Raw genomic sequence first — 56,993 nt, 5'->3', positions numbered from 1 at the left:
TCACCTGGGCCGGTGTCGAGGTGACCGGCCTCGACGCGTTGACCGGTCTGCCCGAATACCGCAACGGCGGCCTGCTGCTCGACACCGGGGTGTTGCAGCTGCGGAAGCCGGAGTGGGCCCGACGCGCCTGGTCGGTGGGCGACGAACTCGTAGTGGAGTGGCGAGCCCTGACCGTTGCGCTGCTCGACGAACTCGCCGCCCTGGTGCGGGTCCGGCTCGGTGCGGGCGCCGAGCGACTGCCGCTGGCATGTGTGCTCGAAGGCGGCACCTGGGCCGCCGGACGCCGGCTGGCCGAGCGGCTGCGGGCAGGCAGCCCACCGCTGACCATCAGCAGCGACGGCACGGTCTTCTAGGAGGCGCCATGGGCAACCTGCACATCGTGGACCACCCGCTGGTCCAGCACAAACTCACCATGATGCGGCAAAAAGAGGTGTCCACCAAAGGATTTCGGCAGCTGCTGATCGAGATCTCGATGCTGATGGCCTACGAGGTGTTGCGCGACGTCCCGGTGCACGAGATCGAGATCGACACCCCCCTGGAGTCCACCACGGGCAGGGTGATCGACGGCAAGAAGCTGGTGTTCGCATCCATCCTGCGGGCAGGCAGCGGCATCCTCGACGGCATGCTCAATGTCGTCCCCAGCGCACGCGTCGGTCACATCGGTCTGTACCGGGACCCGAAAACCCGTGTCGCCGTGGAGTACTACTTCAAGATGCCGAGCGATCTGCACGAACGTGATGTGGTGGTGGTCGACCCGATGCTGGCGACCGGCAACTCGGCGGTGGCGGCCATCGACCGGCTCAAGGAGTACCAGCCGAAGTCGATCAAGTTCGTCTGCCTGCTGACCTGTCCCGAAGGCGTCGCCGCCATGCAGGCAGCCCACCCCGACGTGGCGATCTACACCGCGGCCCTGGACCGTGAACTCGACGCCGACGGCTACATCGTGCCGGGGCTGGGCGACGCGGGCGACCGCATCTTCGGGACCAAATGACCAGAACGGGTCAGCGTTTGCGGTCGCGGACCTTGTAGGTCGAGGGCCAGGACATCCTGGTGTCGTCGCCCAGCAACGGGGTGCCCGATCCGCCGACGCGCACGTCGTAGGCCTCCTGTCCGGCGCCCACCTCGCGGTTGGCGTGCTCCTGCGCGAGGTAGTACAGCTCGTCGATGGCCGCTTCGCTGTAGGCGACGAAGGTGGTCTTGCGGACGATGTCGTTCATCCCCGCGGTCATGCGGTCCGGCAGGATCCGCGATGCCAGCGCGGCGACCCCGAGCAGCACGGCGGGAATCACCCAGTAACAGATGAACGACAGCGGCGTTCTGGTGTCGAGGATCGTGGCGTCGCCCTGCACGATCGGCGGGATCGCCGACGACACCGTCATACCGCCGAACGCGGCCACCCAGATCCACGTCAGGATCGTCACGATCCGCTTGAACAGGTCGCTCTCCACCACCCCCGGAGGTTGGCCCGCGGCCGCGTACTCCTGCACGAACGGCTTGCCGATCAACAGCCCGGTCAGCGCGACCAGGAAGATGCCTGCGTTGCTCAGCGCCTGGATCCATTTCTGCAGAAAATCCTGGCTCAACACCATCGTGAGGATGGTCAGCACGACGAAGGTGCCCAGCGCGCCGACCTCAAGGGTGCGCCCCGAGGTCCCCGCGATCCGGCTGATGACGAACGTAGCGACAGCGGCTGCCAGCGCGACGAGCACGGCGGTGAGAAACGGCACGTTGCCGACGAGAACCCAGTAGATGATCCACGGCGCGAAACCAAACAGGATGCCCACGACAGGTCAGTCTAGGGACTTACCGTTGCCGCGACGGCAAGTCCCACGGCGGACGTCGGCTATTCGTCCTCGGAGCGCGAATTACGGCGCCACTCAGAGATTTTGCGTCCCATCGAATCGGCCGCGCTGGTGGCCGCCTGACCGACCCCGTCGACGAACCCGCCCAGCCCGTCGCGGATGCCCCGGATCAACGGATCGTTGGACTGGTCGAAACCGTCCTTGTACTGCCGGGCGGCGGCGGTGACGTCGTCGGACCAGCGGACGCTGTCGTCATCGGCCCGCAGCGGATAGTCGCCGGCCATGATGGCACCGTAGCCGCCGGTGTCGACCCATCGGGTCAAGGCGGCCGCACGCAGCACCGAGAACGGGTGGCTCTGCAGTTCGAGATTGAGCAACTTGAGCACACCGTCGCGCATGTCACCGGCCGCGTCGTAGTCCCTGGCCTGCGCCAGGAAGGCCTGCGTGTCGAGCTTGTCGAGGCGGGCACCGGCGGCCAGCTTGAGTTCGACGCGGATGGCGGTGTCGAAATCCTGCCCGCACAGCAGACCTGCCCGATCCCCCGAAAGCTCGGATTTGCGTTGCCACTCCTGCAGTGCCGCCACGATGGCGCGCAACGCCCACCCTCCGAGCGGGATGAAACCGAACGACGCCGCAAGGCGCATCAGGTGATTGAGCATGGTCCGGTACACCGCGTGCCCGCTGAGCGCATGACCCAGTTCATGCCCGATGACGAACCGCATCTCGTCATGCGTCAACAGGTCGTACATCCCAGAGGTGATGACGATGAACGGCTCGTCCATCCCGATGGTGAATGCGTTCGCGAAAGGTGACTGCATGACGAACATTTCGGGCTTGGTAGGTGCATCGAGCACCTGCACGCACTCGTCGAGCAACGCATCGAGGTCGGCGAACTGACGCGTCCCCACCCGCGCCGAATTGGCCAGATACACCAACCGGTGCTGCCGCTCGCGCAACATCCCCGACAGGATCTTGAGAATCTGGTCGAAACCCTTGAGCCGGCGCAGCGCGGTCAGCGCCGTGCGGTCGGCAGGGTGCTCCCAGGCCCGGGAACTGATGCCGGGGAATACGGTCCGTGTGGTCGCGGGTGGCTGATCCATCGGCGTGCCCTTCGTCGTGTCAGACCCAACACTACGGAGGGTGGCACCGCGGCCCCGACACCAATCCGGGGCCGCCGCCCGGCGTCAGGCGATGATGCGGACCAGGTACGGCGCCATGCCGTTGGTCCGCACCGGCGACACCGCCACGCCACGCTCGGTGGTCTCGACCATCTGACCGTTTCCGACGAACAGTGCGACGCTCTGGGTGCCCTCCGGGCCGTAGAAGATCAGATCGCCGGGAGCCGCCTGCGCGGGCATGACCTTCTGCCCGACCTTGTACTGCTCACCGGAAGACCGCGGCAGCTTCACCCCGACGCCTGCGAACGAATACACGATGAGACCTGATGCGTCGAAACCGACGACGTTGGGAGCGACGGGCGCGGCGGGCGTGGCACCGAGACCCAACAGGCCGGGGAACAGCCCCGGGGATGCCGGTGTGGCGGGCGCCAAGACCGGCCCCGCGGCACCGGGGAGAGCGGGATTGGCGGCAGCCACGGCCGCGTCACGCACGACGCCACGGGTAGGCCCGTTGGAGTCCCCGCCACCGTAGACGAACGGCACACCGCGTTGCGAAAGTGCCCGGGAGATAACCTGTTCGATGAACTTCTGGTTGCCGGCCGGCCGCTGGTACGGATCTGCGGACGCGAGTCCGGGGGCCGCCAGCAGCAGAGCAACGCTGACCATCAGGGCATACGTGCGCTTCATCGGATACTTCAACTCTCTTCGACCCAGTGTCATCTCAGGCTGACCGCCCGTCGACAGCAGTCACCGCAACTATTTGTACCGGCCGATCGGCGTTCTGCCCAATTTCTCTGCGGCACAACGCTAATGAGATGCAGTACCGTGACCGAACGGTGACTCACGCCAGGCCGGGTGGGCCCGACTCCACCCGCCCCAGGGTATGTGAATGATGTTGTGCGGCAATGCCTTTTCCCGCGGCACCGGCAGACATGACAAGATGGCGACCATGAACGCGACGACAAGCTGGTCGAAACGGTTGTGGACCGACATCGAGGACACCTACACGGCGATACTGGACCACCCCTTCATCACGGGGCTCACCGACGGCAGCCTCGACGACAAGGCCTTCGCGCACTACGTCGCCCAGGACGTCCACTATCTGCGGGACTATGCGCGTGCGTTGGCCCTCGTCGCGGCGAAGGCCCCGGAGCTGACCGATACCGCGATGTTCGCCCGGCACGCCGCCGAGGTGTTCGACGTCGAGCTGGAACTGCACACCCAGCTGCTGCCCGAACTGGGACTGGACCCCGTGACGTTGAATGCGGAGCCGGTGGCCCCCACGACCCGGGCCTACACCAGCTATCTGCTGGCCACCGCGTACGGCGGCAGCTTCGCCGACGGCTTGGCGGCAGTGCTGCCCTGTTACTGGATCTACGCCCGGGTGGGAACCGATCTGGCCGCCCGAGGATCGAGTGATTCGCGCTACCAGCGCTGGATCGACAGCTACGGCGGCGAGGCCTTCGCCGCGACCGTGGCGGAAGTGCTGGCCCTGACCGACCGCGTGGGGCCAACCCTGACCGAAGCCGACGAGGCTGTCGCGCGCGCACATTTCCGGCAGACCGCGCAATACGAATGGATGTTCTTCGACGCCGGATACCGGCGCGAGCAATGGCCCATCTGAGGCCGATACACGTGCTGCCCGCCTGAACCGCAGGCGGGCAGCACGCGGTCGAACGATTACTGCAGCGCGGCCAGCGCGGCGTCGTAGTTCGGCTCGTCGGCGATCTCGGGCACCAGCTCGGTGTAGGCGACATTGCCGTCGGCACCGATCACCACGACGGCACGACCGAACAGCCCGGCCATCGGACCATCGGCGATGGTGATGCCGTAGTCCTCACCGAAGCCGTCGCGGAAAGCCGACGCGGTGGTGACGTTCTCGATGCCCTCGGCGCCACAGAAACGGGCCTGCGCGAACGGCAGGTCCTTGGACACGCACAGCACGGCAGCGCCACTGCCTGCGGCCTTCTCGTTGAAGGTGCGCACGCTCGTGGCACAGGTCGGGGTGTCCACCGACGGGAAGATGTTCAGCAGCACGGCCTTGCCACGGAACTGCTCGTTGGTGACCGGGCCGAGATCGGTGCCCGTGAGCGCGAAGCTGGGCGCCGGCGAGCCGACGGCGGGCAGCTCGCCCACGGTGTTGACGGGGTTTCCACGCAGGGTTATCTGTGCCATAGGCACAGTCTGTCAAAACCGGCGCCGGGTCAGACAGGCCGGGGTGCGACCATGGAGCCGATGATCGATCTGCCCGACGCGGTGCGCGCGATGGCCGTGCGTGGACCACAGTGGCAGGACTGGGTGGACCGGCTGCCACGGCTGCTGCAGACCCAGCTCGACGACTGGGCGCTCACCCCGGACGGGGCGCCCATGCACGGCTTCTGCTCGATCGTGGTGCCGGTGCGCAGCCGCGACACCGGGCCCGCGGTGCTCAAGATCGCGCTGCCCGACGAGGAGTCCGAACACGAACACCTCGCGCTGCGCAGGTGGGGCGGCGACGGTGCAGTCCGGTTGCTGCGCGCCGAGCCGCATCGCCGGGCGCTGCTGCTCGAGCGGTTGCAGACCCGAGATCTCAAGGGGCTGTGGGACATCGAGGCGTGCGAGATCGTCGCGTCGCTGTACCGCCGGATCCATGTCCCGGCACTACCCCAGCTTCGCCGGCTGCCCGCACTCGTCGAACGCTGGACCGCCGACCTGACAGCACTCCCCCGCAACGCGCCGGTCCCGCGCCGCCTGGTGGAGCAGGCCATCACGCTGGGCACCGAACTCATCGCCGACCCGACCTGCTCGGCAACACTCATCCACAGCGACCTGCACTACGAGAACGTGCTGGCCGCCGAACGACAACCGTGGCTGGTGATCGACCCGAAACCGATCAGCGGCGACCCGCACTACGAGATCGCCCCGATGCTGTGGAACCGGTGGGACGAACTCGCCGGCTACGTCCGCGACGGCGTGCGGCGGCGCTTCTACACCCTGGCCGATGCCGCCGAACTCGACATCGACCGGGCCAGGGCCTGGGTGATCGTGCGAACCATGCACAACGCGATGTGGGAGCTCACCGAGCAGGATGAACCGGACCCCGACTGGCTGACGATGTGCGTGACCATCGCCAAGGCCGTGCAGGACTGAGCGCTCTCAGCGCCCCGCAACCTCAGCGCCCCACGACAGTGGCCGCGCGGACGCGGTCACGCCACCACGCGATCCGCTGCGGGTCGGTGACGGCGTAGCGGTCGATCAGTTCCGGCTGCGGCGCGGGAGGCATCGGGGCGACGGGCAGGAAGCCGTCCGCGACGGTCAGCGAACGGGATTGGGCGACGACGTCGCCCGCCAGCAGCGCGCGGCCGCCGAGTTCGCAGGCGTAGGGCAACTCGGGCAGCGCACCCGCGAGCGCGAGCCCTGCCATGAGGCCGATGCTGGTCTGCACGGTCGAGGTGACGACGCACGGCAGCCCCGTCGTCTCGGCCACCTGCAATGCGCGGCGTGCGCCGCCGAGCGGCCCGCACGACACGACGGCGACGTCGGCGGTCGCGCGCGTCACCGGCTCGTGCGCGTCGAGCACTGACGCATCGGCCGCGATACGCACGTCGACCCGTGCCCGCACCCGGGCCCCGTCGGCGAGGTCACGGCAGGGTTGCACGACGAACTCCAGGCCGCCGGCCACCCGGTGCAACTCCGCGATCGCCGCCACCGCGGTGTCGACGCCCCACCGCCCCTTGGCATCACAGCGGATCGCGCCGTCGGGTCCGAGGGCCTCGCGCACCGCCGCCACCCGCGCGACGTCGTCGGCCAACGTGGTGCCGACCTCGACGGTGGCCGACCGGCAACCCGCTGCGACCGCGATGTCGTGGGCGCGCGAGGGGTCGACGGCGGGCACAGTGGCCGCGATGGGGATCCGGCCGCGCACCGGATCGGGCCAGCCAACCGTGCCGGGCTCGGTCGCCGCCGTCAGCCAGCGGACCAGCGCCGCGTCACCGGCATCGGACGGCGGGCCGAACTCGCCCCAACCCTGCGGCCCCTCGACCAGCACGCCCTCGTAGACGGTAGTGCCATCGCGCAGGGGAATTGCGAACACCGGCGAGCTGTCGAGGTCGATCAGGGTCTGCACAATCAGGTGACGCTAGCCGACGCCGGATCGCCTCACCGACGCGCGGACCGGGTCAGCTCGGTCCCGTCGGCCGCATACAGCACACAGATCACCGAGCTCGGTTCCGGATTGTTCGAGGTCCGGTCCTGGCGGGAATCGATCAGATAGGTCACCGACAACCCGCTGCCGGCAGCGGGGTGCCCGGTGTAGGACGCGAATCCCGAGGCACAGGCCTGGTCGGCCACGCCCGCGACGGCGTCGTTGACAGCCACATCACCGCGGTAGAACGCCTCGGCGCGATGCGGCGCGGCACAGTCGACGGTCGTCACCATCACCACGCTCGGATCGGTCGGCGGCATGTCGACCAGGCAGTCACCGGCCTGCAGATCGACCCATGCCGTGCTCTGCTCCTTGCCCAGCGCAGCGGCACTCGGCGGTGCGGCCGGCGTCGCGGAGTGCGTCGATGTGGCCGGCTGCGCACTCGACGGGCCCGCGACGTGCTGCCCGCCGCCGCATGCCGTCAGCGCCGCGCCCACGATCAGCACCGTGGGGATACGCATCGAGGTGAGCAATGTGGACCTCCTCCCCTCGTCGCAGCCTAAACTTCCAAGCAGGTCAGAGAGCCACGAACACGTCAGGAGTGCGGCATGGGAAGCCGAACGCGGTGGAGCATCACGACGCTGGCAGCAGTGGTGTTCGCCGCGGTGCCACTGGGATTCGCCGGCAGCGTGGCGCCCGCGGTGACGGCGGGCTGCCCGGACGGTGAAACCGGTGTCATCTACGGATGCGCGCCGTTCTGCGTGCCCGGCCGCCAGCTCGACACCGCGACTGGGCTGTGCCTGCCGGTTCCTCCGCCGCCGGCAGCCCCGAATGGTGTTGCGACACCGATGGTCTAGCTTGAGCGTCATGGCACATGTTCTGACCGTCAACGTGGCTCATCCACGTCCCAATCCCGACGATGAGCGCACGGTGACGGGCATCGACAAGCGCCCGGCCGACGGGGCGGTCGCGGTCCGTGCCCCCGGGCCCATGCACGGCGGCCTCGGCAGCGGTCTGGTCGGCGACACCATCGGCAACCAGTTGGTACACGGCGGCGACGATCAGGCGGTCTACGCCTACGCCCGCGAAGACCTCGACGACTGGCAGAGCGAACTGGACCGCGAGATCGCCAACGGGGTGTTCGGCGAGAACCTCACCACGACCGGTGTCGACGTCACCAACTCGGTCATCGGCGAGCGGTGGCGGGTGGGCTCGGACGGGCTGGAACTCGAAGTGTCCCGGCCGCGCATCCCCTGCCGCACCTTCGCCGCATGGCTTGAGATCAACGGATGGATCAAAACCTTTACCAGGACTGCGATTCCGGGCGCCTACCTGCGGCTGGTGACACCGGGCACCGTACGCGCGGGTGACGAGATCGTGGTGACCGAGCGGCCCGATCACGACGTGACCGTGGGCATCGTGTTCCGCGCGCTCACCCTCGAACCCCAATTGCTGCGCGAAATCCTGCGGGCCGAGGCGCTGCCGACCGAACTCAAGGAACTCGCCTACCGCCGCACCGCAGGCTGATGGCCGGCAACGCCCGTCCGCGCGTGGTGGTGATCGTCGTCTTCGACGGCGTGAAGTTGCTCGACGCGGCGGGCCCGGCCGAGGTGTTCGCCGAGGCGAATCGGTTCGGCGCGCAGTACCTGATCCGGATCGCGTCACTGGACGGATGTGAAGTCACCACCTCGATCGGCACGAAATTCCCTGTCACTGAACGTATTTCAGACATCAACGACGTCGACACCGTGCTGGTGGCCGGCGGCGACAACCTGGTCGGGCGGCCGATCGACCCCGCCCTGGTCTCCGCGCTGCGGCAGGTGCCGGGCCGTACTCGTCGGCTGGCGTCGATCTGCACCGGCGCGTTCATCCTCGCCGAGGCGGGCCTGCTGAAAGGCCGGCGCGCCACCACGCACTGGCGGCACGCGCGCCTGCTCGGGCGCGCGTATCCCGACACCATCGTCGAGCCGGACGCGATCTTCGTCGAGGATGCCGACATCTACACCTCGGCGGGGGTGTCGGCCGGTATCGACCTGGCGCTGGCGATGGTCGAGCGGGATCACGGTGCCGACCTGGTCCGCGAGGTGGCGCGGTCGCTGGTGGTGTATCTCAAGCGGGCAGGCGGTCAGTCGCAGTTCTCCACGCTGGTGGAGGTCGAGGCCTCCGAGCCTTCCGCGTTACGGCGCGTCATCGATGCCGTCGCCGCCGATCCCGCCGCCGACCACAGCGTGAAAAGCCTTGCCGCCGTAGCATCTTTGAGTACCCGCCAGCTGACGCGGCTGTTTCAGGCCGAGCTGGGCACCACTCCGGCGCGGTATGTCGAGCGGGTCCGCACCGACGTCGCCCGAGCGGCGCTCGACGCCGGGCATTCGGTCGGGGAAAGCGCCCGGCTGGCCGGTTTCGGCAGTGCCGAGACGCTACGCCGGGTGTTCGTCAGCCAGCTCGGCGTAGCCCCGAAGGCCTACCGCGACCGCTTCCGCACCTCGGCCCCGAACTGACACTCAGAGAGCGCGCGGCAGCTGCCTGCCGATGAGCGGGGCCAGCCGGTCGGCCATGTACGCGTGCCCGGCATCGGTGGGGTGGATACCGTCGCCACCGATGAGGTCGGGCCGGTCGAAGAACCAGCCGTCTTCGATCGGATCGTAGAACGCCGCACCCACGTCGCGGGCCTGGGCCTTGAGGATGTCGCGGATGTTCAGGATCGAGGGCGGCACGTCGGCCGACACCCACGGCGGCGCGATGACCAGCAGCTTGGCCGACGGCGCGATGTGCTGCGCGAGCGTCAACGCGTTGTGGCTCATCATCGTGATCGCCGCAGGGTCCATGTCCTTGTCGTTGCGCGACCCGAAGAACACGATCAGCGAGTCGTCGGGCTTCACCGCGCGCGACGTCAGGTCACCGAAGATGCTGCCGTGGTTACCGCGCTGCACATAGCCCGCTCCGCCTTCGGCGACCACGTCAGCCTTCACCTGCACGCCACGATGGGCGAGCTGATCCCACGCCAGGGTGGTCCAGCCCCGCGGACCCTCGCCGCCCTCCAGGCTGCCGGTGGTGTACGAGTCGCCGATGACGGCAATGTGATTGAGCCGCGGATCCAGACCGGATGTCGTGTACCGCTGCACAGGAACGTGCGTGACCACACCCGCCAGAAGGCCAAGTGAGATGACGAAAGTGAACACACGACTCACTGCTACCTCCACTGCCGGTGAGACGACGTGTCCCCCACCGTGATCACGGTGCGCCTTTGGCCCCGAGGCAGGTTACCCCAGCCACGGTGACACACCGATAACGAGCCCATTACAACCTGTGGCACAGGCTGTTTCGCTGCCGCGCGCATCTATCCGGCGCGTGCGGAAACGCCGGTCGGGCGGGCTTCGAGCTCGCCGTCGATACGGTGCAGTCTGTTGGGTGGGTCCGCCGGTTTGATGTCGACCATCCTGCGCATCCAGCGCCGGGCCGGTTCCTCGACGACGTGATACAGCAGGACGGCGCCGAGGACCGACAGCGCGACGAGGCCGAACACGGTCGCCTTACCGGACAGCGTCGGCGTCAGCGTGATCTCGAACTGCTTGACCGTCCATATCCATGCCGTGTGGACCAGCTCGTGCACCATGTAGAGGCCGAAGGAGATCTGCCCGCCATAGACGAGCAATCGGGTGGACAGGAACGCCGGGAGGCTGCCGGTGCCGACGGCGAGCAGCACGATCAGCGGCACGAACAGCAGATCGACGATTCCGCCTGCGTCGCCGACGGTGTTCAGCGGATGGGCGTCGAAGAAATACAGGCCGCCGATGACGAGCGCCACCAGCGGGATGGACAGGTAGCCGGCGCGCCGGCAGGCCGTATCGCTGAGATCCAATTTGCGCACCGCGGCACAGGCGAGCGCCCCCGCGGTGAACTGCATGACGATTCTCGGCAACCAGCTCCACGGCGTGTAGATGTGCCCGCTCACCAGCATCAGCACCACGGGAGGCGTCGAGGCCGCGATGGCAAGCAGGACCAGGCTGCGCGCCCGGGTGGCTCGTGCGACCCGGAACACGACGAGGATCAACGCACCGAACAACAGGTAGGCCAGCCACTCGGCGCTGATCGACCATGCCGGGCCGTCCCAGCTGGACCCGTCGAAGTAGGGCTGGAACCACAGCTGCACCAGGAAGAGCTGCCGGAAGTAGCTCACCGCGTTGAAGGGGCTGACGTCCTCCGGCGGGATGTGACCGACGTTGATGGTGAAGATCACCCACAGCGCGGCCAGATGCAGGGTGACCAGGTATACCGGCCAGACCCGGGATAGTCGCAACCACAGGAAGTGCAGAGTGGCGCGGGTGGACCAGGACGGGCCCATCCGCTCGAAGTAGTTCCACGTCAGCACGAAACCGCTGAGGATGAAGAACAGGTCGACGCCCTGCGCGCCGCAGTTGAGCACGGGCGCGAGCGCCTTGGTGATGTCGGGCGCGACTTGATATAGCAGCGGGCGGAAGTGGAACAGCACCACCCACACGGCTGCGACGATGCGCACTCCGGTCAGGGCTTTGATCTCTGCGCCGCGCGCCACGTTTTACGTATCCTTGCCGATTTCCGTGTCCACACGCCGATTCGACCTGGCGACCGGCGGCCTTCGCAGACTAACAGCGGGAGCGCTCAGGTCGCGCGTCGCCGCTGCTGTGCACTTGCTGAACCCCGGCCACCGCAGGGCGATGTGCGCACCGGTTTTGCTTGCGCGGCAAGGCAATCAGGCCACGCGGGCGCCACCAGTACGCATCTTGGGGTGCAGGCTCGGCGTGTCGGGCCCGCGCGGCCGTCAGGGCGTCGGTACCTGCGATCCGTCGTACTGGCGGGCGCCGTTGTTCAGGGTGCCGAGCATGCCGCGGAGCTGGCCCCCGGCGATCAGCGCAGGCAGCAGGCCGCCCTGCGCCTGCGCGTCCGGCGGCGCATCGGTCTGCGCCCACGGCTGGCAGCCACTGGTCTTGAACGCCTTGTCGGTGGGCTCGATCGCCACCGTCTGCGCCTTCTTGGTCATCGCGTTGTCGATGATCGGGTTCTGGTCGTCACCGATCCGCTTCCAGTAGCACGCACCGTTGCCGACGGGGCCCGCCGACGCGTACGTGCCCGGCGCGATGTCCTTGCCGACCACAAAGGTGCCGTCGTGATCGATGCTGGTGGCCAGAGCGCCGGCCGGCGCCGCAGGTGCGGGAGCCGGCGGTGCGTTCGGGTCGGGCGCCGGCGCGGCGGGCGTCGGCTCCGGCGTGTCGGGATCAGCGGTGGCTACGCCGCTGAAGGTTCCAACCCCGGCCGCGACAAGCGCCGCGGCGAGAATCGCTGCTCTCGTCGGCCTCATAGCAGGCCAGCGTACCGGTTGCCCGGGCATGCCCCACTGTGCGCGCACGCCCGCACCGCGCCGACCTGGGCCGGCCGAGAGGTGTGGGAAGCTCGCGATGTGGATGTGCCACACCTTGATCCGGATGCTCCCGCGCTGGCCGACGTGGTCCCGGCGGTGCTGAGCACGCTCGGGGTGGCAGGCTTCGAATCCCGCCTCCAGCTGCCCGGCCCCGCGCGCGGTGCGTGCGTTCTGCTGGTGGACGGGCTCGGCGCGGAACTGCTGGATTCCCATGCCGCCGACGCCCCGGTGCTGGCCGGTTTGCGCGGCCAGACACTGCAGGTGGGCTTCCCCTCCACGACGGTGGCCGGCCTCGCGGCGATCGGCACGGGATGCCGGTCCGGCGAGCACGGCCTGGTGGGCATGTCCTTCCGGGTGCCCGACTCCCCCGATGTTCGAGTGATGAATGCCCTGCGGTGGCGACCGCACCCCCGCGGCGACGACCTGCGCGAGCAGGTGCGCCCCGAGGAGCTGCAGCCACTGCCCACGACGTTCGAGCGGGCAGCTGCGGCCGGGGTGGCGGTCAGCGTCGTCTCCGGTGCGGAGTTCGCCGAGTCGGGGCTGACCCGGGCGGTCCTGCGGGGCGCCCGCTATGTCGGTGTGCATGCCCTCGGCGAGCTCGCGGCCGGTGTCACGGACGCGGTGGCGCGGGGCGGATTCTGTTATGGCTATCACGGCGAACTCGATCTCGTCGGTCACTTGCACGGGCCGGGCTCGCCGGCCTGGCGGATGCACCTGCGCCAGGTCGACAAGCTGGTCGAGTCGATCGTCGAGACGCTTCCGCCCGACGCGCTGCTCGCCGTCGTCGCCGACCACGGCATGGTCGCCGTCGACCCCACCGCGGTCGTCGACCTCGATGAGCGGACGGACCTGCACGACGGCGTAGCCGATATCGGCGGTGAAGCGCGGGCCCGGCACGTCTACACCGCGGCCGGTGCGCGTGACGATGTGCTGGCCCGGTGGCGCGACGCACTCGGCGACACGGCATGGGTACTGCCCCGCGACGAGGCCATCGCCGCCGGGTGGTTCGGGCCGCGGATCCGCGACGCGGTGCGGTACCGGATCGGTGACGTCGTGGCCGCGACACGCGGTTCGGCGGCGTTGCTGCGCCGCACGACCGAACCGATCGAGTCGTCGCTGATCGGCCAGCACGGCTCATTGACCAGCGCCGAACAACGAATTCCACTCTTGGTGGCCTACGGTTGAGCAGCGGTGATCCGGCGAATTCGGCATTGGATGTTCGGGGGTTGACTGTCCAATTCTGTATTAGATGATCTAAGATTCAGCGCATGAAGCTTGCAGGCCTGGCAGCAATCGGCGCCGCCGCCGCCATCGCGTTCGCCGCTCCGGCACACGCCGAGATCGACACCGACTTCGCGAACCAGCTGCACACTTTCGGCATCTACGGGCCGCGTGACTACAACGCCTGGATCGGCAAGATCGCGTGCAAGCGCCTGCACAACGGCGTCGATCATGACGCCTACCAGTCGGCCAAGTTCGTCTCCCAGAACCTGCCCAAGGACAGCACCACCGCACAGGCCTGGCAGTTCGTGGGTACGGCCATCAACTTCTACTGCCCTGACCTGCAGCCGGTGATCGATCAGGTCGCAGCGCATCAGGGCTGATTGTCAGCCAATCCAGATCGAGGGCTTGGAGCGAAACATTGAAGGCTTTGCGTACACGTCGGGTAAGCAATCTGATCCGCGCCGGTGTCGCCGCGTGTGCCGTCGCGGGTAGCCTGGCCGCCGCGCCGGGCCCGGCGTCGGCTGATGCCACCGACGACTACCCGATCCCGAACCGCATCCTGCGGACCACCTGCACCGCAGAACAGATCATGGCTGCCGCCCGGGACGTCGAGCCCGTGTACTACGAGCGGTACATGATCGACTACAACAACAAGTCGCCCGAACTCCAACAGGAGACGCAGGACCGGATCCACTGGTTCTTCTCACTCGATTACGCGGCCCGCCGGCAGTACTCCGAGGACACGGCGACCAACGCGTTCTACGAGAACATGGCATGGAAGTGGCCGAACTGGGCCAAGTTGTTCTTCAACAACAAGGGTGTCGCGGCCCGCACCACCGATGTCTGCGCGAACTACCCCGCCGGCGACATGTCGGTATGGAATTGGCAGTAACCCACGGGTACGCCAAACCCCCTGCGGCTCGACCGCAGGGGGTTTTCTTTTTCAGCGGCGGGTGCATTGCCACGTCAGCGTCGACCGGCGCGACGCCGGTTACCAGCCACGACACGGGTAGCCGCCCGTTTTGCGAATCTATTAAATAGGCTAATATCTCGCCTTAATCAAGGTGACGGCAACCGTGAACGGGGATAGCGACAGCGCGTGTCCGCATCACACCGGCGGCTATCCAATCGACTTGATTGAAGTTAGCCGACTGTATAGGTTTCACTTGTCGTACGGCAAGGACAGCTGTCTCGTCGCGCACCCGAAAGGCTGACCAGCGAAACATGAAGCTCTTGAGACGGTTCTGGATCCCCGTGCTGATCCTCGTGGTGGTGCTCATCGGGGCATTCACCGTAATGCGGGTCCGTACCTTCTTCGGTGCCGGTGACGGCTCGGGTGTCGCCAGCGCGAAGGTCGACGACACCAAACCGTTCGACCCCAAAGTCGTGGTCTACGAGATCACCGGGGAGCCCGGCGCCACCGCCGACGTCAACTACCTGGACCTCGACGCCCAGCCCCAGCGCGTCGACGGGGTGTCCCTGCCGTGGACACTGCGACTGGAGAGCACCGCGCCGTCGGTGTTCCCCAACATCGTGGCGCAAGGCGACGGCAGCACCATCAGCTGCCGCATCACCGTCGATGACGAACTCAAAGACCAGCGCACGTCCACCGGCGTCAACGCCCAGACCTTCTGCTTGGTGAAATCTGCATGAGCACCCCCACGCACGACACCCCGACAGACGCCTTCCCCGCCGCGCAGCCACCGCAGGCCAACCACGGCGGGCTCGCCAAGTGGATCCGGCGCCTGGCGCTGCCGATCATACTCGGCTGGATCGCGGTCATCGTGGTGCTCAACGTGATCGTTCCCCAGCTCGAAGAGGTGGGGAAGATGCGCTCGGTGTCGATGACCCCCGATCAGGCGTCGTCGATGATCGCGATGAAGCGCGTCGGCGAGGTGTTCCAGGAATTCAAGTCCAACAGCTCGGTCATGATCGTGCTGGAGGGCGACGAGCCGCTGGGCTCGGACGCCCACGACTATTACGACCAGATTGTCGCCAAGCTGCGCGACGACACCAAGCACGTCGAGCACGTGCAGGATTTCTGGGGCGACCCGCTGACGGCGTCGGGTGCTCAGAGCTCTGACGGCAAGGCCTCCTACGTGCAGGTCTACACGGCCGGTAACCAGGGTGAGGCGCTGGCCAACGAGTCCGTCGAAGCCGTTCAGAACATCGTCAAGAGCGTGCAAGCGCCGCAGGGCATCCATACCTACGTGACCGGCCCGGCGGCCCTGTCGGCCGATCAGCACATCGCCGGCGACCGCAGCATGCAGATGATCGAAGCTCTCACGTTCACGGTCATCATCGTCATGCTGCTCCTGGTGTACCGCTCGATCGTGACGGTCGTGCTGGTTCTGCTGATGGTGGTGCTGGAGCTGTCGGCGGCGCGCGGTCTGATCGCGTTCCTGGGCTACTACAACATCATCGGGCTCTCGACGTTCGCGACGAACCTGTTGGTGACGTTGGCCATCGCCGCGGCCACGGACTACGCCATCTTCCTGATAGGCCGATATCAAGAGGCCCGCAGTGTCGGCGAGGACCGAGAATCGGCCTACTACACGATGTTCCACGGCACCGCGCATGTGATCCTGGGGTCCGGGTTGACCATCGCCGGCGCCACGTTCTGCCTGCACTTCACCAACCTGCCGTACTTCCAGTCTCTCGGTATCCCACTGGCCATCGGCATGGTCACCGTGGTGTTCGCGGCGCTGACCATGGGGCCCGCGGTGATCACGATCGTCACGAAGTTCGGTAAGACCCTGGAGCCCAAGCGGGCCATGCGTACCCGCGGGTGGCGCAAGGTCGGTGCCGCGGTGGTCCGCTGGCCCGGACCGATCCTGATCGCCACGATCGCCCTGTCCCTGATCGGACTGCTGACCCTGCCGGGTTACCGGACCAACTACAACGACCGCAAGTACCTGCCGTCGGACCTCCCCGCCAACAGCGGGTACGCCGCGGCCGACCGGCACTTCTCCCAGGCCCGGATGAACCCCGAGCTGCTGCTCATCGAGAGCGACCACGATCTGCGCAACTCCGCGGACTTCCTCGTCGTCGACCGGATCGCCAAACGCATCTTCCAAGTCCCCGGCATCTCCCGGGTGCAGGCCATCACGCGCCCGCAGGGCACGCCCATCGAGCACACCTCGATCCCGTTCCAGATCAGCATGCAGGGCACCACGCAGATGATGAACATGAAGTACATGCAGGACCGCATGAAAGACATGCTGAAGATGGCTGACGAGATGCAGGTCTCCATCAACACCATGGAATCCATGGTCAAGCTGACTCAGGAGATGGCCGACACCACGCACAGCATGGTCGACAAAATGCATGTGATGGTCGCCGACGTCGCCGAATTGCGGGACCACATCTCTGATTTCGACGATTTCTTCCGGCCCATCCGCAACTACCTGTACTGGGAACCGCACTGCTTCGACATCCCCGTCTGCTGGACGATGCGGTCGATCTTCGACACCCTTGACGGCGTCGACACCATGACCGACGACATTCAGAAGCTGATGCCGGACATGGATCGGCTCGATGTCCTGATGCCGCAGATGGTCAAGATCATGCCGCCCATGATCGCGACCATGAAGAACATGAAGACGATGATGCTGACCATGCAGGCCACCATGGGCGGGCTGCAGGATCAGATGGAAGCGATGATGAAGGACCAGACGGCCATGGGCCAGGCCTTCGACGCGTCCAAGAACGACGACTCGTTCTATCTGCCGCCGGAAACGTTCAACAACCCGAACTTCAAGCGCGGCATGAAGATGTTCCTGTCGCCTGACGGGCATGCGGTGCGGTTCATCATCAGCCACGAGGGCGATCCGATGAGCCCCGAAGGCATCTCGCACATCGACGCCATTAAGCAGGCCGCCAAGGAAGCCATCAAGGGATCTCCGCTGGAGGGATCCAAGATCTACCTCGGCGGCACCGCGGCCACCTTCAAGGACATGCAGGAAGGCGCCAACTACGACCTGCTGATCGCCGGAATTGCCTCGCTGTGCCTGATCTTCATCATCATGCTGATCATCACCCGCAGCGTGGTGGCCTCGGCCGTCATCGTCGGGACCGTCGTCATATCGCTGGGCGCATCCTTCGGCTTGTCGGTGCTCATCTGGCAGCACCTCGTCGGGTTGGAGCTGCACTGGATGGTGCTGGCCATGTCGGTGATCATCCTGTTGGCCGTCGGCGCCGACTACAACCTGCTGCTGGTGTCCCGGTTCAAGGAAGAGATCCACGCGGGCCTCAACACCGGCATCATCCGCTCCATGGGCGGCACCGGCTCGGTGGTCACCTCCGCAGGCCTGGTGTTCGCGTTCACCATGATGTCCATGGCCGTCAGCGAGCTTGCCGTCATCGGCCAGGTCGGCACCACCATCGGCCTGGGCCTGCTGTTCGACACCCTCGTCATCCGGTCGTTCATGACGCCGTCGATCGCGGCCCTGCTCGGAAAGTGGTTCTGGTGGCCTCAGCAGGTGCGCCAGCGGCCGCTACCCGCTCCGTGGCCCAAGCCGGCGGAAAAGGATCGGGCAGACGCTCTCGCCTGAGGCACCACGCCAGGTGCTCAGCACGGCGCGTCTTGTTCCAACCGGGATTTCAGACCAGCCAGCTTCATCGGCCAAGTGTGTGAGATCAGCGGCAGCACGACGCTGCCCGGGCTGAGGTCGTCGTGGACGACGGTGAGCTTCACCAGATCGTCGAGCGGCTCGATGTCGAAATACACGCGCGAGCGGGGTTCGGCGGCAGCGGCGACGAGAAGTTCCTCGCTGATGCCTGAGACGTCGGCGGTGAGCGTGCGGTAGGTGAATCCGAGCCGTCGATACGGATCGGACTCCAGGATCAGCTGATCGGGATGTTCGGTCCGCAGACCGTTTTCGATCCACACATAGCCCGAACCCTTGAGCCACGCCGATTCGATCGCATGGCCCAGATAGTCCGGGGCGACCGCCGGGTTGGTGACGGCCTGCCACAGTCGCTCGGGTGTTGTCCTTATATACGTGGTGTAGCGGAACTCTCGGACGTCGGGCGCGTCGTGCCCCACCCGGTCGCCGAGGGCAGGCGTCGTCGCCCGGTCGTACCGGCTGAGCCACCCGTCGGTGATCGCAGTGATGGGCTCGACATTGACGTAGTGCAACTTGTGCCTGCCCTGGCGCACCGTGGTGACGAGCCCCGCGGCCTCCAGCAGCGCCAGGTGCTTGCTGATCGACTGCCGGGCGATCGGCAGGCCGGCACACAGCTCAGCCAGGCTCTGCCCGTCGCGGTCGTTGAGAGCGTCCAGCAACTGCCTGCGGTTCGGGTCGGCCAGGGCCTTGAACACCTCGTCCATCACCCACCGGCCTCCTGACCCGCAGCCATTCGGCAGCGCCGTCTCATTATGCAGCCGTTTGGCTGCATGTAGTCGTCAGAGGCCCCGTGAAATCGCTGCGGCACGCCCCATGGTCGGGGAATTCATACCGGTCCGCCATTCGCCAGAATCGCTGCGCAGCGTCCGGTGCGACAATGCCGTCCGCAACTCATAGGACGTCCCCGCTTCCGGGCACCGAGTGCCGATGGCCGCTCCGCGAGCCGATCCCACTCGGTCGCGAAATTGCCTATTTGATAAGTAATTTCGGCCAATTCACGTATTTCCGCACCCGATGGCGCCGTGACGCAACAGCTGCCGAACCAAGTGCGACAACGACATTGGAGTAAACCGTCACACGAACCCGATGAGCACCTCGGCAGGCGGAAAGATCCTCGGAACAGGCACCGCCGATGACCACACTCATTCCGAAATAGCGTGAACCAGCCGATACTCGACAGCCCTTGTGAAGGGTGTCACATATTTTGTCAGCCCAGTTTTCCTGCTGTTAACGTCCCGCCGCATGTTTGCTATTGCGACCGCATCGCTGATGGCGCTCGTCCAGTCCGTTTCGGGCACGCCGTATATCTCCGGTGGTGACACTCCCGCCGGGACCGACTGCTCCGGCCTGGCCTCGTGGGTCAGCAACGTGGCAACCGGCCGCCCCGCCTTCGGCGACCGCTTCAACACCGGCAACCAGGAGCGCGCGCTGCTGGCCCGCGGCTTCAAGTACGGCAGCGAGCCGGGTGCCCTGGTGATCGGCTGGAACGGCGGACACACCGCCGTGACCCTGCCCGACGGCACCCCGGTGTCGTCCGGCGAGGGCGGCCGCGGCGTCAAGATCGGCGGCGGTGGCGCCTTTCAGCGACAGTTCACGCACCACATGTACCTGCCGGTGGCCGCCGAGGATCCGGCCGCAATAGCACCCGAGGCACCGTTCGACGCTCCGCCGCCGGACGCTCCGATGCCCCCGGGACCCCCGCCGATGGCCGACCCGATGGCTCCGCCCCCGGCCGACCCGTTCGCCCCGCCGCCACCGGTTCAGCTGGACGTGCCGGCGCCCCCGGCCCCCGAAGCGCCCGGCGCGCCGCCGGCGGATCCGTTCGCTCCACCCATGCCGGTCTGACCGGACACGGGTCACACCGATCGGAGCGCCATGGACCACGACCTCTCGGCTAACGTCGCCGTCGTGATCGTGCTCCTGCCTCCCTCGGAGACCAAGCGCGCCGGCGGGGACGGCCCACCGCTGCGCCTGGACCAGCTCAGCTCTGCGGCTCTCACCCCGCTGCGTGAAGAACTCGTGGACCAACTGATCGGCCTGTCCGCCGACCTACCGGCGAGCCGCAAGGCGCTGGGACTCTCGGCCAAGCAGGACCCCGAGATCGAGCGCAATGCCGAACTGCGCTCGGCCCCGACACTGCCGGCGATCCACCGCTATACCGGCGTGCTGTACGACGCACTCGACGTCGACTCGTTGCGCGGCGCTGCCGCCGAGCGGGCGCGCGCCCGGCTCGCCGTCGGGTCGGCACTGTTCGGCCTGCTGCGTGCCGACGATCCCGTGCCCGCATACCGGCTGTCGGCGACCTCGAAATTGCCAGGACAACCGGGGCTGAGCACCCGCTGGCGTCCGGTGCTGGAGCCGGTGCTCGCCGAGTTGTCCGCCCAACACCTGGTCGTCGATCTGCGATCGGGCTCCTACGCCGCACTCGGCCGCATACCCGGCGCGGTCCGCGTGCAGGTGCTCGCCGAACACGCCGACGGACACCGCACCGTGGTCAGCCACTTCAACAAGGCACACAAGGGACGCCTGGCGCGGACCCTGGCGAGTTCCCGGTCCGAACCGGGCGACGCCGCAGCGGTTGCCACGATCGCCCGCAGGGCCGACATGCACGTCGAACGCGACGGCGACGAGCTGACCGTCGTCGTGCCTGCCTGACCCGCGCGCTAGGTGAGTTTGCCGACTTGCACGATGCTGTCGGCGAATTCGCTCGGCGCCTCCTGCGGAACGTTGTGCCCGATGCCGTCCAATGTGCGGTGGGCATACTTACCGGTGAACTGCCCGCGATAGGCGGCACCGTCCTTATTGGGTCCGTCGAAATCGCTGCCGATCGTGATGGTCGGCACCGAAATAGGCGGCCGCGCAGCGAGTTTGCGCTCCAGGTCGGCGTACTGCGGCTCCCCCGGCGCCAGCTCGAGCCGCCAGCGGTAGTTGTCGATGACGATGTCGACGTGGTCGGGATTGTCGAAGGCCGCGGCCGTCCGCGCGTAGGTGGCGTCATCGAAATTCCATCGCGGCGAGGCGAGTTTCCAGATCAGCTTGTTGAACTCGGCGGTGTTCTGCCGATAGCCGGCGACGCCCCGGTCGGTGGCGAAATAATACTGATACCACCAACCGTGCTCGGCCTCCGGTGACAGCGGTTTCTGATTCGCCTCGAGATTGACGATCAGGTAGCCGCTCACCGCGACCAGTCCCGCGCAGCGCTGCGGCCATACCGCCGCGACGATGCCCGCGGTGCGTGCGCCCCAGTCGAATCCACCGAGGATCGCCTGCGGAATGTGCAGAGCATCCATGAAATCGACGACATCGGTGGCCAGTGCGCCTTGCTGCCCGTTGCGCCTCGTGGTGGCCGACAGGAAGCGGGTCGACCCGTAGCCGCGCGCGAACGGCACGATCACCCGGTAGCCCTGCGCGGCGAGCGCCGGCGCCACATCCACATAGCTGTGGATGTCGTATGGCCACCAACTTAGACGTAACCCCACAACTGGCGTACGCTGCGCAGATGGCAAAGTTCATTGGTCGGATACGACTCAGCGTCAGCACGGACGAGTCCACATCGGTGGAGCGCCAGCGCGAGCACATCGAGCAATGGGCCAGCGCTCACGGTCACGCGATCATTGGTTGGGCCGAGGATATCGACGTATCGGGCAAGCTCTCCCCGTTCGATACGCCACAGTTCGGGGACTGGCTGAACAACCGCTGGCCCGAGTTTGAAGGAATCGTGGCGTGGAAGCTAGACAGGTTGGCGCGCAACATGTTTGGGCTCAACGATCTGTTCCGCTGGGCGCATGAACATGACAAGACAATCGTGTCTCTCACGGAGTCCCTGGACCTGGGCACGCCCATCGGCCGCGCTATGGCCGGGTTCCTCGGAGCCCTGGCCGAGATGGAGCTAGAGGCCATCAGCACCCGAGTCACCGACTCTCACCGGCACCTGAGGTCGGTAGGACGATTCGGTGGCGGGGCCGTGCCATACGGCTACCGCGCGGTGAAGACGCCGGAGGGATACAAGCTCGACATTGACCCCGTTCGCGCCGAGGTGATCCGACGCGTAGTCACCGAAGTACTTGACGGCACTCCCCTCGGCCATATCTGCCGACGCCTCGAAGCTGAGGGCACGCCCGCGCCACGGGGAGGTAAGACGTGGTCTCAGTCGGCGCTGAGGAACATCTTGCGTAGCCGGAAGCTACTTGGTGAGTACCCCAACCTCGGGCCTGACGGTAAGGCGCTGCGAGCTGGCCCCGAACTGATCACTCTGGACATGTACGAACGTCTACAGGCCATTCTGGACAGCAACCGAGGCGCAGGCGTGCGCCGCGATGCCTCGGCGTTGTCGGGCCTGGTGAAGTGCGGAGAGTGCGGCGCAACGATGTCCCACGACTCACGAATGTCACGAGGGAAGCGGTATTACTACTACCGGCCCCACAGGAATTGTGAGCACCCTGTCGGCATGCGGGCTCATTTCTTGGAGGAAATAGCCGAAGCAGTACTACTAGGCGGGTACGGCGATAAAGAGATCACCGAGCGCAAATGGATACCCGGCGAGGATTCCACGACAGCCCTTGCCGACGCTGTACGGCGTTTTGACGCATTGACAAAGCAACTTGGTGTTACCGCATCGCGAACTGCGCAAAACGTTCTACAGCGACAGATTGACGCCGTTCTCGCCGAGATTCAAACCTTGGAGGCCAAACCACAGGTTGAGGGTCATTGGGAACAGGTCGGCACGGGCGTGACTTGGGGTCAGGCGTGGCATGGTGCGAACGCGGAGGAGCGCCGCACAATGCTGCGCGAAGCAGAGATTCAGTTCACTGTGACCGGTGGTCCAGATGGAGCTAGGTCCGTCGTGATCTAGACCGGATTGCCGTTGGCGTACTGCAGCATTCCGCGATTCATCTCCTGAGTGACCTTGTGGTAGTCGCCGTTCTGGATGTTGATATCGCCGGTCTGCACCATTGGCCCGTTCTGCCCCTGCTGCTTGTCGTCGCCTTGCTTGGAGTCGTCAGGGCTCATCTTCGGCGCGGTCTGCCCCGCGCTGTTCGGCGCGGTCGGGTGAGCGCCAGCTAAACCGAAGGCGATCTTGCCGAAGATATTCTTACTCGGATCGGCGATCGGACTGTCGTTGAGCGTGAACGTTTCCATCAACCCCTCAGCCGCGATGCCGCCGAGCTGGCCCAGGTAACCGGCAAACCGGTTGGCTTCCTGGCTCGCGATGTCGACCGCCGCGCCAGCGCCGGGAGCGAAGGCATTAGCGCCTGCCGATGCAGCACCCTCCGCAGCCCCCAGCACGCCACCGGAGAGCCCGAACCCGGGCGACGTGCCCTGAGCATTGGTTGCGCGTGACGTGCCGCCAGCGTTGCCGCCAGGCCGTGCAAACATCGCGCCTTGGCCGCCGAAGCCACCGGTACCGTATGCGCCCTGCAGTTGCTGCAGTGGAGACCCAGCAGCGGGGAGACCGGAGAACTGTCCACCTTGCGTGAGAAGGCCGGGTAGTGCCGATGGCACTACGGAACCGGCAGGCAGGTAGTAGTGGTTCTCAAACTCGGGATTCAATGCACCGGCAGCCTTGCCGCCGAATTTGACTTTGTCGTCCGAGCCGCCAGCTTCGACGTTGACACCGTTAAGGGTGCCAGCCATGTGTGAGTTCTGACCGCCACCACCGTTGTGCACGCCAATGTTGAATGGAGAGTTGGGATCAAAGCCACGACGGAAACCGAGCTTGGTGAAGTCGCTCTCTGTGTCGAACCTGCGCACTCCGGTCTGCTGTCCGGTCAGTGCTGAATAGATGTCGGACATGAAACCGCTGCAGTCATAGGAGAATTGGTGCACCGCATCGCCCACACCACCGTACTGGTAGGTAAGCCCGTTGGCGTTCTCCGCGAGCCGCGTTGCCTTATCCAACAACGGATTAGCCGCTGAGCGCGTGAGGCCAGCAATGCCACCAGCTCCACCGCTCACGTCCTGCACGTAGACCGGGTTTGACGCATCGCCACCACGGTTCTTAGCCTGTAGCCGTCCGAGGGGATTACCGAGGGCCAGCTCTGCCAGGAACGTTGTGCCCATGCGTGCGATGTTCGGCAGCGAGAAGCCGCCAGAAGCCGCGTCCTGCAGCGGGTTATAGCTGTCCCAGGGGTTCGGACCACCCTTGGCCTGTTGGCCCGTCAGCGCGTCCGCTGGCAGGGTGTAAAGCGGGTCGCTCTTGGAACCCTCTGGAGTCTTCTTCGCGCTTCCGCTCTTACCACTACCGCCGCCACCTCCAGCGGGGCCAGCGGCTGGCATAGCTGGCAACGCGGGCAGTGGGATGCTGGGCAGCGCAGGAACCGGTTCGTCCGGTAGACCTGAGCGGCCTTGCTGGCGGGCGAGTGTGCCCGCGCGTTGTTGTTCAGGCGTGGTCCCAGCGTTGCCGCTTGTGTCAATCCCAGCGAAGCCGCTTCCGTCGTCGGTGGTATCGGGGTGCAGCGCCTTGCCGATACCGCTTGCCAGTCCACCCCGGCCCGCAGCGTTCGCACCGTCAATGCTGTCGCGTGGTGCGGGGTGATCTTTCACGTACTGGTCGGCCCATAGCGTGTAGCCGACGACACCGGCAGCCAGGGCACCGACCCCGAGGAGTGCGGAACGGGCGACACCAGCCGCAGCGGTAACGCCATTTACGGCCGTCACTTCGCTCGCGGCAGCGGCCTCGACGCCAGCAGCACCTTCGGCAGCGGCAGGGCCCAAGCCTTGAAATTCGGTGGCCAGCAGGCTCAGACGCGGGATCATCGTCTCTGTGACCCATCCGGCGAAACCCTTGAAGGCGTTCCAGATGTCGGCAATGAGCATCGCGGCCTTGACCGTGACCCATGCTGCAGTCAGGCCGCCCAGCGTGTAAATCAAGCCTTCCGCGATGCCCTTGTGTTGGCTCATGAAGTCGGCCACGGTCTTTAGCCCGTTGGCGACGTGAGTCAGCACGGGCACGAACACGTCACCGGCCTCGATAGCTACGGCACCGAACCCGGCCTTGACGTCACGGAGCTTCCCGTTGAGGGTTTCCTGTGTCTCGGCGAAACCCTTTACGTGCCCGTCGGCGTCGACCGTCGTGCTGGCAATCTCTTTGATCTTGTCGGCAGTCTCCCCGGCATGCTTACCCGTGGTCTGCATCGCGATACTCGCGGCCTCAGCGGTACCGGTGACGTCGCCAAGGGCCGTGTTCATCGTCTCCAGCGTGTCGCGTCCACCTGCCACGCGCTGAGAGAACGCGTTCACCTGATCAGTGAGTTGCTTTATCTGCTCAAGCTTTTTGGAGTCGTCAGAGTCGGCCTTGCGGGCGACCATCGTAAAGGCGCGGCTGCCCATCTGACCGTTGAAGTACGCCTGTGCAGCGGCTCTATCCTGCTCAGACAGTGCGCTGTCGTTGATCATGTCGTGCAGGTTGCTCAGCGCGCCAGCGTTGCGGGTCAGTTCCCCGGTGTCGACCAGCTTGGTTGACGGGTCGATACGGGCCGCGATCTGCGACTGAAGGAATTGCAGAGATCCGGCTAGGCCACGGTCAGCAAGATGCTGTGACACATCGTCAGGGTTGATGCCAAGCTGTTGCATTTTCTTGGCCTGCACCGAGTTCGGACGCGACAGTGACGTGATGGCCTGCGCCATGTTCTGCGATGCCTGCAGCGGTGATGTGCCCGATTGGGTGACCTGCGCGAGCGTTCCCCACACATCTTCAAGCTTCAGATGTGCTTGTGCTGCAGCAGGTTCCACGCTATGAAGCGCGCCGGCAAAGTCCTGGAACGTTGTTTTCGCTTGTCCGACAGCGGTTACCATCTTGCTCATCAAGTCGGCCGCCTTGTCGGGGGCGACCCCGAAGTCGGTCATGGAGGTTGTCAGGCCATTGATGACTTCCTTGAGGTCGGCCTGTTCAGCGCCCGCACCCTCGGCAGCGGCCTGCAGCACCTTCAGCCCGTCAGCACCACGGAACCCGGCCTTTTCGACCAGATACATTCCGTCACTAAGCTCTTTGGTGCTGTAGCCCACTTGACCTGCCATCTGCAGGATGCCCTGAGAGACAACGGCAATGTTGTCGAATGACTCACCAGCGCTCGCGGTGAGCTTCGTCATCTGCGTTTGGAAGTCGGCGGCCTTACCGGTCGTCTCGGCCATCGCGAAGCCCAGGCCACCGACAGCGGCCAGACCGATACCGTTCAGCGCGCTACCCATGGTGATGCCCGCTGCCTCTGACTTGCTCAGCGCGGCCGTATGAGCGTCGGCGGCAGCAGTGGCACGGGTTGATGCCTGTTCGGATTCCTTGGCCGCTTGGGCAGCCTTGTCCTTGCGATTCTGGATAGTGGCAATTGCCGCTAGTTCAGCCGCTGAGCGATCTTCAGCCGCTTTGGCTAGTCCAGCTTGGGCAACGGCACCACGCTTGGCTTCGGCCACTTCAGCGTCTGCAGCGAGCTTGGCCGCACGGATACGGGCATCGGCAGCGCGGTTCGCGGAGGCGATCATCTGATCCTCCAGCGCCTTGATGCTCTTCGTCGGCGCGGAGATCTCCTTTGAGATCTCGGCCCCAGCACCCTGGAAGATCCGCTTCATGTTGCCGACGACAGCGGACAGTGCGGCCATATCAAGAGCGGGGGCGACATTGATGAAGATGCCCTTATCGGCCATCCAAACCTCTATTCAGTTGTGTAAGTACAAAAATGGGCCACCCTTGCGGATGGCCCTTGCTGGTAAGTCTTTGTAGGTTAGGCGACCGTGGCATTCAACAGTCGGCAGGCGAGCGCGTCATCCTCTGGCGTGCGTCTGCTCAGTAGTAGAGACGCCAGCCTGCGAGCCAGTGCTATAAGTTGCCCATCCGTAAGCGCATCTAGCGCGCTGAGATCGTTAGAGCCGGTAACACCGTGTTTGGCTAGCTCGGTTCGTACTGCTAGGTCAATGCTCATGACGTGACGGTACGCCTAAATCGTTTGTGCCACAAGGGATCTATACCCCTACAGTAGTGGTACGGGGCCGGTGCCCAACCGACGCGAGACGGTTAACACATGGGCACCAGCACCGATGCCGGTCAACGAGGTGGAACAGTCACTTTGAATCCGGCGAAACCCCCCCGTGCTGTGTACGATTTTTGCTGCGGGGGTGGCATAAGAGGGGGTGACGGATGAGCGCCACCACGTCACCCCCGGTGTGCCGCGCAGCAAGCCCTGCCCCCGGGGGGCAAAGCGCGCAGCGGCAAGCTAGGTTGCCGGACCTCTCCGTACCCCTACGGTTCGTCCGGCTCTGGTCATCGTCGCTTAACCGGGCAAAGGAATGAGGCCCCCGACGACCAGCGGCCCCCCCGGTAATGGCTGAACCGGGGGGAGTTTAGGGTGCCCTGGTTGACGCACCGCCGCACGCCACCAGGGCATTGCAGACCGACCAAAAAGCGACCTGCGATCAGCTTGCGGGGCAACTCGGTTTACGCCATTTCGATTGTCGAAAACCCCGCAAGAAAGTTTCTAGTCGGTTTCCCGACTCTGGATCTCGTGCGGCATCAGGCGACGTCCGCGTGGTCTCTCATCGCTGAGGAACACCAGCTCGTCGCCTTCCGTCGTTCCAGCCCATGCCCAATGGCGAGGCTGGAACATGTTCAGGCGAGGGTCCATCAGGAACTGGTGAGCGTGGCCTTGACGACAGCGCCAGGCTGATAAACGCTGGTGCCCCAACGTCCCTCAAGGCGAGCACGGACCAGGTTCTGTGCGAAGTCGGTAGCGTTTGAGTTCTCTGACCAGCGGATCTGAACACCGAGCGAGTCGCTATCGACCGCGACAGCGTCAGCGCCTAGAACGTGACCGACACCAGCGGTAGCGGCGACGGTCGTCGCAATCGGCACGCCGTACAGTCGACGCTGGGCGGGGTCGTAGGGCAAGCCCAGGTGCTCGACCGCGTTAGTGGTGGACAGCGCCAGTTCGATGGTCTCAAAGTCACTGGGGTGCAACACAATTGCGTGAGCGACGTAACCAGCAACCTCAAGCTGAGTCAGCGCCTTGCGCAACGTCACCGGGATTGATGTCGCCCACGCCTGCGTGGCAATACCGCTCGTGGCATCAATGTCGGCAAGAACTTTGGCCTCAACCGCACGACTCAGGCCGTACTGCAGCTCTGTCTGAACGAACGAGGTCAGTTGAGAGTTGTCATTCAGCCAGTACTGCGGGATCGCCTCGGACAAGTGCGCAACGACCGTAAGGCTCTGTTCTACTCGGGTAATGCCGTAGGACGAGGTTGGTTTAGTGGCACCGTCAGCCACTACCGCAGCATTGTTTGTGCGGCTCGTCTGGCGCAGGAAGGCGTATTGCGGGCTGCCGTGGGTCCGAGTCGGCAAGATGTCCAGCAAGCTGGTAGCGGGCTTACCGAGAGCAATCGGGTTCGGCTGGAATTCCTGGGCCACGACGGCGCTACCGTCAGCCGCCAGGGATTTACGCTCTGCAAGGCCCTTGGCCATAGCCTTCGTGAAGGCCAGACGCTTACCGTCGTCCTCAGCGGAGACCTCTGCACCGTTCATCGCGGACCAAACTTTGGTCGCCTTAGTCTGCGACTCGTGGGCCTTGTTCGCGGCGTCTGCCGCAGCCTTCATGAGGCGCTCGGCCTCGGCCGGGGTCTTGGCGGCGGCCAATTGTTCAAAAAGATTCATGTTGTTATTGAGTTGTTCTTTCGAGTATTGAATTGTATGCCCGAAGGCGATTACATAACCAGCGGGTCAAATGCGGGGCGACGGGGCTACGGGGGCTCATTACCGAGGGGCGTAGGGGCGTCGGGGCGCATTCAAGCGGCTAGCTCTTTGGCGATCAATTGCGGGTTGCGGGCAATTCAGCGGGACCATTAAGGCGCGGCTTCAATTGGCGGCAAGCGGCAGTGACCACCGAAGTCTTGTTTTAGTTGCTCTCGACGGCCCTGGAGGCTTTTGCGAGCCGTTCCAGTGCAGAGAGACGGTCCTGTGGCGTGCCGTGTCCGTGCATGAAGGCGACGGCAGCAGCGGCGTGCGCCAGTTCGGTTACGCGGGGGTCGTACTGCTCATCGCTGAACAGGATCTTGTCGGCAGCTCCCCGCAGCTGGTCGACGTACTCGGCCCATGCCGATTCGAGGTGTTGCGGGTTTGCTGCGAGGCAATCCCAGATCAACGTAGCGAGGTCTGTAGCCCCTTCTGGATTCATCATTGGTGTTCTCCGGTATGGTTCATCATGTTTGCTGTGTTCGTTGTCCTATGGGGCAAATAGAGGGCAATGCGCGGCGATCTATGCAGGGTCGGTCACCCGACCGGAGCCAGGGCAGACAATGCCGCCCTTGCCGCAGTGCTGGCACGCCCGCGCCAAACTCGTGGCTACACGGCGTCCGCACTCCCGACATTTGCCGAACGTATTGCGCGGCCGTCTAGTGGGTAGGGTCAATTTCGTGCCACTCCATGCCCAAGACCCACCCAAACCAGTGCTCAACCGGGGCCAGGATGCCCAGGGGGCCAGTAACGCCAGGAACTGGTTCACAGTGGAAGGTGCGGTTATCCCCGACACGCTTCACATACGGCTCAGTCAAGTAAGTGGTGCGCAGGTTCAATTGCTTGCTCAAGTCGCGGAGTTTGACCGTCAAGCCATCGAACAGGGCCTTTTCGGTGCTGCTCGGCTTCACGCGCAGCCGCAGCCGCAGCAAATGCCACTGAGCACCCAGGGAGGCGTACCGCGCGGACAGTGGGCCGTCAGGAAGCTTGCGCAACAATGTCTCCCTCACAGTCCCTCCATCCAGCGGTGAAACTCTGCCGTCTTGTCGGCAACCTCGCGGTCGACCAGCGGGACACTCTTCGCCAGTCTCATCAGGGAATCGCGCGTGGCCTGCAGCGCGGGCAGGGCAGGGTTCTTCACCTTGGCCGCACCACGGCGACCAGCGACCAGGACGCCCGTCTCAAGGATGGCCTTGACCAGCTCGTCATACACCGCGTGCGTCTCGGCATAGACCGCCAGAAGATCGTGGTCGACAGCCTCCCAACGGCCCTCTTCGGTGATCCGCTCATCGTGGCGGTCCCACACGGCCCGGGCAGCGGGTGCCAGCGGGCGGGGTGGTTCATGTGTCATTCAAAAATCCTTCATTTGCAGGCTCTTGACCTGCATGTTTGCTGTAGCGAGCTGCGGCGATGACCAAAAAAGGGTTTTCGCCGTCAGGATCTACCAACAGACAGCGGGCAAGCGGTCTGGGATGGTCGGCGTCAGAGATGAAAACCCACCCCCACCTGCGCAAATGCGGTGAGCGCGCACAAGTAGTCCAACTGCACGCTCACGCCACGTCGCCGCGATGGTTGATATCAGTTGTCGTCTGTCGCTTTGCTGGAGACGAGTACGCCGAACCGCGCCTGCGTTCGCTCTTATGTGCCGCTTCGTACCTCCGTGAAGCCTCACGCATGTAGGCCTTGTGGCTTTCGTCATGCTTGAGGCGTTGCCAGCGCGCGGCCTCACGAGCCAATCTGCACGTGAGGCAATTCCGCCTGCCATCCTTTGTCAGATAAGTGTTCTCTGGCGTGTACTCATGGCGGTGTATGCAATGGGTTTTGACCGTGTTGTGATGCGTGCCGTGACGGATCTTGTCCTGCTCATTGCCTTTGTGCGTGTCGTAACGCAGGTTGACCAGACGGTTATCGGAAGCGTCACCGTTGTTGTGACAGACTTCCATGCCGTCAGGGCACGGTCCGACGAATGCCAGCATGACAATCTGGTGGACCCGCCTCCGATAGCCCCTACCGAGCGACAATATTAGCCTGCCGCCTTTTTCCTTATACGGCGTCAAGTGACGGCCGATTACCGGAATTACTACGCCATTCCTTTGTGTCACATAATGCGGCAATGACTTCACGCGCCCCCAATCAGAGACGGCATAGCGACCTTCAAAGCCGGGAACGTCACGCCATACCTCAGGCATTGGACCACCGGGCGTGTGACGGGCTGGCTGCTTTTGCCTCGATAATTTCAATCATCGCATCAATGAGGTCATGCACTTCCGCCTCTGAGAGGTTCAAGTGTGAATGTCCCTGCGTGATGGTCACACCGTTGTGTGTTCTCGGCGCTACCCAGATGGGCGTGCGGCCGTGGTCAATCTTCATCTTCGTTGTGTCCTTCAGTCTGTTGTCGGAGAGCCCTAGAGATAGATCAAGAGGGCATTGTGCGTTTGCGCTGGTAGAGCGATTTCCATACATCACTGGAGTGATGTGTTAGTCATCACTGGAGTGATGTGTTTTCAGGAGAAATTCATCACTGGAGTGATGTGTTTTTCAGATCCAGTCGTGAGCGGTGCACCGCGCTGGCCCCGCTCGACCACCCTCAATCGCGTGAGACGGAACAACTAGGCACCGCGCTTTAGAGGTGGAGTCCAGCCAGCCTTTTGTCTTGGCGAGTTTGACGACGCGCCAGACATTTTTCGGGTCGATGTTGAGCAGTTCCGCTATTTCGCCAGGGGCCATCGGCGCATGCCCGTTGGGGCCATGCCTGCCCATTGCGTACATAGCCACGCGCTGCCAGTCTGGATAGCTGACGTCTCGGGCGCGTTCTTCCCATACGTCTTGGAAGTGTTTAGCCCAAGGTTTTGCCGTCGTCGGCATAGTCATCCTCAGTGATCATCATTTGATCCTCGTATCTGTCAGTTAATTGCCGTCTATACGGCTTTAGGAATGACAAAACCCCACTGCCCAATGTCATCCATCAGGTAGCGGGTTTAGTCGCTTAGATCTTGATTTAGGGCGTGTTTCAGCCCAACGGTTGAATACTCGGGGCGGACCCTTGCCTACTCGGCTCGGCGTGGCCATCTGCCTACCTGCACACCGGATATCTCCCCGGCGCACCGCTCCCGATACGTGTATATCGTTTCAGGGCAGCACAAGGCTACCCAAGTGGTTTCGACTTGTAGAAAAGTCGTCGTGCGAACTGACCGGACTGTGAGGGTCAGCAAACCTCCGGAAGATTTGACATCTTCTTACTTCCATGATAGCAGATCAGTCTATTTTCGACCCTTTTCAACCGTCTAAAGACAGCAAAAAGGGCACCTGAGCTGCTCAGATACCGATTCTGCAAACGGCTCACGCCGGAAAAATCAGGAGGAAAATTGCTCCGACAACCACGTCTCTACGTCGGCCTTCCGGTAAAACACGTGGCGGCCGATACGCGCACACTTCGGGCCATTGCCAGAATGCCGCCAGTACTTCAGCGTGGCACGCGGGATACCGAGAACGTCGGCGACGTCGTCATAGGTCAACAGTTTGGTCATTGATTCATCTCTCAGTGATGGTTACCCCGAAGGTCGCCGCGACTGGGCGCGGCCCACGGGGGTAAAAGTTCGACAAAGTCAGGTGCGAGCGTCCACCAGTGTTGTGGTTTCACTGCTAAATGGCCAGCCGTGCAGCAGGATCACGGGTCGGCCGTCGGGCGGACCCACTTCCGCGTAGCCGACGTCGAGCAACCCTGCATTGACCTGCTTGAGCGGACCGAGCGAGGTATGCCCCTGGGCCGGCGCCGTGGTCGGAGCAGGCGCGATCGGTGACGACGGCGAGCACGCTGCCACCGTCGCTCCCGCCGCCACCGCCATCAACCCCATCGAAAGATTGCGCCTGCTGATCACCATCGGACTCCTCTCCCGGGCACAGCCCAGCAATACCGACAACACAATGGACCCGCAAGTCCAGAACCCGTCGACGGCAGCATCTTCGGCCGCGCCTGGACCGGAGGTTGATCATATTGGCACTGCGCCCTTTTCGCCGCCGCACCACTGCCGGTCCCCGGGTGAGCAGCCGTCGGTCCGCCGACAACGCGCAGATCCACCCGCGTGTTCCGACGCCCACGGCCGCTCAGCCGTGTTCGAATACGGGTGCCACATCACCATTTTCACGGGAGCGAGCTTGGCCACCCATTCACAGACCGCCCCGCCGTCTCTCCCGCAGCGGGCTCGGACCGCAGGCAGGCACCGCAAACCGCGGCAGCGCCGGTGGCGGCCGGTCGGCATCGGCATCGCAGCCGCTGCCGTCGTCGCGGCCGTGCTCGGCGCCGCAGGCACCGTCTCGACGCTGGTGCCGAAAACACTGACAGGAGAACCGGAACCACGCTCGGAGGCGGGAACGCCCGTCGCGCGTCCAGCGTCACCACGCAGACAGGACGCGGTGCAACCCGTCAGTGCACCTGGGGCAGCGGCTTTCCGGTTCGACCAGCAGGGCTTCGTCGACTCACCGGCCCGCTGCGAGAACACCGAGACTGCCAGGGCGATCGGCCGCACCGAACGCTCGCTTGTGGTGATCTGCCAGGACCGCAGCGGCGCGTTGCAGTACCACGGCGTCCGGTTGAGCGATGATGCGGCGTTGGCGGCCGCCGCCGACACGGCGCCGGATCGGCGGTTCGTCGCGCGCAGCCGCGGCGTGAGTTATGCGGTGTCACCCAGCGAGTTGGTGATCAGCACCGGCACGAGCCTGATCAAGCAGGAACGGATGGTCGAATACCGCGAGATCCTGTCCTCCCCCGTGGTGGTGGCACCCAGATAGCCTTCCAGCCGGGCCACCCCGTTTGCCGACCCCGACGCGACGATGGCCGAAATAACCACACAGCTAACCGACAGACAACGAACCGGGCTCCCGGTGACCGACGACGGTGGCGGGGGTTCCCCGCGGCCGAGGCGATCAGACCCCTCGTACTGATCGCCTCGATGTCCCCAAATCTTTGGACATCCGACGTCACCCTGTCAAGGGCAGATTGCATATTCTTGCCAAACTACCAGGTCAGCGGACTGTGGCAGATACCGATACCGGCGGTTTCGGCATGTTCGGGCATATGTGGCGACAAGCGGACGCAAACACCGGCGGCTGCCGTGCGGCGAGGCAGCCCTTTTACCTCCCGTGGCTAATGTCACGAGAACATCTCGACACCTTGCCATAGGTTGCTGCCCAAGAACCCTCAGCCCGGTACATCGAGAAGCGACGGCCCGAGCGCCGACCCCGTATGGTCGGGCCATGTCGACCGAGTCCCCCACGCGCACGGCCGGATTGCGGGCCGCCGTCGCTCACGCCGAGGCATTCCTTTCCGGCCTCGATGACCGCCGTGTCGCCGCGCGACGCGATGCGTCGGCCGTTCGCGCGGCCCTCGGTGGCCCACTGCCCGCATCCGGCGAGGATCCCGTCGCCGTCCTCGACGCACTGGCCGCCGGGGCCGAGCCGGGACTGGTCGCCACCGCCGGGCCGCGCCACTTCGGCTTCGTCATCGGCGGTGTGCTGCCTGCGGCGCTCGCGGCGGACTGGCTGGTATCGGCGTGGGATCAGAACGCCGCGTATCACTCGCTGTCGCCGACGGCCGCGGCCATCGAGGACGTCACCGCCGGCTGGCTGCTCGGCCTGTTCGGATTGCCGCCCGGGGCCAGCGTCGGATTCGTCACCGGCGCACAGGGGGCGAACACGACCTGCCTGGCCGCGGCACGGCATGCCGTGCTGGCGCGGGTCGGCTGGGACGTCGAGCGCGACGGTTTGACCGGCGCGCCCCGGGTCCGAGTGCTGTGCGGAGAGCAGGCACACGCCACCATTTACACGGCGCTGCGGCTGCTCGGCCTGGGCGACGCTACCGCGATCCGGATCTCGGCCGATACCCAGGGCCGCATGGACCCGGACGCCTTGGCACGAGCCCTCGCCGATGACGCCGCGCCCACGATCGTCTGCGCTCAGGCCGGCAACGTCTCCACCGGCTCGTTCGACGCGTTCGAACCCATCGCCGACGCTTGCGCAGCACACCGGACCTGGCTGCATGTCGACGGCGCGTTCGGGCTGTGGGCGGCTGCAGCACCCGGCACCCAGCACCTCACGCGGGGTGTGCAGCGCGCCGACTCCTGGGCCGTCGACGCGCACAAGTGGCTCAACGTGCCCTACGACAGCGCGATGGCGATCGTAGCGGACCCCGATGCCCACCTGGCCGCGATGACGCTGGCCGGCCCGTATCTCGTCGCCGACCCGGGCCAGCGGGACGGCACCAACTTCGTCCCGGAGAGCTCCCGGCGGGCGCGCGCCATTCCCGTGTACGCCGCACTGCGGTCACTCGGCCGCACCGGCGTGGCCGAACTCGTCGAACGCAACTGCGCTCAAGCCCGCCGCATGGCCACCCTGTTGGCCGACATCCCCGGCGCCGAGATACTCAACGACGTGGTGCTCAACCAAGTGCTGGTCCGGCTCCCCGGTGACGACGACGCGAACCGGCGCGCTGTCGCGGCGATCCAGGCCGACGGCACCTGCTGGCTGGGCGGCACCACGTGGCAGGACCGCTACGTTCTTCGGGTGTCCTTCTCGAACTGGGCGACCACCGACGACGATGTGGATCGGTCGGCCGCCGCCATTCGGGCCGCCCTGAGCACACTGTGACAAGGCGACGTCCCGCCCTGCAGGCGGCGCCGAATATCCTGTAATCGAATTCGAGCGAACGCCGACGACAGGTACGTCTTCGAAAGAGTGGACAACCCGATGGTGAACCAGCAGCAGGCCGACAAGATGACGTCCGGGAAGGGATTCATCGCGGCGCTCGACCAGAGCGGCGGATCGACCCCCAAAGCGCTGCGCCTGTACGGGATCGAGGACAGTGCGTACTCGTCAGAGGACGAGATGTTCGATCTGATGCATCAGATGCGGGTACGCATCGTCACCTCACCGGTGTTCGGTGGCGACCGGGTGCTCGCGGCAATCCTCTTCGAACAGACCATGGATCGCGCCATCGACGGCAAGCCTGCCGCGACGTACCTGTGGGAGGACAAGGGCGTGGTGCCGCTGCTCAAGATCGACAAAGGCCTGGCCGACACGACCGACGGCGTTCAGTTGATGAAGCCCATCCCGGACCTCGACGAGTTGCTCGCTCGCGGAGTGCGGAACGGCATCTTCGGTACCAAGGCGCGTTCGGTGATCGGTGCGGCCGATCCGATCGGTATCGCCGCGGCCGTCGCCCAGCAGTTCGACGTCGGCAGGCAGGTGCTGGTGCACGGCCTGGTCCCCATCCTCGAAGCCGAGGTGACCATCTCGATCGCCGACAAGGCCGAGGCCGAGAACCTGCTGCGCGACGAAATCGCCAAAAACCTCGAGGCGCTGCCCGAGGGCCAACACGTGATGCTCAAGCTCACCCTGCCGAGCGTGGCCAATCACTATGAGGTGTTCGTGGAGCACCCCAAGGTGATGCGGGTCGTCGCGCTCTCCGGTGGATATTCGCGCAGCGAGGCCAACGCCCTGCTCGCGCAGAACACCGGTGTGATCGCCAGCTTCAGCCGGGCCCTGACCGAGGGACTCTCGGCACAGCAGTCCGACGAAGAGTTCAACGCCACGCTGGACGCCTCGATCCAGTCGATCTACGACGCCTCGGTCGCGGGCTGACGCCGGCCAGAAAGAACCCACATGGTCATCTCCATCGCCCGCCCCAAGCTGGAGGGCAACATTGCCGTCGGGGACGACAGGCAAATCGGATTCGCCGAATTCGGCGATCCCGGGGGACGGGCGGTGTTCTGGCTGCACGGCACGCCCGGTGCCCGGCGCCAGATCCCGACCGAAGCCCGGATGTACGCCGAGCAGAACCACATTCGGCTGATCGGCGTGGACCGGCCAGGCATCGGCTCATCCACGCCGCACCAGTACGACCGGGTGCTCGATTTCGGCGACGATCTGCAAACCATCGCCGACACGCTCGGCATCGACAAAATGGCGGTGGTCGGGTTGTCCGGTGGCGGCCCCTACACCCTGGCGTGCGCGGCGGCCATGCCCGACCGGGTGACCGCGGCCGGTGTGCTCGGCGGGGTGGCCCCGTTGGTGGGGCCCGACGGCATCCACAGCGGTTTGATGGATCTCGGGGCCACCGTCGCGCCGCTGCTGCAGGTGGCTGGCATGCCGATCCGGCTGGCCGCATCCGGACTGATCCGGTTGATCCGTCCGGTCGCCTCCCCTGCCCTGGAGATCTACGCCCGGATGTCGCCCGAGGGCGACCGACGGATGCTGGGCCGCCCGGAGTTCAAGGCGATGTTCCTCGATGACCTGCTCAACGGCAGCCGCAAGCAATTGGCTGCGCCGTTCTACGACATCGTCGTGTTCACCAGGGACTGGGGCTTCCGGTTGGATGAGATCAGCGTGCCGGTGCGGTGGTGGCACGGCGACCACGACCACATCGTCCCGTTCGCCCACGGCAGGCACGTGGTGTCGAGATTGCGCGACGCGCAGCTCACCGAGTTGCCCTACGAGAGCCACCTGGGCGGGCTGGGCTGCGCTGAGGAGATCATGCGCACCATGATCGAGGTCTGGGACTCAGCGGAAAGCACCGCACCACAGGGTTGACCTCAACCAATGTTGAGGATGGAGGCTGTCGGGATGACGGCCTCCATCACCCAGATTCGAACCGACCTGTGGGAAACCCGAACGGACTCACCGTTTCCCGGATTGACCACGCACGCGTACCTGTGGAAAGCCAACGGGCACAACGCGTTGTTCTACTGCCCCGCCACCGACGCCGACTTCGACGCGATCGATGAGCTCGGTGGTGTCGACGATCAGTACCTCTCACACCAGGACGAAGCCGGACCGATGCTGGCGCGTATCGCCGAGACGTTCGGCGCGCGCCTGCACGCACCGGCCGCAGAACTGACGACGATCGGCAGGCACACCCATGTCGACGTGCCGGTGTCCAGCCGCCACCTCGACACCAACGGCGTCGAGGTGATCCCGACTCCGGGCCACACCCCGGGCAGTACCAGCTATCTCGTCGACGGCGCCGACGGACGCTACCTGTTCACCGGTGACACCATGTTCGTCAGCGCCGACGACCGGTGGTCCACCTTCGTCATTCCCGGTGTCGGTGACAGCGCGGCCCTCACCACCAGCCTCGAACTGCTCGCGACGCTGGAGCCTGACGTGGTGATCTCCAGCGCCTTCGGTGCCAGGGCGGTCACCGTGCTCGGTGCCCGGCACTGGGCCGATTGCGTGGCCGAAGCTCAAGGCAGCGCTTTGAGGTAGTCGATTACCCTATGCCTGCTCCAGGAGCCGTTCGACGATAGCTCCGAAGACCCGGCGCCGCACCGGGCGACGGAGGTGTCCGATGTCCAGGATGGGCGAGCGCGCAGTAGTTCTCGGATGCAGCATCGGCGGCCTGCTCGCCGCCAGAGTGCTCGCCGACCACTTCGACCACGTCACCGTCATCGAGCGCGACAGCCTGCCCGACGGCATCGCGCAGCGGCGGGGCGTACCCCAGGGCCGCCACGTGCACGGGCTGCTGTCCAGCGGCGCACAGGCACTCGATGACCTGTTCCCCGGGTTCCTCGACGACCTCGTTGACGACGGCGCCGTGGTCCTCGACGGTTCCGGCGTGTCCCGGGTGTCGATGACTTTCGCCGGGCACCCGCTGAACCTGGACGGGCCGTTCACCAAACCCGTCACGTCATACCTGGCCACCAGGCCGTTCCTGGAAGGCCATGTCCGCCAACGCGTCCGGACCATCCCCAACGTCGAGATCCTCGACGGCCACGACGCCGTCGAGTTCGTCGTCGCCGGCGCCGGGCGCGTAACCGGGGTACGAGTAACGGCCCACGACGGAACCGGCCACCTCGAGGTTCAGGCCGATCTGGTGGTCGACGCGACGGGCCGCGCGGCGAGGACCCCGGCCTTCCTGGACAGCATCGGCTACCGACGCCCTGTCGAGCATCGCAACACCATCCACGTGGCCTACACCAGCCAGTTGTTGCACATCCCGCCCGACGCCATCGTCGAACGGCTCTTCCTGATCGGGGCACGACCCGAATTACTGTGCGGTGGCGCACTTTTCGCGTGCGAGAACGACACGTGGATGCTGACGCTGGTTGGTATGACCGGACTTCAACCGCCCGTCGACCAGGAAGGCATGTTCCGATTCGCCGAGAAGTTCGCGCCCCCGGCGATGATGACGGCACTGCGGGCGGCCGAACCGCTCACCGAGGCCGTCACCTATCGCTACCCCGCCAGCGTGCGCCGGTTCTACGAGCGGTTGCCGCAATTCCCAAGCGGGCTACTGGTATTCGGCGACGCCATCTGCAGCTTCAACCCGGTTTACGGTCAGGGCATGTCGGTGGCAGCCCTGGAAGCACTCGCCCTGCGGGACTGCCTCGAAGACGGGCCGCAGGACCTGGCGCGCCGATTCTTCCGCGCCGCAGCCAAACCCCTCGGCCGGGCCTGGCAGATGGCGTCGGGTGCCGACCTGACACTGCCTCGCGTCGAGGGCCACCGGTCGCCGTCCATCCGGTTCGCCAATCGGTACACCGAACGAGTGCTGGCCGCCGCCGAATCGGACGGCCTGGTGGCCGAGACGTTCCTGCGGGTGACCAACCTGGTCGATGCCCCCACAGCGCTGCTGCGACCGTCGATCGTCGCGCGGGTGCTGGCGGCCCCGCGACGGCACCCGCGCACCGCCGTCACGTCACGCCCGCAAGTACCCGCCCAACCCGCGTGACGGACCCCGATTCATAGGGAATTCCCTTATTTCCCTGACTCATCGCCACGATTACTTTTCAGGCACAGGTCCAGGAGATGGACACGTCTGAGAGGCAAATCGATGTTGCTTGCACGCAGCAGAATGCTCTGCGCCGACGGAACATGCACAGCCGACGGCCCATACCTCGAACTCAGAAACGATGAGTGGAACTACCAGTCGATGTCTGTCCAGACCGATGGTTCGCATTTCGGTCCGGGGATCGTGACGAGCGCCAGCGGTGAGAACCCGACATACGGCACGGTCAGCGACAGCGTCCTCACGGGCCAGGGATTCTTGTCCTTCACGATCACGTGGAACGACAACAAGGGCAGGGCGCACTACGCCGGCCAAGTGGACAAAGACGGCAGGGTACACGGCGCAGCGGACGGACCGAAGATTCCGGTCAATCTGTGGACACCCGGGCTCTGGCACTCGACAAGCCACGTCACCTGCACCCAAAGTGGCTCTGGCGGTGGGCAGAAGCTCTCGGCGAATGTCGTCAACGACGTCGACGTGTACAACATCACCGACGGTCCGGGGAAGCACAAGATCGGCACGCTGCGGCCCCGAGCGTCGTTCCGCTGGTGGAACCATGCTCGTTTGACGCGTTCTGCCACATCAGCGTCCCGGACATGGAGGGCGGCAACGGCTTTGCGTGGGCACCGAACCTGCTCGAGCCCGCATAACGACCGTACCGACGACCAGGGCCGGGGATCACGTCACGACGGAAGAGGAAATCATGATGCTGTTCAACGAGATTCAGCCTGTCAGGCGCATGGCCGCAGTGGGGGTCACGCTCGGCGTGACATGCGCGACATGCGCGGCAGCGCTGGCATTCGCCGGTCCGGCGTCGGCCAAGCCGTACACGCAGGACAGTTACATCGAAGTGCCGCAATGCCAGCCGGCCACAGCGCAGCTCTGCCCGCAGATTCCCAGCGCGAGCGTCGGCGCCATCATGTCCCCCACTGTTTCTTTCACGGCCAACTCGAATCACTGCTCGGACATCATCGCCCACGTCTTCATCGACGGAACCGAAGTGGGGTCTGACCTGCTGGAGCCCGGTGAGACCACGCCCGACTTCCCGCTGGAGAGCTTCCAACCCCATACGGTCGGGATACAGGCCGAAGGCATCCCCGGCGGCTGCAATCGTGGCTGGGTCGACGCGTGGGGCGGCACCCTTCACTTCACCGGCACCCTGCCACTGTCGTGAGATCGCGACCGCCGATCGGCGCCGCCGTTGACCGGCCGATATCGCCGAAAGTGCTGCGGGAACGTCGCTGTCGGATCACCGGGTCCGCTCGAGCACCTCACGCACCAGGTCCATCGACGTGTCCGGATGCAGAAACGCGAAGCGACCGACCGTCTCGCCCTCCCATTTGGTGGGCGGGATGAACGCGATCTCGTCGTCGTGCAGCTTCTGCGCCCAGGCGTCGTAATCCTCCCCCTGCCAACCGAGCCGCCGGAACAGCACCACGCCCAGATCGGGCTCGCGGATGAGCTGCAGGTGCGATTCGCTGTTGATCAGCACCGCGGTCTGCCGGGCCAGCTCGGCGGCCACCTCGATGGCCTCGCGATAGGCCTCAACCCCGTTGACCGCCAACGAGAACCACAACGGCAACCCGCGGGCCCGGCGAGTCAGGTGGTAGGCGTAATCGGTCGGGTTCCACTCGCCGTCGGAGGTGTGGATGACGTCGAGGTAGGAGGCGTCCTGCGTATGGGTGGCCCGGGCCAGCTCCGGATTGCGGTACAGCAGCGCGCAGCAGTCGAACGGGGTGAACAACCACTTGTGCGGATCCAGGATGAACGAGTCGGCCTGTTCGATGCCGTCGTACTTCGACCTCAGCGACCGCGCGAAGATGCCCGAACCGCCGTACGCCCCGTCCACGTGGAACCACCAGCCACGCTCCTTGGCCAGCGCGCCGACACCGGCCAGGTCATCGATGATGCCGGCGTTGGTGGTGCCCGAGGTACACACCACCGCGGCGATGTTGGCGGTGTCAGCGGGAACGGCGGCACGGACGGTCTCGGCGGTCAGCCGATGCTCCGGCGTATCCACCACAAGGGCGTCCATCTCCAGCAGGTTGAGGGTGTTGACGATCGAGGAGTGCGCGTCGGTGCCGACCACCACGCTCAGCCTGCCGGTGGCCCCGTTGCTCTTGGCGGTTTCGCGCGCCGTCGCGAGCGCGGACAGGTTTCCGGCCGAGCCGCCCGAGACGAAACAGCCACCGGCCGTCGAGGGCAGACCAGCTTCGTCGGCGATCAGCCGCAGCACGGTGTTCTCCGCGGCGATCGCCCCCGATGCCTCCAGCCACGAGATGCCCTGGATCGATGCGCAGGACACCAGCATGTCGAACAGGAGGCTGGCCTTGGTCGGCGCGGCCGGTATGAAGCCGAGGAAGCGGGGACTGTCCGCCGAGATGATGCTCGGGGCGATCACCGAGCTGTAGACGCCGAGCACCTCATCGGGGTGCCGCGGAGTCTCGCGGATCAGTCCCTCGAGGCGACGGTAGAGCTCCTCGGCCGACAACGATCCTTTGTCCAGTGGCACCGGGTTCATCCGCAATCGGTTCTCGGCGTAAGCCAGAACGCTGCGAACAGTCTGTTCGGTGGTGTCGTCGACACTATGCATCGCCACAACTGCCTCCTCGCCGGTGGACCCTGCAGGGAGTCTGTCAGCCCGAATGACCGACGGCGCCGTTTTCGCCGGGGCAGTTGTGCGGGCAGACTCGGCCCGCACGCGACGTGGTTACTATGCGGCGCCGCCCTGTAACGCCCGGCGCAACATGTGCATCGCCACGGTGGTCGAGCGCTCCCGGATGTCGGTGCGGTCGCCCGGCAGCCGGACCGTGCGGGTCACCGGCTCCCCACCGGCGAGCTGCACCGCGAAGCACACCGTGCCGACCGGCTTGTCCGCGCTACCGCCGCCCGGTCCGGCGACGCCGGTGACCGCCACGGCGGTGTCGGCCTCGAAGCCTGCCAGCACCCCGGTGGCCATGGCGGCGGCCACCGGCTCGGAGACGGCTCCGTGCTCGGCCAGCAGCGCTTCATCGACCTGCAGCAGTTCGGTTTTGGCCTCGTTGGCGTAGGCGACCACCCCGCCTGCGACATAGGCCGACGAACCCGCCCGCTCGGTCAGCCGCGCTGCCAGTAGGCCCGCGGTGCACGATTCCGCTGTCGCCACGCGGCGACCGGCGAGCAGCGCGGCCACCTGCTCGTCGACCGTGGCACCGTCCTCCGAGTAGAGGGTGTGCGCATGCCGGTCGCGCAGCAGCCGTACCAGTTCGGCGTACGTGTCCGCCGCCGCCGGTTCGTAGCGGGTGACGATTTCCAGCTCGCCGCGGCGCAGGCACGTGGTGATCTCCAGGTCTGTGAACCCGGCGATGGCGTGCTCGGCTTCCCGCAGGGTCTCGGCCAGGCCGGATTCGGCGAGCCCGAACATGCGCAGCATCTCCTGGCGGTAGACGGTGCGCTGCGCGATCGCCTCCTGGGCGGCCGTCGTCGCGATGGCCGCAGACCACATCGGTTGCAGTTCGCGCGGCGGGCCGGGCAGGACGATCACGGTCGGTGTTCCGGGCACCACGACGCCGGGGGCGGTACCGACCGGGTCGAGGACCTCGGCGCCCACGGGCACCAGGGCCTGCTTGCGGTTGGCCGCCCGCACGGCCTCGAAGTCGACTTCCGAGAAGACACCGCGACCGGCCATGAGCCGACGCAGGATCCCCGCGATCCGCTCCTCCATCTCGGTGTCCAAAACCAGTTCGCGACCGCAGAATTCGGCGACGGTGGCCACGGTCAGATCGTCCGCTGTGGGCCCGAGCCCGCCGCTGGTGACGATCAGGTCCACCCCTTCCGCGGCCAGGAACCGCAGTTGCGCGGCGATGTCGCGGGGGCGGTCACCGCAGATGGTGATGTGGGCGAGCTCGACACCCAGCTCGAGCAACCGGTCGGCGATCCACGGCCCGTTACGGTCTTGAACCCGTCCGGTGAGAACTTCTGTTCCGGTCACCACGATGCCTGCGCGTGCACTCACACCGCTGCACATTACGCAGCCGCCCTCACCTCAGAAGCCGTAACCCAGGACAGCGGGCACCTCGCCGGCGAATGCGCCGCCGAGCCGACGGATCAGTGCAGAGTCGTTACTCCGCAACCGGTTTGCCGTCGCGAACCCTTCGGCACGGTACCCACCCAGGTACAGGCTGCCCAGCACGTCGAGGTCGAGCGCGACGTCGGCCGGTGCGTCGGTGGGCGTACACCGAGCGCGTCCGTCGCGGATCTGCAGCGCGAATCGTCCACCGTCGGCGACCTGCAGCACTACGTCCAGATCCTCCTGGTAGCCGCGTGCTTCGAGGGCCGCGGGGATGTCCATGATGCGCAGCCACAGATCGTCGGTGCTGTTGGTCACCCGGACCAACCTCGGATTGGTCAGCAGCTGCGGCAGCACGTCGTCGGGATGGGTCCAGATGTTGACCTTCTCCATGAGATCCATGCCGAGCAGGGCGCGCCACAGCGCCACCTGCGCGTCGGTGGTGGCGGCGACCAACTCCCAGATGCGAATGGTCATGGGATCGTTGCCGTGCACGCGGTAGAGCACGTAGCCGTCCGGATGCACGAACGCGAACAGTTCCGAGCACCCGTCGCGGGTGTTCTCCCGGTCGGCGAGCAGGTCGTCCCACAGCGCGCTCGGGCGCTGCAAACCACCCGGTGTCTGCAGCCGCCACCGGTCGTAGATCTCGGCGAAGACGTCGCGGTGCTCGGTCGGTTTGACCAATCGCACGCCACCGGGATCGGAGACGGATGCGTGGAACTCCGCAAAGCGGCGATCGACCGTGATCAACTGCTTGCCGGTCGCCGGGCCGTACCCGAACCGGCCGTAGATGCCGCCTTCACTCGCGGTCAGCGCGGCGATCGGCAGACCCGCATCGGCGATACGCCGATGCAGCTCGGTGTACATCATCCGCAGGATCCCGCGCCTGCGATGGGTCGGTGCCACCGCGACGAAACTGATGCCTGCCGTGGGCAGCACGGCACCACCGGACACGGTGAGCGACAGGTTCAGGTAGAAGCACTGTCCGACGACGTCGTCGCCGTCACGCACCACCAGCGCGCCGCCGTCGGGCACCATGGTGCGCCAGGCCGCCAGCGAATCGGGATGCCCGATCTCCCCGAACGCGGTGCCGCCGAGCAGCGCCATCGCCGTCCAATCGGCATCGGTGCTCGGAGCCAGAGTCAGGTCAGCGGTCGGGGCACTCACAAATCTTGACGGTGCCACATGGCCGAAGGCCGTCGCGACTGATTTTCACGCTCCGCGGTCAGCGCTTGAGCCAGTTGCTCACCGTCGCGACGTCGCGCGTGTAGGTGCCCATGATGTCGTCCTGGAATCGGCTGGCACCGCTGATCGCGTTCGAACCCTGCCAGATCACGCGGATCCGGTCGGCGCCGCGTTGGTACACGTCGACCCGCTCGAGGTCGCGGCGCGCCCAGCCGCTGGACTCGGCTACCTGGGACAGATCGCGGCGCTCATCGGTTGTGGTCATCAGGCGATCCTATCGGCGCGTGGACTCGTCGATCGGCACGGTCACCGGCGCGGAGTTGTACCCGGTCACCCGAACCCAGTTGGCCTGGGGTTCTCCCCCGCTGATCGTGCCGGTCAGGATCACCGTTTCGCCCGGGTAGACCGTGACGTAGTTGTCGGAGTACTCGATGGGCAGGATCTCGTCACCGTCGTGGGTGTCGGTGACCTCTGCGCGATCGAAGAACGCGATCTGCCGGGTGGGGTTGTGCAACCGGATCGCCACCACAGTGCGATCGGGTCCGGCCGTACGGGAGGCACTGACCTGCAGGGGTGCCGGCGGCATCGTGTTGAGCGGCGTCATGTCGGCCCAACTGGTCTGGGCCAGGTCGAACGCCTGATCGTTCATCGGGTTGCCGACGTCGTCGCGCTGCTGGGACTGCCAGTAGGTGTTCTCGGTGACCACATCACCCGAGGCGTCCAGCAGTTCGGCGCGCACGAAGAACACCCGGGAGTCGCGGACCACGTGCGGCAGCGCAAGTGCCCGCACGGCCCCGCCGGACGGCACCGAGATGGTGTCCGTGGTCCGGTCGTCCCGCACCCGCCCGGCCAGGTCGTAGGTGCGCACCCGTACGTGCAGGCCGTGCTGGTCGGACGGCGTCTGGTTGACGACTGTGATGTTCGCCGTGTTGTGGTCGCCGGTGGCGAAGGAGTCGAACACCACCGACAGGGGGCGCAGGCCCTTCTTGGCGCCGAAATAGGCGCCGCCGGGCCGCAGGTAGTAGTCGAAGAGGTGCCCGAAGAACGACGGCCAGTGGTTGTTGAGCATCCAGTAGATCGTCATCTTGTGGTTCGCCCAGCCCATCGCCGCGAACGCCTCGAACTGGGCCCGGGTGGACTCGTAGTGGGCCAACTGCGCCTTGCGGGCGAATTCCTCCGCGTTGGGCGACGAACCGTACCGTCGCACCACCGCCGTGCGGATGCTCTCCAGCGAGTTGTTGCTGGGGTTGGCCCCGGCGTGGAAGTACCAGGTGTCGTTGATCGGCCACAGCTTGTCCGGCGGCAGGAACTTCCGCAGGCTCGCGAACGGCGGGATGTTCTCGTTGTCGCCCTGCTCGGCGTTGGATCCTCGGGTGGCCTGATACCCGCCGCTGAACCAGTAGCTGGGTGGGCGCCAGGTATACGGGCCCGCCATGTGGATGCCGTCCCAGTCGGGCTGGCCGTCATCGTCGCGGGCCAGTGACGACACCGTGTCGACGACGGCGTTCGGCCAGTGCAGGTCGGTCAGGATGCCGTGGTAGGCGTCGAGCACCGACTGCGGCGGTTTGCCGTCGCTGCCGTTGGCCCAGATGAACGCCGACGGGTGACCACGCAGCGTCAGCAGCTGCGAGCGCAGGCTCTCATTGGCGACGCGATGGTCCTCGGCGTCCCACTGCGACCATTTCTCCCACTGGTTGCAGCACATCCAGCCGTACATCAGCGGGATGCCCAGCTCGTCAGCCCGTTCGATGATGTTGTCGCCGGGGAACTTTCCCTCCAGCCGCAGCATGTTCAGGCCCATGTCGCGGACGTAGCCGAGGATGGCGTCCTCACGTTGCGGGTCGTAGCGGAACAGCAGATCCGGGGTGTAGGCGGCGCCGCGGACCAGCAGGTCTTTGCCGTTGACGGTGAGATAGAAGCTGCCACCACGGCCCAGGTCCGGGTACTGCTCGTCGTCGTCGCGATGTTGGGTGATGGTCCGGATACCGAACCGCGAGTCGTCGGTGTCGGTGGCCCGGCCGTACTGCCGGAACTCCAGGTGCAGGTTGTAGAGGTTGGGTTCGCCCATGGTGTACGGCCACCAGAGGTCAGGGTGCTGCACCGTCAGCGCAGCGTAGGAGTCCGGATCGAACTTCACCTCACGGCGCTCCCCCGCACCGAGGGTGACCGGTTGGTCGAGGGTGATGTCCGGCTTGCCGGCCTGGCTGATCGTCGCACGCACCACGCCGCGCAGCGTCGTCGAGGACGTGTTGCGGACGTCGCTGTACACGGTGAGCCGGGCTGTGTCGGTCGACGGCAGCGGCAGCTCGGTGGTCACCATCGGATCGCTGACCACTCCCGTACCGGAGAAGCTCAGATACACCGGCTTGAAGATGCCCGCGTTGCGGTCGGCGACAAAGGAATTGCCGCGCAGCGGGTTCTTGCCCGGCCCCTGGTACCCGATCCGGTTCCAGTTGATCCAGTCCCACCAGCTGTCGGCCAGCTCGACGCCGTTGATGTCCTGCAGCGCCTGCTCGGGGGTGACCTTGACGGCCAAGGTGTTCTGACCGCCCTGGTTGAGCCATGGCGTCACGTCGAGCTCGTGGGCGGTGTACATGCCGACCACCTCGGAGCTGCCCGCGATCTGCCTGCCGTTGAGCCACACTTCGGCGCGGTAGTTGATGCCGGGGAACTCGATGCGGTAGTTCGAGCTGCCTGCCGGCGCGGTGAACGTGGTCCGGTACCACCAGTCCTGGCGGTACAGATCGTCGGGAACGTTGGCCAGGTTCTCGCCGTAGTAGAGGTTGGGGTAGGTGCCGTCGTCTTCCAGCGCCTGCAGCACCGTGGCGGGCATGTGCTCCACCTCATGCCAGCGGTCCCCGCGGAATCCCGTCGTGGAGATCTCGGCTCCCCCAGCCCTCACGTCGCGCGCAGAACTCAGCTGCCATCCTGCCGACAGCTCGACGCGGCCCGACGGCGGCTCCGGCCGAGCGAACACGGGCAGGTCGGTGACACACACCGACAGCAACAGCAGCGTGACGACGACACCCGCGATGAGCGGGCCGACGCGACGTTTCGGGCTGGAAATGGGTGGCTCCTCGGGACCGATGCGGCGGGCGGCCGCCCGGTCATTCTGCCGTGACGCACGCCCGGCCGCGCGGCCGGTGCACCCTCAGAGCTTGTGCGGGACGTCGTTGACCAAGCCCCCGTCCATGACGAACTCGGCGCCTGTGGCGTACCGGGATTCGTCGCTGGCGAGGAACACCACGAAGCTGGAGACCTCTTCGGGTTGCCCGGGCCGGCCCAGCGGGATCGTGAGCATGTCCTCGGGGAAGTGTTCGGTCATCGGGGTCCGGATGAAGCCGGGGTGGATCGAGTTCACCCGGATCTGCTTGGCGCCCAGTTCCAGCGCGGCCGATTTGGTCAGGCCACGCACGGCCCATTTGGATGCGACGTACGGGTGCACCATGGCGGCGCCGCGCAGTCCCTCGATCGACGACACGTTGATGATCGACCCGCCTCCTGCGGCCTTCATCGCCTTGACGCAGGCCTGCATGCCCAGGAACGTCCCGGTCAGGTTGACGTCGATGACCTTCTGCCACTGGGCCATGTCGAACTTGCCGATCTGGCCGAGCGCGACGATGCCCGCGTTGTTCACCAGCACGTTGAGCAAGCCGAACTCGTCGGTCGCGGTCGCGACGGCCGCCGCCCACTGCTCGGCGTCGGTGACGTCGAGGTGGACGTAGCGCACAGCGTCGCCGAGTTGGGCGGCCAGGGCCTTGCCTTCGTCGTCGAGGATGTCCCCGATCACGACCTTGGCACCTTCGGCCACCAGCGCGCGGGCATGCTCGGCGCCCATGCCGCGAGCGCCGCCACTGATCAGTGCAACTTTTCCGTCAACCCGTCCCATGACGGCTGAGGCTACCGCCTGAGAGACCAAATTAGAACCTGTTCCAATTCCTGCGCCGAGTCGGCATACTTCGATCCCATGGCCATCCGCGTCGCGCACATCGGTACCGGCAACGTCGGCAGGCTGGCGCTGGCCGGGCTGCTGACCAATCCCCGCTACGAGCTCACCACGCTGTGCGTATCGACCGAGGCAAAAGTCGGCAAGGACGCGGGTGAGCTTGCCGGGCTGGACATTTCGACGGGCGTCGCCGCGGTCGACGATCTCGACGCGGTGATCGCCGCCAAACCGGACTGTGCCGTGTACTGCGCGATGGGCGACACCCGCGGGCCGGACGCGATCACCGACGTGGTGCGACTCCTGGCGGCAGGCATCAACGTCGTCGGCTCGGCGCCCGTCGTGCTGCAGTACCCGTGGCATCTCATGCCGCGCAAGTACATCGCGGGCATCGAGGAGGCCGCCGAAGCCGGCGGGGCGAGCCTGTTCATCACCGGCGTCGATCCCGGCTTCGCCAACGACCTGATCCCGTTCGCGCTGGCCGGCACGTGCCAGAGCATCCAGCAGGTGCGCTGCATGGAGATCGCCGACTACGCGACCTACGACGGCGTCACGGTGATGGTCGACGTGATGGGCTTCGGCAAGCCGCTCGACGAAACGCCGTTGCTGTTCCAGCCCGGCGTGCTCAGCATCGCGTGGGGTACCGCCATCCGGCAGCTGGCGGCCGGGTTGGACATCGAGATCGACGACATCACCGAGGTGTGCGAAAGGGAGCCCGCACCAGAGTCTTTCGACGTCGCCGCGGGTCACATCGGTGCAGGCACGGTGGCGGCCATGCGATTCGAGATCCGGGGCATGGTCAACGGTGCGCCGGTGATCGTGATCGAGCACGTAACCCGGCTACGTGAGGATCTGCGACCGGATTGGGCGCAGCCCGCCCAGCCGGGCGGGTCGTATCGCGTCGAGATCGTCGGGGAACCGTCCTACGCCGTCGACATCTGCCCCAGCAGCCGCAAGGGCGACCACAACCACGCCGCGATCGTCGCGGCGGCCGGCCGCATCGTCAACGCGATACCCGACGTGGTGGCAGCGCCTCCCGGCATCCGGACGACCCTGGACATGCCGCTGGTGACCGGCAAGGGGCGCTTCGGGCTCTAGCGCGCCCGCTGAACCGTCAGCACCGGCCAATCGCGCTCGACGGCAACCGCGGCCAGGCCTGGCCGGGGATTCACCGGCCGGGGATGGCCCACCAGCCGCATCAGCGCGCCGTCCTCGCCGCCGTCGGCATAGAAGTAACTGCGATCCAACTCGACATCCTTGTCCTTGCAAAACCGTTGCACCGCATCGGCTTTGCGAGCACCCCAGACGATGGGCCGGATCACGTTTCCGGTCAGCAGGCCCTGGCCGTCGGTCTCGAAGTGATTGCACAGCACGTGATCGATGCCGAGGTGACGCGCGACCGGTTCGGCGTGGATGGTCAGCGCCGACGAGCTCATCACCACGGTATGGCCGCGCTCCTGGTGGCGCCGGACCACCTCACGCATGTGCGGGTAGACACGGTCGAGGATGTGCCGGGTGAACAGCTGCTCCCCCAACGCGTCGAGTTCCTGCAGCGACTCGCCCCGCAGATAGCCCGCGGCCCGCACGATCAACCGCTCGAACGGCATGCGCCCCAGCCGGTAGCGCACCGAGGCTTCGATGATGCCCAGGATCTCCCCGACGGCGGCCTGCCGATTGCGGATCCGGTGCCCCGCGTGGGCCGTGGCGGTGAACCCGTCGACGAGCGTCCCATCCAGATCGAAGAACGCCCCCACCCGGGCGCCGCCTGGCCCGTCGCCGATTTCGGCCAGGGATTCGGGTGGCGACAATGTGCGGCCCATGCCAGCAAGTAGACCAAGCCGGGCCGCACACCGCTAATCCTTAATGGAGCACTGACGTTCCCCGACGACACCTCGTCGGTGGTTATGCCGGCGCGTTTTCCCCGGGTCCTGCCTCGCAGCGGCGCGCCGGAGTACTAAACTAGAACACGTTCCAGTCGATCTCGATCATGATTTCGCACACGCCCCCATTTGGAGGAGCCCGCATGCACACCGCACTCTGCGACGAACTCGGTATCGAATTTCCGATCTTCGCCTTCACCCACTGCCGCGATGTCGTGGTGGCCGTGTCCAAGGCCGGTGGGTTCGGCGTCCTCGGCGCGGTCGGCTTCACCCCCGATCAACTCGAGATCGAGCTCAACTGGATCGACGAGCACATCGGCGACCATCCGTACGGCGTCGACATCGTGATCCCGAACAAGTACGAGGGCATGGACACCAACATGTCCGCCGACGAGCTGAAAACCATGCTGCAGTCCCTGGTTCCGCAGGAGCACCTCGACTTCGCCCGCAAGATCCTCGCCGACCACGGCGTGCCGGTCGAACACAGCGACGACGACGCCCTGCAACTGCTCGGCTGGACCGAGGCCACCGCGACACCGCAGGTGGAGGTGGCGCTGCGGCACCCGAAGATGACGCTGATCGCCAACGCGCTCGGCACGCCGCCGGCCGACATGATCAAGCACATCCACGACGAGGGCCGCAAGGTCGCGGCGCTGTGCGGCTCGCCCTCGCAGGCGCGCAAACACGCCGACGCCGGCGTCGACATCATCATCGCCCAGGGCGGCGAGGCCGGCGGGCACAGCGGTGAGGTCGGCTCGATCGTGCTGTGGCCACAGGTGGTCAAGGAAGTGGCCCCGGTCCCGGTGCTCGCCGCGGGCGGGATCGGCAGCGGCCAGCAGATCGCCGCCGCGTTGGCGCTCGGCGCGCAGGGTGCGTGGACCGGATCGCAGTGGGTCATGGTCGAGGAATCCGAACACACCGACGTGCAGCACGCCGCCTACGCCAAGGCCACCAGCCGCGACACCGTCCGCAGCCGGTCCTTCACCGGCAAGCCGGCCCGCATGCTGCGCAACGACTGGACCGAGGCCTGGGAGAACCCGGAAAATCCGAAGCCGCTCGGTATGCCGTTGCAGTACATGGTGTCCGGCATGGCGGTTGCCGCAACGCACAAATACCCGAACGAGAGTGTCGACGTCGCGTTCAACCCGGTGGGCCAGGTCGTCGGGCAGTTCACCAAGGTCGAGAAGACCTCTGCGGTCATCGAACGCTGGGTGCAGGAATACCTGGAGGCCACCGGCCGGCTCAACGAACTCAACGAGGCTGCCGGCGTGTGATGGACGGCCCGGGCTCGGACAGGCCGGATGACCGCTTTGTGCCGAGGATAACAGCCACTATGTGGCTGCAATCCTCGGCGTGAGCCTGGAGTCCCCTGGTCTACGCCCACCCGACTATGTATGGTTGCATACATAGTCCAGGAAGGGTGGCGACGTGACCACACCCCGCGAACGCATGGTGGCCTCGGCCGCGCTGCTGATTCGCGAGCGCGGCGCACATCCGACGGCGATCGCCGACGTGCTGCAGCACAGCGGTGCGCCCCGCGGCTCGGCATACCACTACTTCCCCGGCGGTCGCACCCAATTGCTGTGCGAGGCGATCGATTACGCAGGCGATCAGATCGCCGCGCGGTTGGCTCGGGCAGACAGTGCCGCGGCCCTGCTCGACGGCATGATCGCCGGGTTCCGTAAGCAGCTGCTCAACAGCGACTTCCGCGCCGGATGTCCCGTTGTCGCCGTCGCCGTGGAGGCAGGTGATCCGGACGACAGCGACTCGCCGGTTCAGGCGCGCGCAGCCGCGGCATTTCACCGGTGGACCGCCCAGATCGTCGCGCGCCTGCACGACGACGGTGTGGCGGCCGACCGCGCCGAGGAACTCGCCATGCTGATCATCAGCTCGATCGAAGGCGCGGTCGTTATCGCCCGCGCGACCCGCGACGTCAAGCCGCTGGACCTGATCCACCGTCAATTGCGCGAGCAGCTGGCGGCAGCAACCCACTGAGCCCTACCACCCGAAGGACACCGCCATGACGGTTGACCAATGGCAGCCCACCGCATGCATCTTGTGCGAATGCAACTGCGGCATCGTGGTACAGACCGACGGGAGGGCCATCACCAAGATCCGCGGCGACAAGGATCACCCGGCGTCACAGGGTTACACCTGCAACAAGGCGCTGCGGCTCGACCACTACCAGAGCAGCACCAATCGGCTGACCTCGCCGCTGCGGCGCCGGCCGGATGGATCGTATGAAGAGATCGACTGGGACACAGCCATTTCCGAGATCGCCGGCAGATTCCTTGAGATTCGCGACAGCCACGGCGGCGACAAGATCTTCTACTACGGCGGCGGCGGTCAAGGCAATCACCTCGGTGGCGCGTACAGCGGGGCGTTCCTGAAAGCCATCGGGTCGCGGTACCGGTCGAACGCCTTGGCGCAGGAGAAGACCGGCGAGGCCTGGGTCGATGCGTACCTCTACGGCGGGCACACCCGAGGCGAGTTCGAACACTGCGAGGTAGCGGTGTTCGTCGGCAAGAACCCGTGGATGTCACAGAGTTTCCCGCGGGCTCGGGTGGTGCTCAACGAGATCGCCAAGGATCCCGGCCGCGCGATGATCGTCATCGACCCGGTCATCACCGACACCGCGCGGATGGCCGACTTCCACCTGCGGGTCCGGCCGGGCACCGACGCGTGGTGCCTGGCCGCGATGGCCGCCGTGCTGGTTCAGGAGAACCTGTGCGACGAAACCTTTTTGGCCGCACACGTCAACGGTGCCGATGCGGTCCGCGACGTGCTGCGGCAGGTGCCGGTGCGCGAGTACGCGGCCCGCTGCGGCGTCGACGAGCCCCTGCTGCGCCGGGCGGTGCGCCGGATCGCCGCGGCCGACAGCGTCGCGGTCTTCGAAGATCTCGGCATTCAGCAGGCTCCCAACAGCACACTGTGCTCATACCTCAACAAGATGCTCTGGATCCTGACCGGCAATTTCGCCAAACGCGGTGGGCAGCACCTGCATTCGTCCTTCGCACCGTTGTTCGGCTCGGGCGGGGTCGGCCGTAGCCCGGTCACCGGCGCCCCGGTGATCGCCGGCCTGGTGCCGTCGAACGTGGTGCCGCAGGAGATCCTCACCGACCATCCCGACCGGTTCCGCGCGATGATCGTGGAGAGCAGCAATCCGGCGCACTCGGTCGCCGACTCGACGGCGGTGCGGGCGGCGTTGCAGTCACTGGAACTGCTGGTGGTGATCGACGTCGCCATGACGGAGACCGCGCGCCTGGCCCACTACGTGCTGCCCGCGGCGAACCAGTTCGAGAAGGCCGAAGCGACGTTCTTCAATCTCGAGTTCCCGCACAACACGTTTCACCTGCGCCACCGGTTGTTCGAGCCGCTGCCGGGCACGCTGCCCGAGCCCGAGATCTGGGCCCGGCTGGTGCGGGCTGTCGGCGTGATCGACGATGCCGAGCTGCAGCCGCTTCGTCGTGCCGCGCGCGAGGGGTTGGATGCTTACGCCGCAGCGTTTCTCGGTGCGGTGGGAGCCAATCCAGCGCTGGGCCGGGTGCTGCCGTACGTGCTCTACGAGACACTGGGGCCGACGCTGCCGGACGGTCTGGCCGGTGCCGCGGCGCTGTGGGGCCTGGCCCAGAAGACCGCCATGTCGTACCCGGACGCCGTGCGCCGGGCCGGGCACACCGACGGCAACGCGCTGTTCGAGGCGATCCTCGCCGGGCGGTCCGGGCTGACCTTCACCGTGCACGAGTATCGGGATGACTTCGCCTTGATCAGCCACGCAGATCACAAGATCGCGCTGGACATGCCCGAGATGCTCGATGCCATAAGGGCTTTGCCGACCATGCAGGCGGCGCTGACCACCGCGGAGTTCCCGATGGTGCTCTCCGCCGGGGAGCGGCGGGCCTACACCGCCAACGACATCTTCCGCGACCCCGGCTGGCGCAAGCGGGACACCCAGGGCGCATTACGGATCAGTGTCGAGGATGCCCACGCCATCGGCCTGAGCGACGGTGACCGGGCCCGGATCACCACGGCGACGGGTAGCGCGGAGGCGACCGTGGAGATCAGCGACGCGATGCTGCCCGGGCACATCTCACTACCCAACGGATTCGGTCTGGATTACACCGACGCCGAAGGCCGCGCGGTGACACCGGGAGTCGCTCCCAACGAACTCACCGCCACGCGGTGGCGCGACGAATACGCAGGCACGCCGTGGCACAAGCACGTACCCGCCCGGCTGGAACGGGTCCCAGTCGTCAGCGCGCCCGCGATCTGAGCCCGGGAGCCGCGATCAGGGCAGCGGCGGAGCCGGATCGGCGGGCGGCGGCGGCGCGAACGGATTCCACGGCGCAGGCGGTGGTGGTGCCGGGACGTTTGCCGGAGCCGGTGCGGCCGCAGGTGCCGGGCCGGCTGCGGGAGCAGGCGCGCCGGGCAGGACGGGGCCTGCCGGGGCCACGGTGTTCGGGCCGGGTGCGCCCTGCGGCGCCGGGTCGCCCGGTGAGAGCGGCACGTTCGGGCCGGGCGCCTGATTCGGGATCGGGGTGCTCATGTTGCGCTGCGCGAGCCCCAGCAGCAACGCCTGCTTGCCGCTGATCTCGTTGTTCTGGACCGCGTGCCACAGATCCTTGAGATAGCTCACGTTGGGGCTGTCGGGGTCCTGCGCGCTGGGATCCATGGTCGATCCCGGCGGCAGCGAGTCCGGACTGGCCAGATGCGGGGTGCCCGAAGCCGGTGCCGGAAGGGCTCCAGGGGCGGCCGGATCGGCCGCCTGGGGCCCGGGCGCAGCCGCCTGGGTGTCGGGGCGGCGCCGGGATCCGGGGGCGGTACAGGCAAGCCTGGATCGGCTGACGCCGCCGCTGCGATCATCAGCGCGACGACGGGAGCCGACGCGCAGCACGCAGCCGCACACGCAAGCTTTCGGATGTCGACGGTCATCGGTGGCCTCTCGCTGTTACTCCAGGGGCTGATGGTAGCGCTGGGTCCATCGGCGGTGCCACCCAATCGTTACACCGGCAGAATCGGAACACGTTCCAAAATGGAGGTCATCTGACTTTGCGCAACCCGCTGCACACCGCTGGAACTGTGGTGTAGCAAGGAGGCACAACACTACACAACGTCGTCGCGAGGGAGCACTCCACGCCATGCCGACTTTGAATCTCCCGCCCGGATTCGACTTCACGGACCCCGACATCTACGCCGAGCGCCTGCCGGTCGACGAGCTCGCGCAGATGCGGAGGCTGGCGCCGATCTGGTGGAACGAGCAGCCCGTAGACGGCACCGGCTTCGACGACGGCGGGTTCTGGGTCGTCACCAAGCACAAGGACGTCAAGGAGGTCTCGCTGCGCAGCGACGTCTTCTCCAGCCAGGAGAAGACGGCCCTGCCCCGCTACCCCGAGGGCAGCATCTCCCAGCAGATCGACCAGGGCAAGTTCGTGCTGCTCAACATGGACGCCCCGCATCACACCCACCTGCGCAAGATCATCTCGCGGGCATTCACGCCGCGGGCCGTGGAAAAGCTACGCGACGACCTCGCCCGGCGCGCCCACACCATCGCCCGCGCCGCGGCCGCCGAGAATGCCGGCGACTTCGTCGAGCAGGTGTCGTGTGAACTGCCGCTGCAGGCCATCGCCGGGCTCATGGGGGTGCCGCAAGAGGACCGCAAGAAGCTCTTCGACTGGTCCAATCAGATGGTCGGCAACCAGGATCCCGAGTTTGCCGGCAACGACGCCATCTCGGCGTCGGTGGAGCTGATCATGTACGGGATGAACATGGCCGCCGAGCGGTCGGCCAAGCCGGGCGACGATCTGGTGACCGCGCTCGTGCAGGCCGACGTCGAGGGCCACAAGCTCTCCGACGACGAGTTCGGCTTCTTCGTGATCCTGCTGGCCGTGGCGGGCAACGAGACGACCCGCAACTCGATCACCCAGGGCATGATGGCGTTCACCGAATTCCCCGAGCAGTGGGAGCTGTTCAAGCAGCAGCGCCCGGCCACCGCGGCCGACGAGATCGTCCGCTGGGCCACGCCGGTGACGTCGTTCCAACGCACGGCGCTGGCGGACACCGAACTTTCCGGGGTGCCGATCAAGAAGGGTCAGCGGGTGGTGATGTTCTACCGCTCGGCCAACTTCGACGAGGAGGTGTTCGATGATCCGTACA

At 66.0% G+C, this 56,993-nt stretch carries 55 protein-coding genes (2 of these 55 cut by a window edge); 27 read left to right on the top strand and 28 right to left on the bottom strand.

What is annotated here, in order from left to right:
• Positions 1–353: the final stretch of a URC4/urg3 family protein gene (locus tag BTO20_RS16550; RefSeq protein WP_087077444.1), read on the top strand. The gene continues 874 nt to the left of window position 1, outside the view; the window shows 353 of its 1,227 coding nt (coding positions 875–1,227); its start codon lies beyond the left edge, outside the window; it ends in the stop codon at positions 351–353.
• A gap of 8 nt (positions 354–361) precedes the next feature.
• Positions 362–991 carry a uracil phosphoribosyltransferase gene (gene upp, locus BTO20_RS16545; RefSeq protein WP_087077443.1) on the top strand — a complete coding sequence of 210 codons (630 nt, stop codon included), beginning with the start codon at positions 362–364 and terminating at the stop codon, positions 989–991.
• Positions 992–1,001: 10 nt separating this feature from the next.
• Here upp and BTO20_RS16540 read toward each other — a convergent pair whose 3' ends face one another.
• From BTO20_RS16540 to ripD, 3 genes are all read right to left on the bottom strand, one after another.
• Complete coding sequence (locus BTO20_RS16540; RefSeq protein ID WP_087077442.1) at positions 1,002–1,784, bottom strand: hypothetical protein; 783 nt, start codon at positions 1,782–1,784, stop codon at positions 1,002–1,004.
• 59 nt (positions 1,785–1,843) lie between these two features.
• Entirely contained in the window at positions 1,844–2,902 is a 1,059-nt protein-coding gene (locus BTO20_RS16535; RefSeq protein ID WP_083170107.1) for a M48 family metallopeptidase, read from the bottom strand.
• Positions 2,903–2,986: 84 nt separating this feature from the next.
• A complete protein-coding gene (gene ripD, locus BTO20_RS16530; protein ID WP_087077441.1) occupies positions 2,987–3,607 on the bottom strand; it encodes an NlpC/P60 family peptidoglycan-binding protein RipD in 621 nt (206 codons plus the stop codon).
• A 262-nt stretch (positions 3,608–3,869) separates the two neighbouring features.
• On the opposite strand from ripD, the gene tenA reads away from it, so the two are divergent.
• Positions 3,870–4,544, top strand: coding sequence for a thiaminase II (tenA, locus tag BTO20_RS16525; RefSeq protein WP_087082200.1), 675 nt, complete (start codon positions 3,870–3,872; stop codon positions 4,542–4,544).
• 56 nt (positions 4,545–4,600) lie between these two features.
• On the opposite strand, the gene tpx is transcribed toward tenA, so the two are convergent.
• Positions 4,601–5,095 (bottom strand): thiol peroxidase, encoded by a 495-nt coding sequence (gene tpx / locus BTO20_RS16520; protein WP_087077440.1) that lies wholly within the window; start codon positions 5,093–5,095, stop codon positions 4,601–4,603.
• Positions 5,096–5,155: 60 nt separating this feature from the next.
• On the opposite strand from tpx, the gene BTO20_RS16515 reads away from it, so the two are divergent.
• The gene (locus tag BTO20_RS16515) at positions 5,156–6,049 is read left to right on the top strand and encodes an aminoglycoside phosphotransferase family protein (protein WP_087082197.1); all 894 of its coding nucleotides are present in this window, start codon (positions 5,156–5,158) and stop codon (positions 6,047–6,049) included.
• A 22-nt stretch (positions 6,050–6,071) separates the two neighbouring features.
• Here BTO20_RS16515 and BTO20_RS16510 read toward each other — a convergent pair whose 3' ends face one another.
• Positions 6,072–7,025: an enolase C-terminal domain-like protein gene (locus BTO20_RS16510; protein WP_087077439.1), complete on the bottom strand. Its 954-nt coding sequence runs from the start codon at positions 7,023–7,025 to the stop codon at positions 6,072–6,074.
• 32 nt (positions 7,026–7,057) lie between these two features.
• Complete coding sequence (locus tag BTO20_RS16505) at positions 7,058–7,576, bottom strand: septum formation family protein (protein ID WP_232491161.1); 519 nt, start codon at positions 7,574–7,576, stop codon at positions 7,058–7,060.
• Positions 7,577–7,651: 75 nt separating this feature from the next.
• Here BTO20_RS16505 and BTO20_RS16500 point away from each other — a divergent pair, with 75 nt between their 5' ends.
• From BTO20_RS16500 to BTO20_RS16490, 3 genes are read left to right on the top strand one after another with little or no spacing between them, the layout of a single operon-like run.
• Complete coding sequence (locus tag BTO20_RS16500) at positions 7,652–7,900, top strand: hypothetical protein (protein ID WP_157680231.1); 249 nt, start codon at positions 7,652–7,654, stop codon at positions 7,898–7,900.
• 10 nt (positions 7,901–7,910) lie between these two features.
• Positions 7,911–8,570 (top strand): MOSC domain-containing protein, encoded by a 660-nt coding sequence (locus tag BTO20_RS16495; RefSeq protein WP_087077437.1) that lies wholly within the window; start codon positions 7,911–7,913, stop codon positions 8,568–8,570.
• Positions 8,570–9,541, top strand: a complete 972-nt coding sequence (locus BTO20_RS16490) for a GlxA family transcriptional regulator (protein ID WP_087077436.1) — start codon at positions 8,570–8,572, stop codon at positions 9,539–9,541. The genes BTO20_RS16495 and BTO20_RS16490 overlap by 1 nt, the downstream gene beginning before the upstream one ends.
• 3 nt (positions 9,542–9,544) lie before the next feature.
• Here the strand turns inward: BTO20_RS16490 and BTO20_RS16485 are convergent, their stop codons facing one another.
• From BTO20_RS16485 to BTO20_RS16475, 3 genes are all read right to left on the bottom strand, one after another.
• Positions 9,545–10,231: an Rv0518 family GDSL lipase gene (locus BTO20_RS16485; RefSeq protein WP_087077435.1), complete on the bottom strand. Its 687-nt coding sequence runs from the start codon at positions 10,229–10,231 to the stop codon at positions 9,545–9,547.
• A gap of 149 nt (positions 10,232–10,380) precedes the next feature.
• On the bottom strand, positions 10,381–11,595 hold the full coding sequence (locus BTO20_RS16480; protein ID WP_087077434.1) for an acyltransferase family protein: 1,215 nt from the start codon (positions 11,593–11,595) through the stop codon (positions 10,381–10,383).
• Between the two features lie 246 nt (positions 11,596–11,841).
• Positions 11,842–12,378 carry a hypothetical protein gene (locus tag BTO20_RS16475; RefSeq protein WP_087077433.1) on the bottom strand — a complete coding sequence of 179 codons (537 nt, stop codon included), beginning with the start codon at positions 12,376–12,378 and terminating at the stop codon, positions 11,842–11,844.
• Between the two features lie 99 nt (positions 12,379–12,477).
• Here BTO20_RS16475 and BTO20_RS16470 point away from each other — a divergent pair, with 99 nt between their 5' ends.
• From BTO20_RS16470 to BTO20_RS16450, 5 genes are all read left to right on the top strand, one after another.
• Complete coding sequence (locus BTO20_RS16470; protein ID WP_087077432.1) at positions 12,478–13,623, top strand: alkaline phosphatase family protein; 1,146 nt, start codon at positions 12,478–12,480, stop codon at positions 13,621–13,623.
• Between the two features lie 83 nt (positions 13,624–13,706).
• Positions 13,707–14,042, top strand: coding sequence for a DUF732 domain-containing protein (locus BTO20_RS16465; protein ID WP_029373343.1), 336 nt, complete (start codon positions 13,707–13,709; stop codon positions 14,040–14,042).
• 47 nt (positions 14,043–14,089) lie between these two features.
• The gene (locus tag BTO20_RS16460; RefSeq protein WP_087077431.1) at positions 14,090–14,554 is read left to right on the top strand and encodes a DUF5078 domain-containing protein; all 465 of its coding nucleotides are present in this window, start codon (positions 14,090–14,092) and stop codon (positions 14,552–14,554) included.
• 332 nt (positions 14,555–14,886) lie between these two features.
• The gene (locus BTO20_RS16455; protein ID WP_087077430.1) at positions 14,887–15,315 is read left to right on the top strand and encodes an MmpS family transport accessory protein; all 429 of its coding nucleotides are present in this window, start codon (positions 14,887–14,889) and stop codon (positions 15,313–15,315) included.
• Positions 15,312–18,215: an MMPL/RND family transporter gene (locus tag BTO20_RS16450; RefSeq protein ID WP_087077429.1), complete on the top strand. Its 2,904-nt coding sequence runs from the start codon at positions 15,312–15,314 to the stop codon at positions 18,213–18,215. Before BTO20_RS16455 ends, BTO20_RS16450 begins: the two co-directional genes overlap by 4 nt.
• 17 nt (positions 18,216–18,232) lie before the next feature.
• Here BTO20_RS16450 and BTO20_RS16445 read toward each other — a convergent pair whose 3' ends face one another.
• Positions 18,233–18,994: an ArsR/SmtB family transcription factor gene (locus tag BTO20_RS16445; RefSeq protein WP_087077428.1), complete on the bottom strand. Its 762-nt coding sequence runs from the start codon at positions 18,992–18,994 to the stop codon at positions 18,233–18,235.
• 538 nt (positions 18,995–19,532) lie between these two features.
• Here BTO20_RS16445 and BTO20_RS16440 point away from each other — a divergent pair.
• Positions 19,533–20,135, top strand: coding sequence for a glycoside hydrolase (locus BTO20_RS16440; RefSeq protein ID WP_087077427.1), 603 nt, complete (start codon positions 19,533–19,535; stop codon positions 20,133–20,135).
• 63 nt (positions 20,136–20,198) lie between these two features.
• On the top strand, positions 20,199–20,945 hold the full coding sequence (yaaA, locus tag BTO20_RS16435; protein ID WP_087082193.1) for a peroxide stress protein YaaA: 747 nt from the start codon (positions 20,199–20,201) through the stop codon (positions 20,943–20,945).
• 8 nt (positions 20,946–20,953) lie between these two features.
• On the opposite strand, the gene BTO20_RS16430 is transcribed toward yaaA, so the two are convergent.
• Entirely contained in the window at positions 20,954–21,796 is an 843-nt protein-coding gene (locus BTO20_RS16430; RefSeq protein WP_087077426.1) for an alpha/beta fold hydrolase, read from the bottom strand.
• On the opposite strand from BTO20_RS16430, the gene BTO20_RS39365 reads away from it, so the two are divergent.
• Positions 21,790–23,142 (top strand): recombinase family protein, encoded by a 1,353-nt coding sequence (locus tag BTO20_RS39365; protein ID WP_198344414.1) that lies wholly within the window; start codon positions 21,790–21,792, stop codon positions 23,140–23,142. The genes BTO20_RS16430 and BTO20_RS39365 overlap by 7 nt on opposite strands.
• On the opposite strand, the gene BTO20_RS16415 is transcribed toward BTO20_RS39365, so the two are convergent.
• From BTO20_RS16415 to BTO20_RS39910, 9 genes are all read right to left on the bottom strand, one after another.
• The gene (locus tag BTO20_RS16415; RefSeq protein ID WP_087077425.1) at positions 23,139–26,927 is read right to left on the bottom strand and encodes a phage tail tape measure protein; all 3,789 of its coding nucleotides are present in this window, start codon (positions 26,925–26,927) and stop codon (positions 23,139–23,141) included. The two genes, BTO20_RS39365 and BTO20_RS16415, sit on opposite strands and share 4 nt — an antisense overlap.
• 973 nt (positions 26,928–27,900) lie before the next feature.
• Positions 27,901–28,926 carry a phage major capsid protein gene (locus tag BTO20_RS16410; RefSeq protein WP_087077424.1) on the bottom strand — a complete coding sequence of 342 codons (1,026 nt, stop codon included), beginning with the start codon at positions 28,924–28,926 and terminating at the stop codon, positions 27,901–27,903.
• Positions 28,927–29,167: 241 nt separating this feature from the next.
• Positions 29,168–29,449: a hypothetical protein gene (locus tag BTO20_RS16405; RefSeq protein WP_157680229.1), complete on the bottom strand. Its 282-nt coding sequence runs from the start codon at positions 29,447–29,449 to the stop codon at positions 29,168–29,170.
• A 214-nt stretch (positions 29,450–29,663) separates the two neighbouring features.
• Positions 29,664–30,014, bottom strand: coding sequence for a hypothetical protein (locus BTO20_RS16400; protein ID WP_087077422.1), 351 nt, complete (start codon positions 30,012–30,014; stop codon positions 29,664–29,666).
• Positions 30,011–30,355 (bottom strand): P27 family phage terminase small subunit, encoded by a 345-nt coding sequence (locus tag BTO20_RS16395; RefSeq protein WP_087077421.1) that lies wholly within the window; start codon positions 30,353–30,355, stop codon positions 30,011–30,013. Before BTO20_RS16395 ends, BTO20_RS16400 begins: the two co-directional genes overlap by 4 nt.
• Positions 30,356–30,554: 199 nt before the next feature.
• Positions 30,555–31,193, bottom strand: coding sequence for an NUMOD4 motif-containing HNH endonuclease (locus BTO20_RS16390; RefSeq protein WP_087077420.1), 639 nt, complete (start codon positions 31,191–31,193; stop codon positions 30,555–30,557).
• Positions 31,186–31,374, bottom strand: a complete 189-nt coding sequence (locus tag BTO20_RS39360; protein WP_157680228.1) for a hypothetical protein — start codon at positions 31,372–31,374, stop codon at positions 31,186–31,188. The genes BTO20_RS16390 and BTO20_RS39360 overlap by 8 nt, the downstream gene beginning before the upstream one ends.
• A gap of 983 nt (positions 31,375–32,357) precedes the next feature.
• Entirely contained in the window at positions 32,358–32,531 is a 174-nt protein-coding gene (locus BTO20_RS16385) for a helix-turn-helix transcriptional regulator (RefSeq protein WP_087077419.1), read from the bottom strand.
• Between the two features lie 78 nt (positions 32,532–32,609).
• A complete protein-coding gene (locus BTO20_RS39910) occupies positions 32,610–32,885 on the bottom strand; it encodes a hypothetical protein (protein ID WP_198344413.1) in 276 nt (91 codons plus the stop codon).
• Between the two features lie 274 nt (positions 32,886–33,159).
• On the opposite strand from BTO20_RS39910, the gene BTO20_RS16375 reads away from it, so the two are divergent.
• The 7 genes from BTO20_RS16375 to BTO20_RS16345 all read left to right on the top strand — a co-directional run bounded on the left by BTO20_RS16375 (position 33,160) and on the right by BTO20_RS16345 (position 40,958).
• Entirely contained in the window at positions 33,160–33,792 is a 633-nt protein-coding gene (locus BTO20_RS16375; RefSeq protein ID WP_232491159.1) for a hypothetical protein, read from the top strand.
• 465 nt (positions 33,793–34,257) lie between these two features.
• Entirely contained in the window at positions 34,258–35,646 is a 1,389-nt protein-coding gene (locus tag BTO20_RS16370; protein ID WP_087077418.1) for a pyridoxal phosphate-dependent decarboxylase family protein, read from the top strand.
• A gap of 99 nt (positions 35,647–35,745) precedes the next feature.
• Positions 35,746–36,639: a fructose bisphosphate aldolase gene (locus tag BTO20_RS16365; protein ID WP_087082186.1), complete on the top strand. Its 894-nt coding sequence runs from the start codon at positions 35,746–35,748 to the stop codon at positions 36,637–36,639.
• Positions 36,640–36,660: 21 nt separating this feature from the next.
• The gene (locus BTO20_RS16360; protein ID WP_087077417.1) at positions 36,661–37,587 is read left to right on the top strand and encodes an alpha/beta fold hydrolase; all 927 of its coding nucleotides are present in this window, start codon (positions 36,661–36,663) and stop codon (positions 37,585–37,587) included.
• Positions 37,588–37,620: 33 nt separating this feature from the next.
• A complete protein-coding gene (locus BTO20_RS16355; RefSeq protein ID WP_087082183.1) occupies positions 37,621–38,262 on the top strand; it encodes an MBL fold metallo-hydrolase in 642 nt (213 codons plus the stop codon).
• A gap of 82 nt (positions 38,263–38,344) precedes the next feature.
• A complete protein-coding gene (locus BTO20_RS16350; RefSeq protein WP_198344412.1) occupies positions 38,345–39,727 on the top strand; it encodes an FAD-dependent oxidoreductase in 1,383 nt (460 codons plus the stop codon).
• Positions 39,728–40,403: 676 nt separating this feature from the next.
• Positions 40,404–40,958, top strand: a complete 555-nt coding sequence (locus tag BTO20_RS16345) for a hypothetical protein (RefSeq protein WP_157680227.1) — start codon at positions 40,404–40,406, stop codon at positions 40,956–40,958.
• Between the two features lie 75 nt (positions 40,959–41,033).
• On the opposite strand, the gene BTO20_RS16340 is transcribed toward BTO20_RS16345, so the two are convergent.
• The 6 genes from BTO20_RS16340 to BTO20_RS16315 all read right to left on the bottom strand — a co-directional run bounded on the left by BTO20_RS16340 (position 41,034) and on the right by BTO20_RS16315 (position 48,906).
• Positions 41,034–42,377: a pyridoxal phosphate-dependent decarboxylase family protein gene (locus BTO20_RS16340; protein ID WP_087082181.1), complete on the bottom strand. Its 1,344-nt coding sequence runs from the start codon at positions 42,375–42,377 to the stop codon at positions 41,034–41,036.
• 120 nt (positions 42,378–42,497) lie between these two features.
• Positions 42,498–43,778: a competence/damage-inducible protein A gene (locus BTO20_RS16335; protein WP_198344411.1), complete on the bottom strand. Its 1,281-nt coding sequence runs from the start codon at positions 43,776–43,778 to the stop codon at positions 42,498–42,500.
• Between the two features lie 30 nt (positions 43,779–43,808).
• The gene (locus BTO20_RS16330; RefSeq protein WP_269770358.1) at positions 43,809–44,999 is read right to left on the bottom strand and encodes an enhanced intracellular survival protein Eis; all 1,191 of its coding nucleotides are present in this window, start codon (positions 44,997–44,999) and stop codon (positions 43,809–43,811) included.
• A 58-nt stretch (positions 45,000–45,057) separates the two neighbouring features.
• Positions 45,058–45,282, bottom strand: coding sequence for a hypothetical protein (locus BTO20_RS16325; RefSeq protein ID WP_087077414.1), 225 nt, complete (start codon positions 45,280–45,282; stop codon positions 45,058–45,060).
• Between the two features lie 9 nt (positions 45,283–45,291).
• Positions 45,292–48,015, bottom strand: coding sequence for a glycoside hydrolase family 2 protein (locus BTO20_RS16320; protein ID WP_087082177.1), 2,724 nt, complete (start codon positions 48,013–48,015; stop codon positions 45,292–45,294).
• 153 nt (positions 48,016–48,168) lie between these two features.
• Positions 48,169–48,906: a glucose 1-dehydrogenase gene (locus BTO20_RS16315; protein WP_087077413.1), complete on the bottom strand. Its 738-nt coding sequence runs from the start codon at positions 48,904–48,906 to the stop codon at positions 48,169–48,171.
• 78 nt (positions 48,907–48,984) lie between these two features.
• Between BTO20_RS16315 and BTO20_RS16310 the strand changes: the two genes are divergently transcribed.
• Entirely contained in the window at positions 48,985–50,058 is a 1,074-nt protein-coding gene (locus BTO20_RS16310) for an NAD(P)H-dependent amine dehydrogenase family protein (protein WP_087077412.1), read from the top strand.
• Here BTO20_RS16310 and BTO20_RS16305 read toward each other — a convergent pair.
• Positions 50,055–50,780 carry an HAD family hydrolase gene (locus tag BTO20_RS16305; RefSeq protein WP_198344410.1) on the bottom strand — a complete coding sequence of 242 codons (726 nt, stop codon included), beginning with the start codon at positions 50,778–50,780 and terminating at the stop codon, positions 50,055–50,057. The genes BTO20_RS16310 and BTO20_RS16305 overlap by 4 nt on opposite strands.
• A gap of 203 nt (positions 50,781–50,983) precedes the next feature.
• On the opposite strand from BTO20_RS16305, the gene BTO20_RS16300 reads away from it, so the two are divergent.
• The 3 genes from BTO20_RS16300 to BTO20_RS16290 all read left to right on the top strand — a co-directional run bounded on the left by BTO20_RS16300 (position 50,984) and on the right by BTO20_RS16290 (position 55,113).
• Positions 50,984–52,114 carry a nitronate monooxygenase gene (locus BTO20_RS16300; RefSeq protein ID WP_087077411.1) on the top strand — a complete coding sequence of 377 codons (1,131 nt, stop codon included), beginning with the start codon at positions 50,984–50,986 and terminating at the stop codon, positions 52,112–52,114.
• Between the two features lie 154 nt (positions 52,115–52,268).
• Entirely contained in the window at positions 52,269–52,835 is a 567-nt protein-coding gene (locus BTO20_RS16295; protein WP_087077410.1) for a TetR/AcrR family transcriptional regulator, read from the top strand.
• 25 nt (positions 52,836–52,860) lie between these two features.
• Entirely contained in the window at positions 52,861–55,113 is a 2,253-nt protein-coding gene (locus tag BTO20_RS16290) for a molybdopterin oxidoreductase family protein (RefSeq protein ID WP_087077409.1), read from the top strand.
• Between the two features lie 15 nt (positions 55,114–55,128).
• Here the strand turns inward: BTO20_RS16290 and BTO20_RS40545 are convergent, their stop codons facing one another.
• Complete coding sequence (locus BTO20_RS40545) at positions 55,129–55,512, bottom strand: hypothetical protein (RefSeq protein ID WP_232491158.1); 384 nt, start codon at positions 55,510–55,512, stop codon at positions 55,129–55,131.
• A 466-nt stretch (positions 55,513–55,978) separates the two neighbouring features.
• On the opposite strand from BTO20_RS40545, the gene BTO20_RS16280 reads away from it, so the two are divergent.
• Positions 55,979–56,993 carry the 5' portion of a cytochrome P450 gene (locus BTO20_RS16280; protein ID WP_087077408.1) on the top strand. 266 nt of this gene lie beyond the right edge of the window, so only the first 1,015 of its 1,281 coding nucleotides appear in the window; it begins with the start codon at positions 55,979–55,981; its stop codon lies off the right edge, out of view.

It is taken from the genome of Mycobacterium dioxanotrophicus (genome assembly GCF_002157835.1).
GTDB lineage: Bacteria > Actinomycetota > Actinomycetes > Mycobacteriales > Mycobacteriaceae > Mycobacterium > Mycobacterium dioxanotrophicus.
Note: the sequence above shows the minus strand (reverse complement) of the source record. Positions and strands in the feature narration are given on the sequence as shown.

Bases quoted from the DNA above. Each gene is read 5' to 3' on its own strand.
- upp (WP_087077443.1), top strand. From the start codon at position 362: ATGGGCAACCTGCACATCGTGGACCACCCGCTGGTCCAGCACAAACTC.
- BTO20_RS16535 (WP_083170107.1), bottom strand. From the start codon at position 2,902: ATGGATCAGCCACCCGCGACCACACGGACCGTATTCCCCGGCATCAGT.
- ripD (WP_087077441.1), bottom strand. From the start codon at position 3,607: ATGAAGCGCACGTATGCCCTGATGGTCAGCGTTGCTCTGCTGCTGGCG.
- tenA (WP_087082200.1), top strand. From the start codon at position 3,870: ATGAACGCGACGACAAGCTGGTCGAAACGGTTGTGGACCGACATCGAG.
- tpx (WP_087077440.1), bottom strand. From the start codon at position 5,095: ATGGCACAGATAACCCTGCGTGGAAACCCCGTCAACACCGTGGGCGAG.
- BTO20_RS16515 (WP_087082197.1), top strand. From the start codon at position 5,156: ATGATCGATCTGCCCGACGCGGTGCGCGCGATGGCCGTGCGTGGACCA.
- BTO20_RS16500 (WP_157680231.1), top strand. From the start codon at position 7,652: ATGGGAAGCCGAACGCGGTGGAGCATCACGACGCTGGCAGCAGTGGTG.
- BTO20_RS16495 (WP_087077437.1), top strand. From the start codon at position 7,911: ATGGCACATGTTCTGACCGTCAACGTGGCTCATCCACGTCCCAATCCC.
- BTO20_RS16490 (WP_087077436.1), top strand. From the start codon at position 8,570: ATGGCCGGCAACGCCCGTCCGCGCGTGGTGGTGATCGTCGTCTTCGAC.
- BTO20_RS16475 (WP_087077433.1), bottom strand. From the start codon at position 12,378: ATGAGGCCGACGAGAGCAGCGATTCTCGCCGCGGCGCTTGTCGCGGCC.
- BTO20_RS16465 (WP_029373343.1), top strand. From the start codon at position 13,707: ATGAAGCTTGCAGGCCTGGCAGCAATCGGCGCCGCCGCCGCCATCGCG.
- BTO20_RS16455 (WP_087077430.1), top strand. From the start codon at position 14,887: ATGAAGCTCTTGAGACGGTTCTGGATCCCCGTGCTGATCCTCGTGGTG.
- BTO20_RS16450 (WP_087077429.1), top strand. From the start codon at position 15,312: ATGAGCACCCCCACGCACGACACCCCGACAGACGCCTTCCCCGCCGCG.
- BTO20_RS16445 (WP_087077428.1), bottom strand. From the start codon at position 18,994: ATGGACGAGGTGTTCAAGGCCCTGGCCGACCCGAACCGCAGGCAGTTG.
- BTO20_RS16440 (WP_087077427.1), top strand. From the start codon at position 19,533: ATGTTTGCTATTGCGACCGCATCGCTGATGGCGCTCGTCCAGTCCGTT.
- BTO20_RS39365 (WP_198344414.1), top strand. From the start codon at position 21,790: ATGGCAAAGTTCATTGGTCGGATACGACTCAGCGTCAGCACGGACGAG.
- BTO20_RS16415 (WP_087077425.1), bottom strand. From the start codon at position 26,927: ATGGCCGATAAGGGCATCTTCATCAATGTCGCCCCCGCTCTTGATATG.
- BTO20_RS16410 (WP_087077424.1), bottom strand. From the start codon at position 28,926: ATGAATCTTTTTGAACAATTGGCCGCCGCCAAGACCCCGGCCGAGGCC.
- BTO20_RS16405 (WP_157680229.1), bottom strand. From the start codon at position 29,449: ATGATGAATCCAGAAGGGGCTACAGACCTCGCTACGTTGATCTGGGAT.
- BTO20_RS16395 (WP_087077421.1), bottom strand. From the start codon at position 30,355: ATGACACATGAACCACCCCGCCCGCTGGCACCCGCTGCCCGGGCCGTG.
- BTO20_RS16390 (WP_087077420.1), bottom strand. From the start codon at position 31,193: ATGCCTGAGGTATGGCGTGACGTTCCCGGCTTTGAAGGTCGCTATGCC.
- BTO20_RS39360 (WP_157680228.1), bottom strand. From the start codon at position 31,374: ATGAAGATTGACCACGGCCGCACGCCCATCTGGGTAGCGCCGAGAACA.
- BTO20_RS16385 (WP_087077419.1), bottom strand. From the start codon at position 32,531: ATGACCAAACTGTTGACCTATGACGACGTCGCCGACGTTCTCGGTATC.
- BTO20_RS39910 (WP_198344413.1), bottom strand. From the start codon at position 32,885: ATGGTGATCAGCAGGCGCAATCTTTCGATGGGGTTGATGGCGGTGGCG.
- BTO20_RS16370 (WP_087077418.1), top strand. From the start codon at position 34,258: ATGTCGACCGAGTCCCCCACGCGCACGGCCGGATTGCGGGCCGCCGTC.
- BTO20_RS16365 (WP_087082186.1), top strand. From the start codon at position 35,746: ATGGTGAACCAGCAGCAGGCCGACAAGATGACGTCCGGGAAGGGATTC.
- BTO20_RS16360 (WP_087077417.1), top strand. From the start codon at position 36,661: ATGGTCATCTCCATCGCCCGCCCCAAGCTGGAGGGCAACATTGCCGTC.
- BTO20_RS16355 (WP_087082183.1), top strand. From the start codon at position 37,621: ATGACGGCCTCCATCACCCAGATTCGAACCGACCTGTGGGAAACCCGA.
- BTO20_RS16350 (WP_198344412.1), top strand. From the start codon at position 38,345: ATGTCCAGGATGGGCGAGCGCGCAGTAGTTCTCGGATGCAGCATCGGC.
- BTO20_RS16340 (WP_087082181.1), bottom strand. From the start codon at position 42,377: ATGCATAGTGTCGACGACACCACCGAACAGACTGTTCGCAGCGTTCTG.
- BTO20_RS16325 (WP_087077414.1), bottom strand. From the start codon at position 45,282: ATGACCACAACCGATGAGCGCCGCGATCTGTCCCAGGTAGCCGAGTCC.
- BTO20_RS16315 (WP_087077413.1), bottom strand. From the start codon at position 48,906: ATGGGACGGGTTGACGGAAAAGTTGCACTGATCAGTGGCGGCGCTCGC.
- BTO20_RS16310 (WP_087077412.1), top strand. From the start codon at position 48,985: ATGGCCATCCGCGTCGCGCACATCGGTACCGGCAACGTCGGCAGGCTG.
- BTO20_RS16305 (WP_198344410.1), bottom strand. From the start codon at position 50,780: ATGGGCCGCACATTGTCGCCACCCGAATCCCTGGCCGAAATCGGCGAC.
- BTO20_RS16300 (WP_087077411.1), top strand. From the start codon at position 50,984: ATGCACACCGCACTCTGCGACGAACTCGGTATCGAATTTCCGATCTTC.
- BTO20_RS16290 (WP_087077409.1), top strand. From the start codon at position 52,861: ATGACGGTTGACCAATGGCAGCCCACCGCATGCATCTTGTGCGAATGC.
- BTO20_RS40545 (WP_232491158.1), bottom strand. From the start codon at position 55,512: ATGGATCCCAGCGCGCAGGACCCCGACAGCCCCAACGTGAGCTATCTC.